This window comes from Fusobacterium perfoetens ATCC 29250, from assembly GCF_000622245.1.
Taxonomy (GTDB): Bacteria; Fusobacteriota; Fusobacteriia; order Fusobacteriales; family Fusobacteriaceae; genus Fusobacterium_B; species Fusobacterium_B perfoetens.
The window spans coordinates 341,309-398,979 of record NZ_KK211416.1 but is presented as its reverse complement, the minus strand read 5'-3'; the positions used below and the strand labels follow the sequence as shown (position 1 = coordinate 398,979).

Below are 57,671 nucleotides of genomic sequence, written 5' to 3'. Positions count from 1 at the left end.
CTTGAGCTCTTTTAAAATTAGTTCTCCCTATAACTTCAATGGCTTCTATTGGATTATAAAATGAATACATTATCCCTCCTAAAATAACATGATAAAAAAAACCGTTTGAGAAAAACCTCTCAAAACGGTTAATTTATCCTTGCACTGCAATAGGCTCATTTTAAGGGTCTTTCAGCAATGTTGTTTTTTCATTTTAGTATGATACTATATTTTTTATATAATGTCAATTATTATTTATCTTCAAAGAAATCTTTAAAATCTTCTTTAGTAAATTGATATTTCTTTTCACAGAATTGACATTGAGTTTCAATAACTCCACCTAATTCATCTAATAATGAAAGAATTTCTTTTTTACCTAGAGTAATAAGCCCTCTATAATATTTATCCTTGTTACAATCACAGTAATATGAAACTTCTCTTTCTTCTAATATTTCATAATCTTCTACAAGTCTTTCTAATTTTTCATCTGTCATATCTTCATATAGAAGTTTTACAATTCTTTCTAAATCCATTCCACCTTCAAATAATTCTGTAACACTTCTAATTGCGTCCATTTTTTCTACAACAGAAGCAATAAATTTTTTATCTGCTCCAGGGAATAATTGTATCATATATCCCCCAGCAAACTTAACAGTTTTTTTATCTTCTGAAAGTTTTATTCCTAATTCCATTATAGTAGGAGTTTGTTCAGATGTTTCATAGTAATATTCCATATCTGACTTTATATCTCCCTTTTGTATTTCAGAAAGTCCAACATAAGGCTCTTTTAATCCCATATCTTTTATAACTCTAAGACTTCCTTTTCCAATTAAATTTTCTATATCATATTGTTTAGTAAGAGCTTTTAAAGGTAAGTCTTTTTGTGGATTTGAAAGATATCCTTTTATTTGTCCTTTCGCATTAGCTGTAACAACCATATTATTTACAGGACCATCTGTATTAGTTATAAGAGATAATAAATCATCTCCTTTTAAAGAAGCTCCCATTATAAGTCCAGCTGTTAAAAGTCTTCCAAAAGCTGCTATTGATGTAGGACTACAATGATGAATATCCAAAGCTCTTTGAACAACATCAGTAGAATTTACAACAAAAAATCTTGCGTTTTTACTAACTCCTCTTATTATTCTACTTTTCAATTTTTCCTCCTAAAATATATCATATATAATTAAATCTTTGTATTTAGCATAATTTTTCTGTGAAATAATCTTTTTTAATTGAATATTTCCATCTATTCTTCCCTTTTCTTCTCTATATTTAATTATAGCTTTTACTTCTTTTTTAGAAAATCCATAATAAATAAGAGTTGTTTCATCAGCTTTATTTATTTCTAAAGGGTTTATTTTATAATTTTCATTAATAAAAAAATATTTTTCTAATTTTTCACAAGTTTTTTTACCAATTCCATTAATTCTATCTAATTCCTCGATAGATTCTATTCCTCCTTTTATATCTCTAAAACTTATTATTTTAGAAACATAACTAGGGGCAACTCCAGCTTTAAGCATCTCTTCTTCACTAGAAGAGTTAATATCTAGTTTTCCAAAATTATTGTCACTATAAATTACTTTATATTCTGTTTCTAATGAAAAACTAAAAAAACTTACAAGTAAAAATATTATAGAAAAAATTATTTTTTTCATTATAATTTCCTCCTATAAACTTGAGAAAAATTCCTCTTTTTGTTTCATTCTATCTTTCATTTCACAAATATACATATATGGGTCTTTTGGATTAATATATCTTTCAATAGACACTCTAGTTTCGTCTATATACTCAACTTTTTTACTTATAGCTCCACCGCCTAATCCAACAGTAGATTGATTTTCCTCTATCATTTCAATATTGAATATTGATTCCTTTCCTTCAATAGAGTAACCTACATTTTCTCCCCAATTCATACTATTTTTTTGTCTGTAAAGATAATAAGGTTTCATATTTTTTTCTTCAATAACTTCTTTTATCTTTTCTTCTATTTTTTGATTTTCTATTTCTGTTATTTTATATTTGTCTTTTATAAGGTTAGAACCATTTTTTACTGCTAAGAAATGTATAGTTAAATTATCAATAGGATATTTTTTAACTTCTTCAAAAGTTCTTAGAATATCTTCAACTGTCTCTCCAGGAAGTCCAATTATAAAGTCCATATTAACCACAAAGCCAAGTTTTTTTATTTCTTGAAACATTTCATCAAAATGTTTTTTATCAAAATGTCTATTTAAATTTTTTAATATATTTTCGTTAAAAGTTTGTGGATTAAGACTTAATCTGTCTACACCTAATCTTTTTAGAATTTCTAATTTTTCTTTATTAAGTGTATCTTCTCTCCCAGCTTCAAAAGTAAATTCCTTAAGATGAGTTAAATCAATATTTTCATAAAGAGCCTCAATAACTCTTACTAAATCTTTTTCAGTTAAAATACTAGGAGTACCACCACCAAAATAAAGAGATTCTATTTTAGAATTTTTATTTTTTAGAATCTCTCCAGTTAATTTTATTTCTTCTATTAGTGTATCTACAAATTCATTATAGAAATTCCCTAACTTACTATTGATTTCATATGAAGCAAAGGAACAATATTTACATCTAGTAGGGCAATATGGAATTCCTACATACATATTTATTCCCTTAGCATTTAAATATTGATTTTCTTTTTTTACTACATCTAAAAGTAATTTTCTTTTTTCAGGAAAAACAAAATAAAGTTTATCCAAAATCTCATCAATTTCTTCATAGGAATATCCCATAACTAAATATCTTCTAATGAGCTTAGTAGGTCTAACACCTACTAAAGCTCCCCATGGATAAACTTTATCAAATAATAAAAGCATTCCAGCTTTTAACATAACAGTTTTTTGGTCAACCATTTTATCAGTATAATTTTTTAATGTAAATATTTTTTTTCTACCATTAGCAGATAATTCAATAGATATTTTTTCTTTGGTTTCTTCTAAAGTTTTAGCTTCTAATATATCTATATCTACATCTGGTAATAAAACTTTTTTAAAATCCTGTACAGTATTTTCTTTTACTGTAAAATCTAAAATAATTTCCATTTATCTCCTAAAATATTAAAACTTTCTCAAAGCCTTTATTTCTTTTTCAAATTGTTCAGGTGTTAATTTTTTTCCTCTATATAATTCTTTAATAGATTCTTGTTTGTTTAAAATTCCTTTTCTTCCACTAACATCTAAGAAAGATGAAATTTGTGAGATTTTACCTGTTTTTATAAGATTTTGAATGCCATTATTTGTGTACATTATTTCACAAATAGGGACTTTTATTTTTTCTTCTCCCTCAACACCTTCTGTAAATTCTTGATGTATAACTCCAATTAGATTAGATGCTACAAGTCTTTGAATATACTCTTTTCTATCTTCATTAAACATACCAATCATTTTATCAATAGAATCTATTATTCCGTTAGAATGTAAAGTAGCTAATACAATATGACCTGTCTCAGCAGCAAGTAAAGCCATTTCAATGCTTTCAGTATCTTTTAACTCTCCTAACATTATTACATCAGCATTTTGACGAAGAGCAGATTTAATCCCATCAGTATAAGATTTTACATCTCTTCCTACTTCTCTTTGCCTTATAATGCTTTTTTGATTTTTATAAGTATATTCAATAGGGTCTTCTATTGTTATGATATTATAAGCCTTCTCTTTATTATATTTTTCAATCATAGCTGCTACAGTACTAGTTTTTCCACTACTACTTTTTCCACATACTACAATAAGTCCATTTGTATCTTCATAAAAATCATTTATTTTAGCACTTAAATTTAATTCTTCTAATGATAGAGGCTCTTTATTTACTATTCTAATAGCAAAAGCTAAATTTTCTCTTTCATAAAATATATTTACTCTACAATTTCCACCTAAATCTTTAAAAGAAAAATCTAATTCTTTCTTTTTCATTAAAATTTCTTTTTCTTTTTCTGTTAATATTTCAGAAACAAGAATTTCTAAATTTTCCTTTTTTACAGGTGGATATTCTTCAAATCTATATAATTTATCATTTACTCTAAAAACAGGAAAATCATCTACTATTAAATGTATGTCAGTTACTTTATATGTTCTTCCTTTAGCAATCATTTCTAAAAAAGTTGCTTTATTCATAGAATCTCCTTTCAAAAAACTTTTTATATTAGTTTAAGAATAAAAAAACTAATATTCCTAAAATTATTCTATAGATTCCAAATAATTTAAAAGTTCTAGTTTTTATATATCCCATAAACCATTTTATAACTATAAATGCAACTATAAAGGAGATAAAAAATCCAATTCCTAATAATTGCCATTCAATAGGTGTAAAACTTACTCCATTTTTTACTAATTTTAAAAGTGTAGCTCCCATCATAGTTGGTATAGCTAAGAAAAATGAAAATTCTGCAGCTACCCCTTTACTTAATCCTAATAATAAAGAACCTATTATAGTAGCTCCAGAACGTGAAGTTCCAGGAATCATAGCAAGACATTGGAAAAAACCAATTATAATTGCTAAAGAATAAGGTATATTTTTTATATTATCAATTACTTTAACTTTTTTTATTTTTTCTTCTATAAAACAGAATATTACTCCATAGAAAATTAAAGTTGTAGCAACTATTTTGGTATTTCCTAAAAAGAATTCTGTTATATAGTCATCAAATAAAAGTCCTAAAACAGCAGCAGGTAATACACCTACAATAATTTTACTCCAAAGACTTACTCTTTCTTTAAAAATTTCTTTGCTCTTTACAAAAGGCTGTATGTCTTTCCAAAAATATAAAACAACTGATAAAATTGCTCCTAATTGAACTATAATCAGAAAATTATCCATAAAATCTTTTGAAACATAAGGACTATTGATAAATTTTTCTACTAAAATCATATGTCCTGTACTACTTACAGGTAAAAATTCTGTAATTCCTTCTACTATTCCAAGTATAACAACTAATAAGTACGGGTTCATTATTCCTCCTATAAATATGGGTCTTCTTTAGCTAGATAATTTACAACATAATCATAAACTCCCTCTTCTAAAGAATGGAATTTCTTTGTATATCCAGCTCTTTTTAATTTATTCATTTCAGCTTTAGTATAATATTGATATTTTCCTCTTAAATCTTCAGGCATTGGAACATATTCAATTACATTTTTTTCATCTAATTTTTTTCCAGCAGCAGCTTCCATAGTAGCCATAGATAAATCTCTAAAGCTTCTAGCTTCTCCTGTACCTAAATTATATACTCCAGATTCAACTTTTTCAGTTAAGAAGAAATATAAAACATCAACAACATCTTTTATATAGACAAAATCTCTTAATTGTCCTCCATCTTCAAACCCTTCTTTATGTGATTTAAAAAGTTTTACTCCACCATTTTCTTTATATTGATTAAAAGTATGGAATACCATTGATGCCATTCTTCCTTTGTGATATTCTTGAGGACCATAAACGTTAAAGAATTTACAACTTATCCATTGTTTTGGAGTTTCAGTTTGTTTAAATGACCAATCATCAAATAATTTTTTAGAATATCCATATTTATTTAGTGGCATTAATTTTTTAAATTCTTCTATAGTTATATCATCATTGTATCCTAATTCTCCAGCTCCATAAGTAGCAGCAGAAGAGGCATTTACAAAATTAATATTTTGTTTAGCACAGAATTGCCAAAGTTTTTTTGTATAACCATAGTTATTGCTCATTAAATAATCTCCATCTTTTTCAGTTGTAGCTGAACAAGCTCCTAAATGAACAACTCCTGTGATTTTATTTGCATTTTCAGGAATAGATAGCCAATCAAAAAGATTATCTCTATCAACCCAATCAGCATAATCTCTTTTTCTTAAATTTAACCATTTATCTTCTGTTCTCATTTTATCCACAGCAATAATGTCATTTATTCCCATTTCATTTAGTTTCCATATAAATGCACTACCAATAAATCCTGCAGCTCCAGTAACTATAATCATTTATTTATTCTCCTCCTAAATATTTTTATATATTATTTATATACTCATATAGATTTTACCATTTTTTATCAAATTTTAAAAGTTATTTATAGATTTTTTATAAAAAACTATAAAGAAAAAAGCCAAAGAGATTAAAAATCTCCTTAGCTGTTTTCTGATTTTTTAATTATTAAAACATTTTTTATGATAATTTGTTTTTAGAAAAAATTTATAAAATAAAACTATTTTTATAATTTTAAAATTTTTTTAAATTATCAAATTAAAATATTTTTTATAAATTTTATTTTTTAGTTGAAGAAATATTAACAGTAATTTCTATTTCTCCTGTAAAATGTTGGTCTGTTGGAATATTTTCATTTAAATTTGCTGTAGCTCTTAAAGTAAATTTTTCTTTTCCTTTTTCATTAGTTTGTTTTACTATTTCTATTGGAGATAAGTTTATAGTTTCTTTAGAACCTGGAGTTGTTGATGTAAGGTCAAGAGATTTATTTTTTACTTCAAAAGTTACAGTTTTATCAGTATGATTTATTACTGTAAATTCTTTTTCTCTTGTTTCAGTAGTTTTATTTGGTCTCCAAACCATATCTCTAAATTCTAATGTTGAATCTCCATCAATTTCAAATCCAAGTTTAGATACTTTAAGAGAAAATTCAGATAATAGTATGTCACCTTCTGGTTTACTATAATACATTTTAATAGTATAGTTTTTTTCATCCTTTATATTCACAGATTCATTTTTACTAACTGTAAGTCCGCCATTATCTCCTATACCAAAAGTTAATCCATCTATAGTTGCTGTTTCTCCATTATTAGTAGTTTCATTAACAGTAATCTTATTAGCAATTTTACTTAAACTAGTTACTTCATTATTAGTATTTCCATTAGGTAATGGATTAGAAACTTCACTTGAAGAACTATTTGTTACATTTGTCATTTCTAAAGTTTTTGTTCCATCATTATTTTTTCCTATTACTGGTTGTCCTTGTGTATAATCATTTGGATTAAATTCATAAGTTACATTATTTTCCATATGAATTACATCAATAGTTCCACTACCTATACTTACTCCACCTTTATAATCTTCTACAACATTTCCTTTATATATAATATAATTACCGTTATCTTCTACAAGAATACTAAATTTATTATCTAAAGAAACATTTTGATATTTTGATACAATAAATTTATCATTTAATTCAGTTAATTTAACACCTTGTTTTGGAATAGCTCCTTCATCTGTAGATTGTCCATTTTTTATAAATCTTTTATAAATTTTATTATCATTATTATTCTGGTCTGTTTCTCTTCCCTCCATTGAAAGAGCTTTTACTATAGTTCCAGTTCCTAAATTAGTAAACTGTCCACTAAATTTAAAAAATTTAGAATAATTATTTGAAAAAGTGCTAGTATTTCCATTAGGATTATCTGTAGTTATATCAAATAATCCACCTTTTTTTACTTTTCCATTAGGGAATAACCAGTTGTGTTCAGGCAATCCTCCAAGTAATCTTTTATCTATTTTATATGTAGGAGTTCCACTTAATTCTTTTACTACATTTTTTATTGTTAAAGTTAATTTACCTAATTCTAAATCTTGGTACATAGGTATAATTACAATTTGATAGTTTTCTATGTTCTTTTCAAGCATAGTTAACTTTTTAATTGTTAATTGTCCATTTTCATTGATATTAATTTCTAAATCCTTTGTACCATCACTATTTAAATCTAATTGATATGGTAAATTTTGTTCAGTACCATCAATTTTAATTTTATCAACTATTTTTTTTGTATTGTTTATATCTTTTGTATTAAATAATTTTTGATTAGTATCATTAAATTGTAGCTTAAATTTATTACTTACTAATATTCCGCTTGTACCACTAGCATTAGAATCCCAAGTACCTATTGCATCTTTATCAGCTCCTGTTATATCTAAAGTAGCAGTAGCTTCATTATAGTTATTAACAATTTCCTTAGTTATTGTTCCAGTATACTTTTTATAAGTATTTCCAGTCATTTCAAATTTATAAGAATCTTTACAGAAGCTAGAATTAGTTTGGTATGCTATATACTTATATATATCTTTTAACTTTTGCTCTATTGGGAAAAATCCTTTTAAAGAACCACCACTAAGAAGATGTCTACCATATTTTATTCCATCAAATGTTCTTGTATCACTTAAAGTTGCATCAGATATTGTTGCACTAGTTATTTGAGGGTTTTCACTTTCTGGTATAGTTGAAATCTGATTAAATTGTGTTGTAGTAATTAAATCTGGATATCTTCCACCATCAACAGAAGTTGAATTATTACCATTTATTAGTCCTCCAGTAGCCAATAAGGTATAATTTTTTTTCACTCTTGAAAGTCTATTATCTATTTTAAATTTACTTTCTCCTATTGAAACTTTGTTAATTTTAGATATTATAGTTAAATTATATGTTCCTAATTCAACATCATTATTATTTCCTGATTGTTTATTTTGTAAATAATATTTAATAGTTACTGGAGTATTAGTATTGACATCTTTTAATTTTTTTATAATTAGTCCTCCATTTTCACTAATACCTATAGCAAAACTATCTAAATTATTTAAAGTAACTGGAGAGATTTTAACCCCAGATGTTATTTCAGATGAAGTAGTATTCGATAATTCATGTGTTTGTGATTGACCATTTATTATGAATACTATTTTATCAGCTATACTAAAATTATTATTTTTATACAACATTCCTGTTGAGTCAAAAGATTTACCACCATTTTGGAATGATATAGTAGAACCATTTCCAGTTCCTTGATTACCATTTGGAGCAAAAACATATTCAGTATTTATAACTGCTTCTGTCATATCAAGAGTTCCACTACCATTTAATGTAGCACTTGAATCAGTTGCATAATTTTTAATAACTTTTCCACTCCAGTAATCTTGATTATTAACTTGAACTAAGAAAGTATTATTAGTTTTTTCTCCCTCTCTTGATACGTATATTTTTCCATTAGCGATTTTATATTGTTGAAGGCTAACATTACGAGGAATAGCAAGATAATTTTCATGTCTATGAGTACCATTAGTAGCATTAGGATAATGAAATAAATTACTATTTGATACATCATTTATACTTTCTATTCTTGTAACTTGAGTATCAGGTATATTTGGTTTTTCTCCACTAGAATTATATCCCACTAATTCTGGAAATTTTGATTTTAGATTTCCATTTTCAGCATAAATCTCTCCATTAAATTTTACCCATTTTCCAAAATCTCCAGTTTGTGTAATTCTTTTATCAAGATTTATTTGAGAACTTCCAAAATCGTTAGTTTTTTTCCAAGTTAAATTATAAGTAACAGTTCTATGAGCTCTAAGTTCACCATTAACTTTTCTACCTTGTTTTAATGTAAAATTAAATGTAGCATCATTTTGTGAAGCATTTTCATGATAAATATGTAACTTCATATATCCATCATTATCTTGAGTTCCTGATATTTTTATAGTACTACTTCCAGAAGTTATAGTTAAACCATCTTGTTGAGGATTATCACTATATGGTAATTTGTCATTATCTTTCCAAATACCAACTTCACAATTATTAACTTGCTTATTATTTCTTGTTATAAAACTTAAACCTAATTTAGAGTCTTTTGATTCTGTTAATATAGTTGTTCCACCAACTATATTATATAAATCTTGTGTTTTTGTTCTTGGAGTTATATCAGTAAAGTCAATATAGTATGAACTTTTAAGTGTACTAGTATGATTTCCTACCCCTTTACAAGTTACAGATAAAGCGTTTTCATGATAATAAACTCCTGGTTTCATTCCTTTATATTCTATATTACTATTAAATGCAACTTTTACTGATGAAAATATACTTTTATATTGATGGTTAGAAGGTAAGGTACAAGACCCTGTAGCTGTTTCTATTATTGAAGTAGCCGATTTAAATGTTTCATATGTTGCGCTTGAATATTCAACTTTAACAGCTTTAGTGTTTTCTAAACTATTAGATTTAGCACTTGATTCTGTTTTTTTATCATCATTTCCATATTTTACATTTGTAAAATTATAATGGTATATTGATTTTGGTGTATTTACAGGTAATAAAGAATTAATAAAAAATCTAACTCCATGTGCAACTCCTTCTCCAGAGACTTTTGCATCATTATTTTTATTATATTCATCTTGGTCTTTTATTGGGGTATTTGATTTAATATCAGCTACGCTTATATTTGTTAATCCACTATGTTCTGGAAAACTTAAACCTTCATTATCTTTCCAAGCAATAAATTTATTATTAACAGTATTTCCAGTATCACAATTAATTTGAATTAAATCATCACTATTTAGATTTTTTTTATATATATCACCTAGTTGGATTCCCCAATCAAGGTTCATAGACCACCAACAATGATTTTCTTCAGTACCATCTCTAGTAATATTTCCTATTCTATAAGATTTAACTACATTATTTCCATTCATTACAGAAATATAAACTTTTTCATTTTCTCTTACATCTCTTACTCTTAACCTTACATATTCATTAGTTTCTTCTATTATATCAATTCTTTTTTCTTTAGAAGATTCTCTACTATCTTTCATATTTCTAATATCTTCAGCTGTTAAATTATCAATTTTCTTATTTTTATTAGTATTTGCTCTTAATAAAGCAATATCATTATTTTTAATATTAGTATAAGCTTTTAGTTTAAAATTACTTATATCTGCATTTTTATTTCTTGCCATCATTCTAGCTTGTTTTTTATAAATAAATACAGAAAGATTTCCATCTTCTGAAAGATTTCCCATTATTTCTTCTGGATTACTTTTTGTTATACTTAAAGACATTGTTGCATGGTCTCTTACTTTCATACTTTCTACAGTAGTAACTTCTTTATCAGGATTTTCTGTTATTAGTTGATTGGGTACTTCTGTTCCTTCACTGGCAAATAAAGTAATTCCAAAGATAACTGTTAAAAGCATAATAAATTTTTTTATTTTATTGCCCATTAATATCCTCCCCCTAGTTAGTAACTTTCTTTTTTTCTATTTTATAATTCTGATTTTTTATTAATTTTTTTAGATTTTCTTTGTTTATTTGTCCAGCTATTGATTGTACTACTTTTCCTTTTTCATCAATTATATAGTTAGTTGGAAAATATTCTACATAATATTGATAAAAAATTATTTTATTATTTATAACTGGAAACTCATATTTTTTTTCTTTTAAAACTTTTTTTAAATCTTTTTTTTCTTCATTATTAAAAGTTAAAAATATAATATCTTTTTTATTTTCTCCGTTTTCTTTATATAATTGTTGTATATCTTCTAATGTGTCTTCACAATACTTACACCAACTTGTCCAAAATATTAAAAAGACTTTTTTATTTTTGTATTTTTCAAGAGAATGTTCTATACCATATTGGTCTTTTAATTTAAAATCTGGTGCAGTTACTAATTCTCCAAATGAATTTATACTTAAATTAAATATTAGTAAAAAATAAAATAGATATTTTTTCATAAATTTCCTCCATTTTCAAAAATATTTTATTTAATATAATATTTTTGCTCTATTCTATATTTCAGTTTAATTTTAGCTGTTGATTCTTTTTTTTCTAGATTAACAACCTCTTCTTCAATAATTAAAAAATAAGTGTGTTCTCCTAATTTTCCTTTTCCATCTATTGTAATTGTAAAACTTTTACTTTTTCCCTTGGATATTATAAGATTATTAGGTAAAACTTTTATATTTTTTTTATTTCCTTCAATCGAAATTTTATATCTTACTATATTATCTTTATTGTTTTCTAAAAAGAACTCTTTACTTGCTTTTTCTCCTATTTTTATTTCTTGGTCAAAATTAAGAGAATCTATTTTAAAAGCAAATATATTTAATGAGATTAAAAAAAAGAAAATTATTTTTTTTATCATTCTATCACAACCTTTTTAAATATATGGATTTGTTTTTCGCCATTTATTGAAGTAATAGCAATTTTATCATCAAAATATATAAGTGTATCCATTGAAGTTTCTAAAAGTTTATTTCCATTTTCATCTAAGAAAATAATTTGTTTTCCTTGAATGAGTTCATATAATCCAGTTGTAACTTCTTTTATTTCATCATAATTTCCTTCACTTATTATTTTATCTTTAACTATTAAACTCATAGTTTTACCATCATCATTTCCTCCAATAAAACTATCTTTACCTAAATTTATTATATAATCATAATCTTTATTTAATTTTTTAGTTTCATATTTATTTATTATTGTATATTTATCTTCATTACTAACTAATATATATTCATTAAACTTTGGTGCTATTTCTCTATACATTTTTTTAGAAATTTTATTATTTTTTATATCAATTAGTCCAAACCCTTCATTTAAGTCGTAAACCAAAACATCATTTGTACTTGGATATATTTTATTTATTTGAAGCTCTTTTTCATTAAAGTAATACTTATTATCTTTTTTAGCTATAATATTTTTTCCACTAAAATATACTTCATCATATTTAAAAGGGATTACTATATTATTTTGATAATCAACTATTCCATATTTTTTATTTAAACTAACAACTGCTTTATCTTCCTTTGTATATAATATATAATCATAGTTTTCTCCTATTAATAATTTTCCATTTTTATCTATTAAGGAAGTTTTTTTATCTTGTGTTATTAGTATATTTTTATTGTTATCCATTTTAAAATTATCTATTTTAATAAGTTCCTTGCTTTTAAAGTTTAATAAATATAGATTTTTATTTTTAATAACTTTAAAAAAAACTGTATCTTCTAAATTTTCTATATAATCATATTGAGGGGAGATTAGTACATTATAATTATCTGATAAAACTCCAAATTTACTTATTTTATCATCAAAATATATATAATATCTTTTATCTTTTTGAATAGTTTTTATAATATATTTATCTAATTCTTTTTCTTCATTTTTTTCATTTAAAAATGTTTTATTTTGATTAGTATAGATAAATTTTTTTTCTTTTAAATCTACTACATCAAAAAAAATAATGTTTTCTAAATTTTTACTTGTTATTTTTAATTCTTTACTATTATTATAACTAGATATACAACCTCCAGTAATTATAAACATAAATATCATGATTACTTTTAAAATATTTTTAGTTCTCATATTTTACGCTTCCTTTCAATCTTAATTTAACCATTGTTAATATATTATGTTTTTTATTTTTCTCTTCTTCAGTTAGTTTTGGTTGAGGTAAAGAAATTTCTTTTATAACTAAATTAGCTTCATAAATTCCTTCTTTTGTACCTTCAGGAGATTGTACATAAACTCTTATACTATCCTCTTCTAATGAATTTAGAGTTATACTTTTTGGATAAACTTCAATCCAATCTTTCATTGAATTTCTATTGGGAACTTCTTCTATATATATTCTATATCTTACAGGTTTCGTACTTCTATTGTATAAAACAAATTCTTGAAAAGCTCCTTTTGTTATATTTTTATTAAATTCTAGTGGATAAAGATTTATATAGGAAAAAGATATTGTATTGATTATAAAAAATAATATAATTTTTTTATATATCTTTTTTATTGTCTGCATTTTTATCAACACTATCTACACTTATAATTTTTCCTATTATTAAATCTTTATCTGAGTTTAGGTTATTTCTTCTTTTTAATTCTTCCACTGTCATTTGATATTTTTTAGCTATAGAGTCTAAAGTATCACCTTTTTTTATTTTATAATCTATTTCTCTAGCTTTTAAATGAATTACTAATTGTTTATTATCTTTTTTTAAACTAGGAACTAGATATTTTGTTGAAAATGTTAAAGTATTTGCTGTTAAAAATATTAATAGAAATATTTTTTTCACTATATCAACCCCTTTTTAATTCTCTGTTTCTGGTAATATTGTAGGTTTATTTTCATCAGGTAAATTTGGTAATATTGTAGGTTTATCACTTGGTAATGGCATAGGTCGATTTATAGGTTTTCCATATTGCTCTATAACTATTGGGGCATATCCTAAATATTCACCTTCTACTAAACTTCCATCTAATTCATGTTTATTTAAGTTTCTTTTTTTTATGAAAGCATAAAATTTAACAATTCTTTTTTCAGTTTCTAAAACAAAATCTTGGTCTTCTTTAGCCATTGTAAATTTATCTACAACTATCCATTTTTTTCTATTAGTCATAATTCCTTTTTCTGTAAATCTAAATTTTAGTTTTTTACCAAAATCTTCTTTTATGTTTGTAGAAAATATCTCTAAAGCTCCTTCTCCTACAACTAAATCTCCATAAGATTTAGTATTAACATTTTTAAATCTGATAGGCTCATGTATTTTTACTTTTATTTCAGCTAATGCTAAACTACTTAAACATAAAGAAATTATAAATATTAATATTTTTTTCATACTTTTATCCTCCATATATACTAATAGGAAGGGGTGACCCTTCCTAAAAGTTAATTTCCTACTTCTACTGTTATATAAATATCCTTTTTATATGTTCCTTCTTTACTTATATTAGAACCGTAGACTCTGACGAAATTATCTTTAGACAATTTTTCATTTATATATTTAGGTGAAAAAATATAAGTATCAGGATTTCCATCATTATCTATATCTATTATATTTTCACTATATTTTAATCTATAATAATTTTCTTTTTCAGGTTTTCTATTAAGTTCAATTTCAAAAGGAATATCTAATATTTGGTCTCCAACAACAGTTCCTTCTATATTTATATCCGTTATTACTTCTAATGGAACAAAAACATTTACTTTTGCTTCTAACATTACTGTATAGGTCTTTTCTAATAATCTTATATTTCCTTCTTTATCCTTATCTCTTCCTGTTGTAGGTATTTCAGGCATTATAGGAACTAAGGGAATTTCTCCCTTAGGAAATTCAAAATCAGGGGGATAAGGAAATAAATTGCCAATATTATCTGAATTAGTATTGGAATTAGTATTACTTCCAATAGATATATCTTGAGAAAATAAGAGATTGTTAATTAGTAATAGAAAAATTATAAACATTTTTTTCATAATTATAAACCAGCTCCTTTTCCTTTTTCTACAAGTTCTATACCTTTGTTAGATACATTAAATAATAGTTGGAAATCAAATCCATAATTTTTATCATATTTTAATTGTAGTTTTTCATTTAAGTTTAATATTTTATAATCGTTACCAATGTAGAATACTTTTAATAAATATGTTTCTGGATATAATCCACTTATATCAAAGAATCCTATATTATCAGGAGAAGCTATATCTATCTCTTTACCTTCTTCATCTAATATTTGAATAATTATATTAGAATAAAATTCTTCTCTAGCTTCTGGTTTTAATCCAAGATTTTTATCTAATTGAATATATCCATTTAGATTCATCATTGGTTTTATAGGAATATGTACATCTACTTCTGATGAAAAATTACTTAAAATTTTAATTTTATTATTACCTAAAGTATAAGATGGTTTCTTAATTTTTGGATTCAAATCATATTCGATTCCATTTGAAAGACCATAAATTTTAGCTCTACCATCTTTATTAGTTATAACTTTTTTAAGTCCTATTGATACTTCTACACCTTCGATTAGAGGTTCTCCTTCATCATAAATATCATTATTATTTTGGTCAACAAATGTTATAATATTTGCTCTTGATACATCTGTACTATCTATATTTATGAATGGATTTTTTAAATCGATTGTCTTATCAATTCCAAGTCTTAAATCTCTTTGTCCATCTTTATCTCCAGAAGCATCTATTGTTATTAAATCATCTATTATCATACTAAATTGTATTCCAAAACTTTCTTTATCAGTATTAGAATATCTAAATTCTGTAGAGAAATCTATAAATCCTTTAAAATTATTATTATAAAGATTTAAAGCTACTTCGTAGTCATCTCCATTATTTGTCCAAGTATTTTCTAGTCTCATATTCCAATTTTTTATACCACCAAAATATGCATTAAAACTATATTCATTGTTTTTGCTATCTCTTAAATCAAAGTCTGCTGAAGCTCCTAATAAGACACCTTTAATTGCATAGTCTACATCAAAACCTAAGCTTTCTTCAATTTCTCTTTTACCATCATAATAATTAGTTTTATCATATTTATAATCTAAACTTATATTAGGCAATATATCATAAGTTATATTTAAAGAATTTTTCTTTTTTTCTTCATAATATTCAGCGTATCTACTTTCTTCTAAAGTTACTCTCCATTTATTTTTAGTAATTTCTGTTAAATATCCAAAACTATTCATATCTGAATAATTTTTTCCAGCTGTATCATAAAAATTACTAAATGCTCTTTCACCATCTAATCTAAATGTATAAGAATATCCATTTAAAGTATCACTATAGATAATATTTCCTCTTAAAGTTTTTAAATATTCTTTTTCTCTTTGAACATTTTGTTCCATTTCATTTGAAAATCCAAAACCTAATGTCAATTTATCAGTAAGTCCATAGTAGAAATTTGTTTGAGTATCAAACCCTTTATACAGTTCATCTTTATTATTTCCATTTAAAAAGATTTCTTTTCTCTCGTTTATATTAATATCGTATTCAAATTCTCCTAATTCTTGTTTGTTATAATCATCAGTAGTTCTAATATCTTTTAGTACAATTTTTCCATCAGGATAATAAATTTTTAATTGATAATCTCTATTAGATTTTATTTCTTTACTATTAAATGTAACTCTACCATTTTCTTCATCTTCTATTTCTATAGGAACACCCATATATAATAATTGAGCTCTAGAACCTATTGGAACAGTTTCAGAGATTGTTATTTGTCCACCTTGATTTGTATATCCTCTATCTTTATATAATCTTAATCCCCATAAACCATCAGAACCTAATTTATCTCTACTAATATCCAAAGTATGATTTTCTATAATTTGGTCATATTGTAAATTAAAGTTTCTAGCTTCATTTTCTTTTAAGTCATAATCAAAACGTAATTCCCCAAATAATAATCCACCTTGATAACTAATAGAACTATCCCATTTTCTATCATATTTTGAACTTTCAGAAGATTTAGAAAAATTATATCCTGCATCTATATTTACATAACCTAAATCAAACCAAGTTCTTTTTCCTCCAAAAACCAATTCTTTTTTATTAGACTCTCTATCTAATTTTTCTTTAGCAATATCTATTAATCTATCTATTGCTACTGGAGGAGTGAAATTTAATCCCATATGTATGTCTAGATTTTGATTATCTATTCTTAATTCATTTAAAAATATTTTTTCAAAAACCTCTTTTTCAACATATACAAATCCATTTCTTATTATAAATTTAGGATAATCTCCTTGAAATTTTATTTCCTTTCCAGCTCTTATAACTTTATTTTTTTTATGTTCTAGGATAATTTCTTCTAATTCTGTTCCTAAAAATATTTCAGTACTTTCTTTATGAGGATAATAGTTAGTAAATCCTATTGAAGAAAAAAATCCTTGAAGTTGTAAATATTGTTTTCCATTTTCATTTAAAACTTCATAGTTTCTATTTAAAAGTTTATTGTTAATTTTTAAGTTATAAAAGTTTTTTTCATTGGCAGTTCCATCAGTTAATTCTCTAAGTAAAATTAAAAATTCTTCTTGTGTTATGGCTTTATTTTCTTTTAGTAGTAGTAATTCTTCTTCTGTGAATTCTGGTTCAGCCATACTTATTATACTATTTAAAATAAATGAGAGTATTAACCAAGTTATTCTTGATTTTTTATAAACCATAACAATTTTCCCCCCTCCTTTTTTATACATATATAAATTTATTAATCTTTTAATAAACTTATATATATACTCAAGAGTTATACTCTTGAGTATATTTTTGAGGTTATTTATTATTTGAGTTAGCTATAATATCTCCATAACCTTTGTCATTATTCGATATAACATCACCATGCATATGTTTTATATCTACATTATCTACTTTTACTAATAGTTTTGCACTTCTATCTAAAAATGTTCCAGGAATATCTCCAGCAATAATTTTTGATAAGATAATTCCTCTATAAATATCCCCTTGCATTCCACTATCTTTTGTTATTTGATATGCTAAAGTAGAATTTTCTTTTGTTCCAGGAATAATTCCTTCAGGAGCATTCATTATATGTAATTCTTTTGGTTCTGAATATATTCCTGGTTCTTCTGGAATAGAAGAATTTCCATGATATAATTGTGCTGTTATTTCATCTCCTGTCATAGGAACAATTGAATAATTTTCATCAATATTAGCTCCTCCAGTAACAACCATAGCTTCAAATTTACCTATTAGTTCACTAGCTCTTCCTATTAAAATTTGTCCATGGTCAAATGCTAATGATGTTCCATCAGCTCCAGCATTTACAGTTGGCTCGACTATTAATAAAAATCTTCCAGTAGCATCAACTATTTCTCCTCTACTTACAATTCCTAAACTAGCTGTTCCACCAAATGTTCCTGTGGACTCTTCTTTTAAGTCTACAGCTACTCCACAATAGGTAGTAGCTCCTATTAATAATGATGCTACTCCTAATAATAATTTTTTCAAAATATTCCTCCTTTTTATCAATTAAGGTGTTATATTATTTACTTTTACAACTATATTTCCCCGTTTGTAGATAAAACTTCCAGTAGCTGTACCTGTAATTAATTTAGAAAGGACTTCACCATTATAAATATCACTATAAATTCCACTATTTCTTGTTAATGAATAATATAAATTAGAAGGGGTCAATGCACCACTTGAATCTTTTATTACCTCATGTCCTAAAGTTTCTTCTCCTTTTCCAAACTGTTTATTATCCACTTCTAAAGCTACATACATTCCTTCAGCATTTTCATCATTTGCTTCTTTTAAAGGAACTATATTTCCTGTATCTCTTTCTATTACCATAGCTTTAAATTTTCCAAGTAATATATCAGTTTGATTAGTTAATACTTGTCCATGGTTAAATAATAAATAACTTTCATCATTACTAGCACTAATAGTAGGTTCAATTATTAACACATAGTTACTAGTAGAATCTAACATATTTGCTACTACATCTACATGTAAACTTCCAACTTTTTGTGCTAATGTGTTATAAGAAAAACTTCCTAATAATGCGACACCTAGTAATAATTTCTTCAAATTTCTCTTCCCCCTTTCTTAAAAAATTTAATTTATTTTTTATGGTTTTGCTGTTGCTGGTAAATCAGTTACAGTTACTTCAATTTTAGAACCTCTATCTAAAAATGTACCAGCTTTATCTCCAGCCATTACTTTAGAAAGAATAGTTCCTCTATAAATATTTCCTTGTAAACCACTATCATTTGTTAATTGATATGCTAATGTTGTATCAGTTGAAGTTCCTTTAATTAATTCTACAGTATTCGAATATTCTCCTTGTTTTACATTATCAGTTCCAACAATTAATTGAACTGCTAATTCATTTGTAATAGGAAGTATTTCATTATTAGCACCAGTAACAACCTTTGCTTCAAATTTTCCTGTTAATTCACTAGAGTCTCCAACTAATATTTGTCCATGTTCAAATGCCAATGAAGTTCCATCGGCTCCAGCACTAACAGTAGGTGTTATAATTAACATAACTTTATTTGCAGCAGATACCACTTCTCCCCTACTTACTAAACCTAAAGAACCACTTCCAGAATATTTTTTCGGATCAGGTCCAGTATCTGTAGTTTTTAACTCAGAACTTACAGCACCAAAAGAAGTTGCTCCAACTATTAATAAAGCTCCTAATAATAATTTTTTCATAATTTTTCCTCCTTGTTTTCTAAAATTAATTTTATTTTAAAATTTTTATGATTGTGGTGTTGCACTTAAATTAGTTACTTCTACTACAACTTTACCAGTTCTATCTAAGAATGTTCCAGCTGTATTTTTAGCTTCAACTTTAGAAAGAATAGTTCCTCTATAAATATTTCCTTGTAAACCACTATCATTTGTTAATTGATATGCCAATGTTGAACCTGTAGGTCCCACTAAGTTTATAGGATTAGCAGAATAACTTCCTTGTGTTGTTTCACTTACTGTTGAATTTCCTTCAGCATATAATTTAACAGTTAATTCCTTATCTGTAATAGGAATTATTTCATTATTAGCACCAGTAACAACTTTAGCTTCAAATTTTCCTGTTAATTCACTAGAACCTCCCACTAATATTTGCCCATGTTCAAATGCCAATGAAGTTCCATCAGCTCCAGCACTAACAGTAGGTGTTATAATTAACATAATTTTACCAGTAGCATCAACTACTTCTCCTCTACTTACTAAACCTAAAGAACCACTTCCAGAATATTTTTTTGGGTCTGAAACATCATCTGTAACTTTTAATTCAGAACTTACAGCACCAAAAGAAGTTGCTCCAACTATTAATAAAGCTCCTAACAATAATTTTTTCATAATTTTCCTCCTTTTTAAATTTCTCTATATAAACATTATTGTTTACTTGCATCTTTTACTATAACTCCATTATCAAGTTCTATTTCTTTTAAAATATCAAAATTATCATTATAAAGAGTTAAATGTTTTATTTCATCTTTATCTTTAAAGCTGCCAAGAGGTATAGTTACTTTTTTTCTTGAATGAGCAGCTATTTCCCCAATTCCTTTTGAAGAACCCACTGTTTTATCATTATTATGAAAGTTAAGTCCTACTTCAACAGCTCCATGAGAATTATTTACTACATCACCTTTTACTTGTAAATTACCATTTTTATCTTTTGAAAAGTTTATATTTTCAAATGATAAAGATTTAGAGTAATCTATTTCTCCACCATATCCTTTCATTTGGATACTCGGTGCTAAAGGCATTATAGAAGTTCCTGAAACAGTTTTTCCATCTGCTTTTCCTAAAGTTGGTATTATTATTTGTTCAAAATTTAAATAAAATTTATATTCTCTGTTTTCTAATTTTTCAGTAGCTTTTCCAAATATTTTAAAAACTTGAGAACCTTTTGGTTCTACTGTTATTATTTTTGGAAAAACTTCTAAACAATTTGTTATATCTTTTTCTTCTCCAGGAGCAAGTTTTAATTTATATCTAGTTCTCTGAGTTCCATCATTATAAACTGTGTACTCCCTATAACCATCTTTTAAACTTTTATTAAAGGTTATATTTTCTAGTCTAAAAGCAAAAGCATTAACACAAATTGCTAAGAATAAGAAAATTTTTTTCATATTTTACCTCCGTTTACCTCCAAAAACTTCTTTATTAATACAATAAAAACTATATTAAAACAATTATTAAAATATATTTTGCTCTCATCTTTCTTATTTTATACTATAATATATTTTTTTAACACATGTTTTTTTATTTTTTTTTACATTTTTTTTAGTCAAAATTAAAAATTAATTATTTTGTTCTCGTTTATCAATTAAAGTTTTTTTAAATTTTTTAAATTTTTTAAAAATTTTTCTTCTTTTTTTCTGTTTTGAGTATAAAAGTGATATGCTTTCAAAATAAGGGATAAAAAAAAGAAACCTAGTTTAACTAGATTTCTTTTTAATTTTCTTTAAATCTTTAATAGATAAATTATAAAAAATTTTTAAATTGTATCTAAAAATTTTCATATTTTCTATATTATATTTTTCTATCAAATCTTCTATAGGTACATTATTATTCCAATATTCTTCTAAAATATATTTTATTTTTAACTTAATAATTAATTTTTTTAGTGTTAAATTGGTTTTTTCTACTAAAAAATTATCTAATTGCATATTTGAAAGTTCAGTTTCTTTTATTAAAATATCTTTTATTTTTTCAGAATTTAGTTTAATATTTTTTGTAATTTTTGAAAAAATATCTGCTAAATCAATTGTATTATGTCTAATTTTTTTTAATAAAGGAGTTATATTTTTTTCTAATAGATTATTGGATTTTAAGAAATATATTAAAGTTTCAATAAAATAGAAAGGTCTTTCTTTTAGAAAATTAATATTTAGTAAATTATCTATATATTTTTTAGAAGCTAAACTTCTGATAGCATTTTTTTCAAAAGATTCTTTAATATTTAATATTTCTATAAGAGATTTTTTTAATATAATTACTACTAAATATAATTCTTCTTCTAATGGTAAAAATGATTTTAAAGACTCTTTTCCTGTAATAATATAATAATTATCTGTTAATATAAAGCCATCTTCATAAAAAAGTTTTCCTTTTATCATAAATCTAATCATTATACTATTGACTTCTAAACGTGCTTTAAATTTTTTCTTTTCTAAATTTCCTTTTATTTTAATAATATCATAATAATTGTTTGAGACTAAAATTTCTTCTATTTGAGAAAAAGGGTTTTCAAGATAATATTCTATAATTTGTAAAACTTCTTCTTTTTTCTCTTTTAAAAATTCTTTTATATTTTCATTTATTTTCAAATCTTTTAGAATAAAATTATACTTATCAAAATTTCCAATAAGATAAGAATCAATAATTTCCTCAAAAAATATAAATAATGTATCAAGTATATTATCACTATTAATATTTTTTTTATTTTCTGTTAAATATACATTTAAAATTTTCATTAGATATTTATTGGTTATTTCTACTTTGGTTTCTTTAATAGATAAATTTAATAATTTTGTTATTATTTTAAATCTTAGATAAAGATTTTTATCTTTTTTCTCTAATTCAGTTTCTAAAAAGCTTATCATTATTTATCACAAAAATCCTTTCTAAATTTTAATGGCGTACAGCCTATATACTTTGAAAATTTTGCTAATAAAACTTCTTCATTAAAACCTAATTGAGAACTTATGTAACTAATAGGGTCAACTGTAGTTATTAAAAGGGTACAAGCTTTATCTAATTTTATTTTATCTATATATTTATTTATAGGAATCCCAAAAAGAATGTAAAATATACTATATAATTTTGATAAAGATACATCTAATTCATTTAGAAGTTTATCAACTATAACTTTTCTAGGTAATAAAATATTATTTTGGATAATATCAACTATTATTTTTTTCTTTTCTATATATTGAGGTTCAAAATTTATAATATTTTTATTATTAAAATATTCAATCAAATATGTAATAGTTTCTAAAAGTACACTATCATCTAAAGGACTATTAAATATATTTTCTAATTCATTTATTATAGGAAGAAAAACCTTATTTTTATTCTCATTTTTAATTATTATCTTGGATTTTACAAAAAAAGATTTTTTTATAACAATAATAATCTTTTTGAATTCCGGACTTAAAGGAACAAAGTTTTCTTTTAGAGGAAATTCTCCAGAATAATATAAGTCTCCTTTTGTTAAAAAAGATTTTCCATTGACACAGATTACACCATCTAAGATTATATGTAAAAAGATATCATTAGAATCTAAATAAAGATTTGATACATCATTATATTTGTCAACAGAATAACATTCAAAATTTTCACTTTTATAAAATTTAATTTTATGTTTATTTCTACTTATTAAATAAATTTTATATAGTTCTTTAGAATAGTTTTTTATAATTGGTATAGTAAAAAATAATTTTTCTTTATCTTGAAAAAACTTTTCAATATAAGGAAATGTTATGTTTTTTATTTTAAAGCAAAAATCACATAAATTTACAATAGTTAAAAAAACATTTCTTTGTATAGATGATTTACTCCAAATAGTATCTAAATATTCGATTTTTCTATTTCTCAAATATTTTAATAAATCAGAAAAATTTTTTTCTTGAATTGTATAATTTTTATTTATTATTTCTCTGTTTAAAAAATCAAACATTTTCAAAGCACAAAATTCTTTTTCTGATAATAAATCATTTAGTAATTCCTCACTCATCATACACCTTCCCAAAATATATTTATTTTTAGAGCAAGTTATGTTTGTAATATAGTTTTTTATAGACAAATTATATAATTTTTTTTTTTAAATATGTCAACAAAAAAAAAAAGATAGGCTGAAATGTACAATTTTGATATATGTTTTTATTAAAAGAATTTAAAGTTAATTTTTTATTAATAATAATTTTTTTTAAAAAATTATAAAAATTAGACTTATAACTTTTTCTATTGCTATCTAATAAAATAGAGGGTATAATCTATTAAGAATTTTTATATTACTATAATTGATAAGATTGGAGGAAAAATGATTAAAAAGGCTATAATAATATTATTTATGTTGATTATGAATTTTTCTTATTCTGAAACTACAAAAAGTAATACTGGAAATAAAATATTGGTTCTCAATAACATTTTTTTAAGTTATGATGGTAGTGATAAATCTACTTATGGACATAATCGTTTTACTAGTTTTAATGAGGCAAAAGAATCTTTTGAATCTGCATTGGCAAATATAAAGAAAAGAGCTGATGAAAGAAAAGACCCTAATTTTGAAATTATTTATCAAGATATTGAAGATACATTTGGAATGTCTATTTCTAAGGAAACTTTTGATGAAAATAAAACTAAAATAAAATATATTTTTCTTTATTGGAATAGGTCTTATTTATCTTTATTTACATTTACAAATAAAATACAAGGAAAAAATCTTTTAGAATTTTTAAAAAGTAATATTTATTTGAATTATATAGAGGAAAGAAAGATAGATAAACTATTTAAAAAATATTATAAATCTTTTATTAATTAGATAAACTAGGAGGTATTTTTATGAAAAAATTATTATTAGGAATATTTTTAGCTATATCAATGATGAGCTTTTCAGATGATATGTATGACTATATAGAAGATAAATTAGAGTTAAAATATCAAGAAATTATTGATAGTAAAAATAATAAACTTGTAATTGATGGAATAGATGTAGGTAGAGTAGGAGAAAGGTTTTATTTAAATATTGAAATTGAATCTTATGTAGGAAATGGAAATTGGGATAAATTTGATAAAAATGATTATAATAAAATAGTAAACCAAATGGCTAATGAAATAAGAAATTATTTAGAAGTTAATGATAATGTTGAAGTTAATTTAATTTTTGAGAATAAATTGAGTGATGAAAAAAAATTATTAGATTCAAGAGTATTTTAGATAAATTTCCCCTTTAATGTAAAAATAGGCATCTTGATTTACAAGATGCCTATTTTTTATTAATCTTTCCATCTATCTAATGGGGATAAATAATCAGGATAAGCTATGTATAAAGCTTTAGCATTGATATTATTAAGTTCTTTTTTTGTTAAAGTTTCTGATTTAGATTTTTCTACAATATATTCTAATCTACTAGAAATTTCTGCTCCATACCAACTTTTTTCATCAAAGAATTCTCTTCTTTTTATAAAATTATTTAATATTTTTCTTAATTTTTTTACATCTTTTTCATTTAAATCATTTTTTTTAGAAAAAGCTACAATTTGCTCCCATTCTTCTTCAGTAGCTACTTTAGAAAATATATGGTTTGAAGGATTTGCCATTCTCAAACGAGATTCATTAACCATTTTATTAACTAGAGCTTTTGGATTTTTTATATTTGAGTCTTCTAAAACAAATTTTCTATCAATTTTTGAAGGATATTTATCTAATAATTTTGTAAACTTATCAATTTCTTCTTCATCAAATTCATTTTTAGTTTTTAAAGTATTTAAAAATTGGAAATCTTTTTCAGACATTTTTCCTGTTTTTCTTAAATAATAAATAGGGTCTTCATTTCCATATTCATCTGGAATAAAAGCACTATCTACAACAACTTTAGAAATAGTTTTATCCCAATTTTTTATCTCTTCATTAGTAACTACTTTAGGCTCTTTTTTTAGAGAACTACAAGCTCCAAGAGCTAAAAGAGATAGAATTATTAATGTTTTTTTCATAACTATCACCATACCTTTTTATCTATCTACCACAACATTTTTTATAAGGTTTTCCACTACCACAAGAACAAGGAGCATCTGGATTATCAGGACCACCAACATTTACCTCATCTTTTTCTTCAATTATATTAGCTTCCTCTATTTCAGCTTCTTCTGGAGTTCTTACCATTACTTTAAACATATATGAAGTTGTTTCAGTTTTTATTGTTTCTAACATTTTTCCATATAATTCTCCAGAAAGTAGTTTATATTCTACAATAGGGTCTCTTTGTCCATAAGACCTTAAGTAGATACCTTCTCTTAATCCATCTAATGCTTTTAAATGTTCTCTCCATCTGTTATCAACAACTTCTAATAAAACATATTTTTCAATTTGTCTCATTAAATCTGAACCAATTTCTTCTTCTTTAGCTTTATATTTTTCAGCAATAATATTAGATAATTTTTCAGCATATTCTTCTATTCCATAAGATTTATAATCTTCTAAATCTTCAATTACATAATCATATTTTTCTTCTAAAAATTCAGAAAGACCTTTTACATCCCATTCTTCTTTAAATTCACCAACAAATCTTTCTATAACAGCTGAATGAATAGTTCCGCTTAACATTGAAATTATAGTTTCTTTTAAATCATCTTTAGAAAGAGCTTCATTTCTACTAGCATATATTGCTTCTCTTTGTTTGTTCATAACATCATCAAATTCAAGCAGAGATTTTCTGATTCCAAAGTTTCTAGATTCAACTTTCTTTTGAGCATTTTCAATAGCTTTTGTTATCATTCTATGAGTTATAGGTTCTCCTTTAGGAATTCCTAATCTCTCCATAACAGATTTAACTCTGTCAGAACCAAATAATTTCATTAAATCATCTTCTAATGATAAATAGAATTGAGATTCACCAGGGTCTCCTTGTCTTCCTGAACGTCCTCTTAATTGATTATCAATTCTTCTAGACTCATGTCTTTCAGTTCCAAGGATAAATAATCCACCTAATTCTCTTACTTTTGCTTTTTCTTCTTCACATTGTACTTTATATTTTTCTAATAATTGATTATATTCCTCTGGAGAATTAGCTTCTTTTTTAGCCATAAATTCTGGATTTCCTCCAAGCATTATGTCAGTTCCTCTACCAGCCATATTTGTAGCTATAGTAACAGCTTTATATCTACCAGCTTGAGCAACTATTTCAGCTTCTTTTTCATGGAATTTAGCATTTAATACATTATGAGGAATATTTAATTTTTTTAATTCATTTGATAATAATTCAGAACCTTGAATAGTTATAGTACCAACTAATACAGGTTGTCCTTTTGCATAAAGTTCTTTTATTTTTTCAATAATAGCTTCTATTTTTTCTTCATGAGTCTTGTAAATTATATCTCCGTTATCTTTTCTAATAACAGGTTTATTTGTAGGAATAACTACAACTTCTAATCCATAAATAAATACAAATTCAGGAGCTTCAGTTTCAGCTGTACCTGTCATACCAGATAATTTTTCATACATTCTAAAGTAGTTTTGTAAAGTAATAGATGCTAAAGTTTGGTTTTCTCCAGCTATTTTAACTCCTTCTTTAGCTTCAATAGCTTGGTGTAATCCATCAGAATATCTTCTTCCCTCTAAAGCTCTTCCTGTGAACTCATCTATGATTATAACTTCATTTTCTCTTATTAAATAATCTTTATCTCTTTCAAATAATTCTTTTGCTTTTAAACATTGCATTAAATAGTGAGTTAATTCTATTGTTTCTGGTGCATATAAGTTTTCTATATTAAGCATTTTTTCAACTTTTTTAACACCTTTTTCTGTAAGAACAATATTTTTAGCTTTTTCATCTACTTCATAATCTTTCCATACTTCATCAGGAATATTCATTTCTTTTTTCTTTTTAATATCTGTAATTTTTTCTGTTTCTCTACTTCTCTCTAAATAAGTAGCTACAGTATAGAAAGTTTTATAAAGTTTTGCAGTATTTTCAGCTGCTCCAGATATAATTAATGGAGTTCTAGCTTCGTCAATTAAAATTGAGTCAACTTCGTCAACTATACAATAATTTAAAGGTCTTTGTACCTTGTCTTCTAATTTTTTGACCATATTATCTCTTAAATAGTCAAAACCAAATTCAGAGTTAGTACCATAAGTAATATCACATAAGTATGCTTCTTTTCTTTCATCATTTAACATACCATTTAATATAACTCCAGTAGTAAGTCCTAAAAATTCATAAACTCTACCCATTTGTTCTTTATCTCTTTTTGCAAGGTAGTCGTTTACAGTAATAATATGAACTCCCTTTCCTGTAAGAGCATTTAAGTATACAGGAGCAGTAGCAACTAATGTTTTTCCTTCCCCTGTTTTCATCTCTGTAATTTTTCCTTCATGAAGTACAATTCCTCCAATTAATTGTACATCATAATGTCTCATTCCTAAAACTCTTATAGATGCTTCTCTAACTACAGCAAAAGCTTCTACTAATATATCATCTAAAGTTTCTCCTTTAGATAATCTTTCTTTAAATTCAACTGTTTTAGCTTTTAATTCTTCATCTGATAACTTTGAAATTTCTGGTTCTAAAGCATTGATTTCTTTTACTTTTTTTTGTATTCTCTTTACTTCTCTGTCATTTTTAGTACCAAAAATCATTTTTAGTAAACTACTTATCATCTTATTCCTCTCCATATCTTCATTTTTTATACACTTTAATATATCATACTATTAAACAATAGTCAAATAGCACTTAATTATTTATTGTTTACAATCTCAAAAAACTCTTCTTCAGTTATAATTTTAACAGTTCCTAATTCAGTAGCTTTAGCTAATTTACTACCAGCATTTTCTCCAACTATTAAATAATCAAGATTTTTACTTACAGCAGATAAGTTTTTTCCACCAAATTTTTCAATTTCCTCTTTTATTCCATTTCTGGTAAATTTTACAAGTTTTCCTGTAACTAAAAATGTTTTTCCCTCAAAAACATTCTTCTCTACCTTAGACTGATTTCCTAAAGAAAAGTTTAATCCATATTCTCTTAATTTATTAATTATCTCTATATTTTTTTCATTTTTAAAGAAATTAATAATTGAATCAGCAACTTTATCACCTACTCCATTTATGTTTAAAAGCTCCTCTTTAGTCATTTTCATAAGATTATCTATATTTTTACTTTCTTTAGCTAAAAGATTTCCCATAAATTTTCCAACTTCTGGAATTCCTAATGAATATAAAACTTTTGAATAATCTCTAGTTTTACTTTCTTCAATAGAATTTAAAAGATTTTCTACACTTTTTTTACCCATTTTTTCAAGTTTTTCCATTTCTTCTTTATGAGTATAAAGTTTATAAATATCTGTTATATCATTTAAGTATCCTAAGTCAATAAATCTTTCAACTATTTTTTGACCAAGCCCAACTATATTCATTCCATCTCTTGAAACAAAATATTCAAATTTTCCTTGAACTTTAGCAGGACAACTATGATTAGAACATTTTAAATCCACTAACCCCTCTTCTTTTTCTAGTAAAGAACCACATACTGGACAATTAGTTGGAGCTGAAATTATTTTTTCACTACCATCTCTTAATTCTTTTATAGATTTTACAACTTGTGGTATTATTTCAGCAGCTTTTTCTATAAAAACTTTATCTCCAATTCTTATATCTTTTCTCTCTATTTCATCAAAATTATGTAAACTAGCCCTTTTTACACGGCTTCCTGAAACTTCTACCTCTTCTAATTCAGCAACTGGAGTTATTTTTCCTGTTCTTCCAACTTGCCATGTTATGTCTAAAAGTTTAGTAGATACTTGTTTTGCTGGGAATTTATAAGCTATTGCCCATCTAGGACTTTTAGTTGTATTTCCTAATATATCCCAATATTCAATCTCATTAACCTTTAAAACCATTCCATCAGTTTCATAATCTAATTTTTCTCTAGCATCTTTCCAGTATTCTATTCTTTCATCAATCTCTTTTACACTAGATAATACTTCAGCAATTTTTGTAGTTTTTAATCCTAATTTTTCAAGAAAATCAAAAGCTTCTCTATGAGTTTTAATACCATATTGTTCTCCATTAACTACAAAGTAAAAATAACAGTCTAAACCTCTCTCTTTTACAATTTTTGAATCTAATTGACGAAGAGTTCCACTTGCAGCATTTCTAGGATTTGCAAATATCTCTTCCCCTTGAGCAAGTTTTTTCTCATTTATTTTTATAAACTCACTTATAGGTAAAACTATCTCTCCTCTTACTTCAATATCAATTTTTTCTTTTAAAGTTTTAGGAATACTAGAAATTTCCATTATATTTTCTGTAACATCTTCTCCTATAATTCCATCTCCTCTTGTAACTCCTTGTACAAGTTTTCCATTCTTATAAGTGATACTAATTGATAAACCATCTAGTTTTACTTCTAAAACATAAGTAGGTTTTTTATTGTTTTCTAAAAGTTTATCCACTCTATTTATAAAATCTTCTATTTCTCCAATATTATAACTATTTGATAAACTCAACATTTTTTCTTTATGAGTAACCTTAGTAAATTTTGTATTTTTAACACTTGCTCCAACATTTACAGTAGGAGAGTCAAACATTTTAAATTGAGGATTTTTTCCTTCAAGTTCCTCCAATTCTTTTAAAAGTTTGTCAAATTCTACATCAGAAATAAGGCTTTCATTTTGATTATAGTAATAATCGCTATATTTCTTTATCAATTCTTTTAATTCTTCTATTCTTTTTTCTTTTTTCATAGTTCCTTCCCTAAATTTAAAAATAATATATTTATTATATCATAAAATATTAAAATAAAAAAAGGGACTGTTGCAAATTCTTTGTTATAAAAATAAAATATGTTTTCACAAAAGTATTTTTAATTATGAAAATTTTATTTGTTTTTAACAGTTTAATAAAATGCAACAATCCTTTTAAATTAAATTCTAATAAAATTCTTTTAAAATTTCTTTAATCCAAACACTTACTCTTTCAGGAGTTTCGTTATCTTGATTAGTTTCATCTAAAGCAAGTCCAACAAATTTATTTCCTATTACAGCTTCACTTTCTTGATATTTGTATCCTTCATTAGAAGTAAATCCAATAACTTCTCCATGATTTTCTATAACAATATCATAAAGTTTTCTCATTCCTTCAACAAAAGATTCTCCAAAAGTAAATTGATTTCCAAGTCCAACAAGAGCTACTTTTTTACCAGAGAAATCCATATTTTTTAATTGAGAAGAGTGGTCTTCCCAATCTTTTTGTAATTCTCCAACTCCATAAGTAGGTGTAATTAAGATAAGATTTTTAAAATTTTCAATCTCATCAATACCATCAGCTACATTAAAAACTTCATGGTCATGTTTTCTTAAGTTAAAATCTATTTCATCAGCTATTGCTTCTGTTTTACCAGAAGTTGTTCCATAAAAAATTCCTATTTTTTCCATATATTTAATTTCCTTTCATTTTTATTTTATATTACAAATATCTTTTATCACTTCACCAGCAATTATAAGCCCAGCTACAGAAGGTACAAAAGATATACTTCCAACATTGACAGACTTTTCTCTACTATTATCTTCATTTAAAGGTTTTTTAGGTTCTTCTTTAGAATAAAGAACTTTAAGTCTTTTTATACCTCTATTTTTAACTTCTTTTCTAATTACTCTTGCTAGAGGACAAACAGAAGTTTTATTAATATCTGCAATTTCTAATTTTAAAGGGTCTAATTTATTACCTGTTCCCATAGAAGAAATAATAGGGATATTTAATTTATTAGCTTCTTCAATTATACTCAGTTTTGAAGATACCATATCAATAGCATCTACAATATAATCATATTTTTTATTTTGAAAGAACATATCTTTATTTTCTTTTAAATATTTTTCACTGATAGAATTTATTTTAATATCAGGATTAATTGCTTTTGCTCTTTCGGATATAAGATATGTTTTTAATTTTCCAATAGTTTGTGTAGTAGCTATTATTTGTCTATTTATATTTGTAATATCTACAGTATCATAGTCAACTATTGTAAGTTCTCCTATTCCACCTCTTACTAAACCTTCGATTACAAAACCACCAACTCCTCCAAGTCCAAAAACTATTACATGAGAATTTTTTAGTTTATCTAAATTTTCTTTTCCTATAAGTAATTCTTCTCTTTTAAATATCATTATTTCTCCAATTTTTCTAATTTATCATTGATGTGATTTAAAAGTTCATCCATTTTTCTAATATGTTTAGCCTCTGTATATGGAATAGATATTTCAAATTTTATTTCAATTTCACTTATAATATTAGCTATATCAAAGGAATCAGCACCTAATTCATCAAATAAATTAGAAGTATTTTTTATTTCAATTTCATCTATATCTAATTGTTCAGCTATAATTTTTTTTATTATACAGATTTGCTCTTTATCCATATTATTTCACTTCCTAATTTTTAAATTATCATCAACAGATATATTATATAATATTTAATAATATTTTCAAAGATAATTCTTAAGAAATTTTATATATAGAAAATAAAATTATAAAGTAAATATAAAAAAAGAAATTGTTATTAAAATTTTAAGTAATTAACTAAAACTTTTTAACAATTTCTTTTTTGGGTTATACAAATAAATTTTTTATAAAACTTATTAATATTGGATATACAGCCACAACAGTAACAAGTCTAAAAAATTGCATTGTAGCAACTTTTGGTGTATCTGCTCCCATTTCACTGGCAATTATAGACATATCAGACATTCCACCAGGAGAAGCAGCAAAAAGAGAAGTTTCTACATCAAAATCAGTAATTTTATAAATTAAAATTCCTAAAACTAAATTCATAATACAAAATCCTATTATAACTATAAATACAGGAATAAATATTTCTTTTAAACTTATCAAATCTTTCATGGTCATTTTAGCTCCTATTAAAGCTCCAGCTAAAACTTGTATAAGCTGTCTTAATTTTATAGGCATATAGGCTTTATCAGAAATTATATTATAAATAGCAATTACAACCATAGATAAAGTCATTGCTCCAGATGGAATTTTTAAAATATAACCCAATATTCCCCCAAGAGTACCTATCCCTAAAGTTAAAAGAATTTTTTGTAAATTTTCTTTTTTAGAAGAAACTTTTTTATTATTTACTGAATTTTTTTCTAAAGGTTTTTCATCTTGCTTTATATTAGCTCTTCTTTTAAATTTTTTTGATAAAATTTTTATAAGTGTTGGGATTATTCCAACTACAGATATTAGACGAATCATTTGAAGTAAAGCAACTTTAGAGGATTCAGCACCAAAATCATAGGCAATTATTGTCATATCAGCTATTCCTCCAGGAGAAGTAGCAAAAAGAGCTGTTACAATATCTATATTTGTTGTTTTATATATAAAATATCCCATTCCAAAATTAAAAAATGCCATTAAAATAACCATTATTAAACTTGGAATAAAAATTTTCTTCAATCCTTTTACATCTTGAGCTGTTATTTTAGCTCCAATAAAAGTTCCTGTGGAAATTTGAGTTATTATTTTATATGATTGAGGGAGGTCTGCTTTATTAGTTAGGACATTAAAAATAGCTACAGCGAAAAGAGAACCTATCATAGCACCAGCAGGAATTTTATTTTTTAAAGCTATTTTAGCTCCAATTAAACCAACTAATAATGTGAGTACAAAATACACAATAAGCACCTCCAATAATTTAATTATTTATGTATACATTATACCATATTGAAAGCTTAAAAAGAATAACTTTTCTTATTTATCATCAATTTTTAATTGTAAAACATCTGGTCTTGAATAATGTCCACAAGAATCAAATTCCATTCTACTCATAGGAACTTTTTCCATGTCTAGTTCAGCATAGATAATTTTTTGTAATTTTAAATTTTTTTATAAAATAATAACTAAAATTGTACCATGATATATTTAGATTATATTATTAAATTTTTATCATATCTCCTGTATTTAGCCTACAACTTATAAAATTATCATTTTTTTTTATTAAATTTAAAATTAATTCACCAGAACAATGAGAAAATCCAACAATATTTATTTTTAATTTTTCCATTTCATCTATAGTTTTTAAACAACGAATTTCATCAGCTTCTACTAAATGTGTACCTCCAAAGACAGCATATATATTTTTATTTAATCTTTGTTGTATAGTAGTAAGAATATTTAAAATCCCTGGATGGGAGCAACCTGTAATTACAACTAACCCTTTTTCTGTATTTATTACTAAACAAATTTCATCTCTAAAATCATCTTTTATAATTTCTTTACTATCATCAACAACAAATCTATTAGGACTTTTTTCAAAATCAAATTTTCTATTAAAATTTCCAATTAAAAATATATTATTATGAAGCTTTAAAATATCCCCACACTCTATATGTTCAATAGTATTTTTTTCTAATAATTTTTTATCAAAACCACAACCTAAATATGTGTATTTTACTCCATCAAAAGAATATTTAGGATTAAAAAAATTGTATCCTGTAATAAGTTTTGAAATTTTAAAATATTTTATTAAATCAAGAAATCCACAACAATGGTCATAATGTGAATGACTTAATATAACTGTATCTACTTCATTTAAATTAATACCTAATTTTTCAGCATTTTTTATAAATTTATCTCCTCCACTGCAATCAAATAAAAATTTTTTGTCATCAATAATTACAAAAAAAGAAAGTCCATGTTCTGATAAAAGAGAATGGTTTCTTGAATTTTCATTTTCCAAAAGAGTTTGTATTTTTATCATATATTTTTATCCTCCCAAAATTTTAGTATACTTATTTCTAAAATATAAATTTTATAAATAATAACTTAAGTTATTAAATAAAACATATTAAAATAAATTAATAAGATTTTTTATTAAATTATAACATAATTTAATAAAAAATGGATGTTTATTCCAACATCCATTTTCTATAATTACTTAATTTTTTATTTATTTTACTTTAAATATTATTTTATCATTTTCAATATCTACAAGAACTTCACTTTTATCTTTAATTTCATTAGCCAATACTTTTTTAGCTAATTCAGTTTCAACTTCTTTTTGAATAAATCTTTTAAGTGGTCTTGCTCCATATTGTGGGTCAAAAGAATTTTTAGCTAAATAATCAATTACAGCATCAGAAAAATTAAGTGTGATATATCTATCTTTTAATTTATTTTTAGTGTCATTTAAAAGAGCTTTTACAATATTTCTTATAGACTCAATACCTAAGCTTTTGAAAATTATAATATCGTCAATTCTGTTTAAAAATTCAGGTTTAAATGATTGTTTCATAATTTTCATAACAGCTTCTTTTGTTTCTTCTGAAAGATTAGGGTCTTCCAAAATTAAATTACTTCCGATATTAGATGTCATAATAATTAAAGTATTTTTAAAATCAACTAATCTACCTTGTCCATCAGTTAGTCTACCATCATCTAATATTTGTAAGAAAGTATTAAATACATCAGGATGTGCTTTTTCAATCTCATCAAATAGAATTACAGAATAAGGTTTTCTTCTTACAGCTTCTGTTAATTGTCCACCTTCTTCATATCCTACATATCCTGGAGGTGCTCCTATAAGTCTAGTTACTGAAAATTTATCCATATATTCACTCATATCTATTCTTACAATATTATCTTCATCATCAAATAAATTATAAGCAAGAGATTTAGCTAAATAAGTTTTACCTACACCAGTAGGTCCTAAAAAGATAAATGAACCAATAGGTCTTCTACTATCTTTTAAACCAGCTCTAGCTCTTAAAATTGTATCAGCTACAAGTTTTACAGCTTCCTCTTGACCCATAACTCTTTCATTTAAAGATTTTTCAAGATTTAATATTTTTTCTTTTTCACTTTCAACTAATTTATTTACAGGAATACCTGTCCATTTAGAGACAATATCAGCAATTTCTTCATCAGTTACTTCTAACTTTAATAAAGAATGACTAAACTTACTTTCAATAGCTTCTTGTTCTGTTTTTAATTGCTTTTCAAGAGTGGCAAGTTTACCATATTTTAATTCTGCTAATTTATTTAAGTCATAATCTCTTTCAGCTTTTTCAATTTCTAGTTTAGTTTTATCAATATCAGCTTTAAGTTTTTTTACTTTTTCTACACCTTGTTTTTCTACATCCCATTGAGATTTTAAAACAGATTTTTTAGAATTAATTTCAGCTAATTCTTTTTCAAGAGCTACTAATCTTTCTTTGGAAGCATCATCATCTTCTTTTTTTAGAGCTTCTCTTTCAATTTCAAGTTGCATAGATTTTCTTGTAAGTTCATCTAATTCACTAGGCATAGAATCAATTTCTGTTCTTATCATAGCAGCAGCTTCATCTATTAAGTCAATAGCTTTATCTGGTAAAAATCTATCAGCAATATATCTATCACTTAGGACAGCAGCTGATACAATAGCCCCATCACTTATTCTGATTCCATGATAAACTTCATATTTTTCTTTAAGTCCTCTAAGAACTGAAATTGTATCCTCAACACTTGGTTCATCAACCATAACAATTTGGAATCTTCTTTCAAGAGCTGGGTCTTTTTCAATATATTTTCTATATTCATCTATTGTAGTAGCACCAATAACTTTTACTTCTCCTCTAGCAAGCATAGGTTTTAATAAGTTACCAGCATCCATAGCTCCGTCTGTTTTACCAGCTCCAACAATAGTATGAATTTCATCAATGAATAGAATTATATTTCCATGAGATTCCTCAACTTCTTTAAGAACTGCTTTTAATCTTTCCTCAAATTCTCCTCTATATTTAGCACCAGCAATTAAAGCTCCCATATCAAGTGAGAATATTTTTTTATTTTTTAAATTTTCAGGAACATCACCATTTAAAATTCTTTGAGCTATACCTTCAGCAATAGCAGTTTTACCTACACCAGGTTCTCCTATAAGGATAGGATTATTTTTTGTTCTTCTTGAAATAATTTGAATAGTTCTTCTTATTTCTGTATCTCTACCAATTATTGGGTCAATTTTTCCTTCACGAGCAAGTTCTACTAAATCTCTAGCATATTTTTCAAGAACTTCATATTTTGCTTCTGGATTTTGAGAATCTACTTTTTGATTACCTCTAACAGCTTTTACAGTTTCTCTAAATTGTTTTAAATCAATCAATCTTTTTAAAATTCTACTTTCTTCTAAAAGTGCAATAAAAATATGTTCAACACTTATATAAGAGTCTTCCATTTTTTTCATTTCATTTTCAGCTTCAATTAGAACTTTATTTGTTGCCATATCAAGTCCTACATCTGAATTACCAGAAACTTTTGGAAATCTATCAATTTCTCCTTCTAATTCTCTAATAATATTACCTGTATTTAGTCCCATTTTTTCAATAATTCTAGGAATTAGGCCCTCTTTATTTGTAAGAAGTGCTAAGGCTAAAATTTCAGGTTTAATTGTTTGTTGACTATATTTTATAGCCAAGCTCCTAGCTTCATTTAAAGCTAGTATAGAATTTTCTGTAAACATATTTGGGTTCATATTTTACCTCCTCCATAGATAGGCAAATACATTTTTAATAATTCTTAACTTTCAAAAAAGAATTATTTTATTTTTAACTTTCAATCTGACATTATGACGAGAAAAGTTTAAAAAAAGTTATATATTTTTTTCAAAATGAAAAAAATATTTGCGAATTAGTATAAAATTTAATTAAAATATAAAATTTTAGAATGGTTTAATTAAAAAAAGTTACTTTTATTATTTAAAAATTTTTTAATATTGAAAAGAATAAAAGTAAATGATATGATAATTAAAGTTAAATATATTCTAAGGAGGTTAGATAGAGAAAGTTTTATAGTATCTATCAAAAAATTATAATGAAAAAATTAATAGAAATTTTAGGATTAATATTTTTTATAGGAATAGGTTTATTTTTTTATGAATTTTTAAAAACTAATGTACCTGTATAAATTTAATTTTATTCTTATTGATAAATTTTATGGAAAGAAAAAGTACTTTATTGAGTATTTTTTCTTTCTGTATTTAATTTTTCTATAATTTCTTTTATACCTTTAAACCCTAAAGAAATTTTCTCTTTGTCAGTAGAAGCAAAACTCAATCTAAAATATGGACGATTTTTATTGTCTAAGTAAAAATAAAAAGCTGGTAATAATAATATACCTAAGTTTTTAGTTTCAGAATAAAATTTATTGTAATCAATTTTAGAATCTAGTTTAAGCCAAATATAAAAACCACCTTCAATATCATACTCTATTTTTAATTCTTCTATCTCTTTAATTTCATTTTTTATATATTCATATCTCTCTTTATAAATTTTACTTAAGTTTTTTATATGTTGCTCTAAAAATTTATCTTTTAAAAATTCTAATAAAATATATTGCTCTAAACCAGAACTAGAAATATCTGATATAAATTTAGCTCCTTTTATTTTTTCTAATAACTCATTTGGTAAAATCATAAAGGCTAATCTTAACCCAGAGCTTAAAATTTTTGAATAAGATTTCAAATAAATAACATACTTATTTTCTGTATCTAAACTTTTTAAAGATATTTTTTTAGAATTATTATAATAAAGTTCTGATGAAAAATCATCCTCCAAAATATAAGTTTTATATTTTTTAGCTAATTCTAACAATTTAATTTTCTTTTCGTTACTCCAAGAAATTCCCATAGGGCAACTTAAATCAGTCATTGTATAAATAAAAGAAATTTTTTCATTTATAAGTATATTTTCTAACTCCTCCAAATTAAATCCATCTTTTTCCATTTTAACAGTAAAAATTTTACAATTATTTCTAAAAATATTCAATGCACCATGATAAGTAGGTTCTCCAACTATTATTTTATTTCGATTTTTAGTGATTATAGATTTTAAAATTAAATCTAAACCTTGCTGTGTTCCATTTATTATTTGAATATTTTTTATAGAAATATAAATATCTTTTTTTAAAAGTTTATCTTTTATAATTTTTCTTAATTTTTCATTTCCTTCGGTTAATTGATAATTAAGGACATCATACTCTAAAGAATTAGAAAGTTTTAAAAGAATTTCTTTTAATTTATTGTAGATTTCTATATTAAAATTTTGGTTTCCACTAATAAAATTAATAATATTATCACTATCTAATTTTTTAAATCCTTGATTAAAAGTGTTTGTTGAATTTTTAATAGGAGAATTATAAAAAATATATTCTTTTGGTTTTACAAAAATACCAGCTCCTTGTTTTTTTACTATGTATCCATCTTTTTCTAATAAATTATAGGCTTTTAGTACTGTAATATTATTAAGATTATATTTATTAGCTAAAAATCTTATAGAGGGTAATTTGCTATTTTCTGTTAATTCGTTTTTCTCAATTTTTTCTTTTAATTTTTTATATAATTCAATATATTTAAAATCTTTTTCCATAAATTACCTCTTAACTGTGATATAACACTTTCTTGTTATTTTATTGACTTCTATACAATAAATTATTAAAATCTTTATATATCAGTTTATATACTGTTATATAATATATTTTTTTATTAATTTTGTAAATAGAAATTTAAGGAGAGAAAATGAAAACAGAAAAATTATTTTATAAAAACCAATTTTTAAGTTCTTGTAAGGGAATATTAACTGAAATAAATGAAGATGGAGTTATATTTGACAAAACTGTTGCTTATCCTGAAGGTGGAGGACAAATTGGAGATATTGGTTATTTAATAAGAGAAAAAACTAATGAAAAAATAGAATTTTTTAATACTACAAAAATAAAAGGAAGAAATATTTTTTTAGAAGATTTTCCTAGTATAAAAGTTGAAAATTTAATAGTACATCATATTGATAAAGAGATATTAAAAACTTTAGAAATAGGGGAGTCCTTTATAATAAAAATAGATACAGAAAAAAGAGCTAGAACAACTTTACATCACTCAGGATTACATCTAGCACTTATGGTTTTAGAGACTATTCGTCCTAATATAAGAAAATCTATAGTTGGAGCCAAAATAACTTCAACTTATGGGAGATTAGATTTTGCAACAGAAAATAAATTTTCAAAAGATGAATTATTATTAATTGAAGAAAAGTCAAATAGTCTTATTGAAGAGGGATTAGAAATAGTAACATTTCCACATAAAGAAGAAAAGGAAGCGTTATATTGGCAATGTTTAGATTATTGTATTCCATGTGGAGGAACTCATTGTGAAAATACAAAATATTTAGGAAAAATGAAAGTTAAAAGAAAAAATATTGGAAAAACTTCTGAAAGATTGATTATAGAACTATCTGAGATTGAAAATTTTAGAAATTTATATTTGTAAAAATAAGAAAGGTTGTTAAATATTATCATAATTATAAAATTTTATATAAGTTATGAAATATAAGTAACAACCTTTTATTAATATTTAAAGATATTATTAAAAACCATATTTTTTAAATATTTCTTTTGCATTTAAAAGTCTTTCATTGGAAAGTGCATCTATATCTTTTAATGGATATTCCATATTAAGTTCTTCATATTTAAAAACTCCTAAAGTATGGTAAGGTAACAATTCTACTTTTTCAATAATATTTTTATAATCTTTCAAATATTTAGCAAGAGTTTCTAATAAATTGTCATTATCAGTTATTGTAGGAACAATTACATGTCTTATCCAAACTTTTTTATTTTTTTCTTTTAGATAATCTAAGAATTTTAAAGTATTTTCAAGTTCAACTTTTGTTAAGGATTTATATATTTCTTTATCAATACATTTAATATCCAATAAAACTAAATCAGTATATTTTAAGATTTCTTTTACTTTTTCATCAAATATATATCCTGATGTATCTAAAGTTGTGTGAACTCCATTTTTTTTACAAAGTTTAAAAAATTCAAGTAAAAAATCTTTTTGTACAAGAGGTTCTCCTCCTGTTACAGTAACTCCACCCTTAGTTCCAAAAAAACTTTTATACTTTATCATTTCATCAAAAACCTCTTGAGGAGTCATTTCTTTTTTAGAAGTTTTTATATCCCAAGTATCAGGATTATGGCAAAATTTACATCTTAAGGGACAACCTTGTAAAAAAATTACAAATCTTATCCCTGGTCCGTCAACAGTTCCAAAACTTTCAAATGAGTGAATTTTTCCTTTTATATTTTCCATTTTTTCTCCTAAATAAATTTTAAATAAGGGATTGATTCACAATGTGAAGCAATCCCTTAACATTTTATAATAAAATTTTATTACATTCTTTGATTAATAGTTCTTGATAATACATCAAGTTGTTGTTCTCTAGTAAGTTTTATGAAGTTTACAGCATAACCAGAAACTCTGATTGTAAGTTGAGGATATTTTTCAGGATGTTCCATAGCATCTTCTAATAATTCTCTATTGAATACATTGACATTTAGATGTTGTCCACCTTCAGGAGTAAAGTATCCATCTAATAGTCCTATTAAGTTGTTTATTCTTTCCTCATCAGATTTTCCAAGTGCTGCTGGAGTTATAGCAAAAGTATAAGATATTCCGTCTTCAGCATGGTGGAATGGTAATTTTGCTACTGATAATAAAGAAGCTAAAGCTCCATTAGTATCTCTTCCATTCATAGGGTTAGCTCCTGGAGCAAATGGTGTTCCACCTAGTCTTCCATCTGGAGTATTTCCTGTTTTTTTACCATAAACTACATTTGAAGTAATAGTTAAAACAGATTGAGTAGGAACAGAATTTCTATAAGTTTCATGGGCTCTTAAATGATTCATAAACTTTTCTACTACCATTACAGCTAAATCATCTGTTTCTTTATTATTATTTCCATAAGGGACGTATTCTCCTTCTCTAATAAAGTCAACAATAAGTCCTGTTTCATCTCTTACTACTTTTACTTTTGCATTTTTAATAGCAGCTAGTGAGTCAGCAACTATTGAAAGTCCAGCTATTCCTGTAGCTTGAGTTCTTCTTATATTTAAATCATGTAAAGCCATAGCAAAAGCTTCATAAGCATATTTATCATGCATATAGTGAATTATTTTTAGAGCATTTACATATACTCCAGAAAGCCATTTCATCATTCTATCAAATTTTTCCATTACATCATCAAAGTCTAAATATTCTCCAACTGCTCCTTGATATTTTGGTCCAACTTGTTTTCCTGATTTTTCATCTCTTCCACCATTAATAGCATATAGTAAACATTTTGCTAAGTTTGCTCTAGCTCCAAAGAATTCCATTCCTTTTCCAATTTGCATTGGAGAAACACAACATGCTATTCCATAATCATCACCTAAATCAGGTCTCATTAAATCATCATTTTCATATTGAATAGCTGAAGTATTTATAGAAACTTTTGAACAGAATTTTTTCCAATTTTCAGGAGAATTTACAGACCATAAAACTGTTAAGTTTGGTTCTGGTGCTGGTCCTAAATTATACAAAGTATTTAAATATCTGAAAGAGTTTTTAGTAACTAAAGTTCTTCCATCTACTCCTTGTCCTCCAACAGATTCTGTTACCCAAGTAGGGTCTCCAGAGAATAATTCATTGTATTCAGGAGCTCTTAAAAATCTAATTATTCTTAATTTAATGATAAATTGGTCAATTAATTCTTGAGCTTCTTCTTCTGTAATTACTCCATTTTGTAAATCTCTTTCAATATATATATCTAAGAATGTAGAAGTTCTTCCTAAAGATGTAGCAGCTCCATCTTGGTCTTTTGTAACAGCCAAATAAGCAAAATATACAAATTGTACAGCTTCTTTTGCATTAGATGCTGGTTTAGTAACATCAAAACCATATGAAGCACACATTTTTACAAATTTTTTCATTTCAGAAATTTGGTCAGCAATCTCTTCTCTTCTTCTAATAGTTTCATCATCTAACTCAGCTATTTCAAGAAGTTTCATTTGTTGTTCTTTATCTTCTATAAGTCTGTCTATTCCATAAAGAGCTACTCTTCTATAATCTCCTATGATTCTTCCTCTTCCATAAGCATCAGGAAGTCCTGTAATTATTCCAGCACTTCTACAAGCTTTCATTTCATCAGTATATACTTGGAAAACTCCTTCATTATGACATTTTCTATATCTTGTAAAAATTTCTTCTGTCATTGGGTCTATTTCAAATCCATAAGCTTTAAGAGCTTTTTCAACTACTCTTAACCCACCTTTTGGATAAATTCCTCTTTTTAAAGGAACATCTGTTTGTACTCCAACAATTACTTCAGATTCCTTATCTATATATCCTGGTCCATAAGCATCTATAGCTTGAGGCTTTTTAGTTTCAGCATCATAAACTCCTCTTTTTCTTTCTTCAGCAAGAAGTTCTGTTAATTTGTCCCAAACTTTTTTAGTTTTTTCAGAGCTACCTTTTAAGAAAGTATCGTCTCCTTCATAAGGGGTATAGTTATTTTGGATAAAGTTTCTTACATTAATTTCTCTTTTCCAAAGCTCTCCTTTAAAACCATTCCATGCTTTCATTAATTAATTCCTCCTTAAAAAATTTAATGTACATTAACAATGTTTATGTATATTTTATATCATATTGTTTTGAAGTTGTCAAATATTTTATTTGCAAACTTTAAGAATATTAAAGTTCAATAAAATTTGACATAATTAATAATATCATATATGTTGTGTTTTTTCAAGAAAAAAATACAATATTTTGTATTTACGAAAGAAAAATATAATAAAAAAATAATAATATTAAATTAAAATTTTTTTCTTGAATTTTATTAAGTTTTAATATATAATTGTTTGTTAATAAATTTTACTTTAGGAGGGGCTTTATGTTTAAAGGAATTTATTGGACATTTTTAGGAACCACATTTATATTTTTAATGACAACACTAGGTTCTTCTATGGTTTTTTTCTTTAAGAAAGAAATAAAAGAGAATGTTCAAAGAATATTTTTAGGATTTGCTGCTGGAATAATGATTTCTGCATCAATGTTTGGCTTACTTACTCCAGCTATAGAACAAGCTGAAGCACTTGGAATGATAGGATGGGTGCCAGCTGTTACAGGATTTTTAGGAGGAGTTTTTTTTATTTTATTTTTAGATAAATTAATTCCACATTTACATAGTGGAGAAAATAAAGTTGAAGGGGTTAGTACAAATCTTAAGAGAACTTCACTTTTAATGACTGCAGTTACTCTTCACAATATTCCTGAAGGAATAGCTATAGGACTTTCTTTTGCACTTGCTAGTCAAAATTCTTATGAACCTAGTTATTTAGCTTCAGCTATGGGATTGGCTTTAGGAATTGGAATTCAAAATTTTCCTGAAGGGGCAGCAGTATCACTCCCACTAAGAAGAGAGGGGTTTAGCACTACAAAAGCTTTTGTGTTAGGAAGTTTATCTGGAATAGTAGAACCTATATTTGGAATAATGACTGTATTTATTTCAGCATCATTAGAAAATGTTATGCCATGGTTATTATCTTTTTCAGCTGGAGCAATGATGTATGTTGTTGTAGAAGAACTTATACCAGAGGCTAATTTAGGAGAACATTCTGATACTGGAACATTAAGTGTAATGATAGGTTTTGCTTTAATGATGATATTAGATGTTGCTTTAGGATAGTACAATAAATAAAATTTTATCTTAATTCAAATAGTACTGAAGAAATTTTTCTTCAGTTTTTTTTATTATTTAAAAAATAATTTTTTATAAGAAGCATAGTAATTATTTATAATTTTAGAAAAAATATGGAATTTTTCTAATTAAATCAAAAAAATATTTGACATGCTAAATATTTTGTGATAAGATTTTTTTATCTAAAAAATATTTAAAATTATTTTTCAAAGGAGGCTTATTAATGAAGACAGGAATTTTTTATGGAAGTACTACAGGAGTTACAGAGGACATAGCAAAAAGAGTTGGAGATTTATTAGGAGCTGATGTATATGAAGCTTCTGAAATAAATAAAGTTGATGAATATGAATTTGTAATATTTGCTACTTCTACTTGGGGAATGGGGGATTTACAAGATAGTTGGATGGATGCTATTGAAACTTTAAAAACTAAAAATCTTTCAGGAAAAAAAGTAGGATTAATAGGTGTTGGTGACCAATTTGGATTTGGGGATACATTTGTAGATGGAATAGGAGAAATATATAATGTTGTAAATGAAATAGGTGGAAATGTTGTAGGAAAAACTTCTATAAATGGGTATGAGTTTTCTAACTCAAGAGCAGTAGTAGATGATGAATTTGTTGGCCTTGTAATAGATGAAAATAATCAAAGTGATTTAACAGAAGAAAGAATTAATAAATGGGTTGAGAGTGTGAAATAATTATGAGTATAGAAAAAAGAAGAGAATTAGATGTTTTTATACACATGATTTATGAACTAGATAAAGGTGTTAGAATATTATCTCTTCTTACCACTTCTTATGATAACGAAGAAGTTATTAGAGAAAAGTTAGAAGAGTGTGGTTATGACTATATGATAGAATACTTAAATGAAAAAATGATTAATGTATATTTTGGAAATAGAGACTCAATAAAAGTAGTAAAAAGTTTTAATAAATCTTCTTTATCTCATTTATCTCCTGAAGAAGATTTTATACTTGGAGTTTTATTAGGATATAATACAGAAAAACAATGTCAACGATATTTAAATAGAAAAATTGCATAATAAAAAATGAGGTTATTATAAAACTCTATAATGACCTCATTTTTTATATTCTGTTTGAAAAATAAAATTTTATTTTTTAAATTTCTTCCTCTACTAAATTGTTTCTTTTTAAATAATGAGCTATGTAAACAAAAGGAGTGTCAGATATAGCAACAATAAATTTAATAACATATGTGGCTATAAATATTTCTTTTAATACTTCAAAAGGATAAACTCCATAAAAAGCAACTATAGTAAAAACTAGATTATCAATAAATTGGCTAACTAAAGTGCTTGCATTATTTCTTATCCAAATATGTTTTGTAGAAGAATATTTTTTCTTCCAAAATTCATAAGCCCAAATATCATGACTTTGAGAAATAAAATAAGCAAGAAGGGAAGCAATCATAAGTCTTGGCATAAAATCAAATATTTGTTTTACACTTTCAAACATAACAATTCCCTCCTCAAGAGGAACAAATAAAACAGCTATTTTCATTATTATACTAGTAACTATTAAAGAAAAAAATCCAATTTGAACAGCTTTTTGAGCAGATTTTTTTCCATAATTTTCAGCTAATATATCTGTAACTAAAAAACCTCCTGCATATAAAATATTTCCTAAAGTAGTACTAAAACCAAATAATCTAACTAATAAAACAACTTGAATATTAGCTAAAATTGTAGAAACTGGAATCCAAGAATAAAGTCCAATTTTTCCAAATTTTTTATAAATAAATATTATACTTAAAAAATTTACAATTAACATCAATGCCCAAAGTAGTTCGTTTCTCATATATCCTCCTAGTAATTTTTATTGTTCAAAAACACCTAAATCTTTGTTATCGATTAAAAGTTCTACTCTATCATCATCAGTTAAATAAGAATATTTTTTGACAAACCATTTAACAAGTTCATCATCTCTTTTTACTACAGTTCCATTATCAATAAATATATTTATGGTTATATTTTTAAAATATTTTAAACCTAATTCAATATCATTATCAATCATCTCTTTAGTTTGTCCTTTAGTACAAACTAAAAGGCAGACAGAATAAAGTTCAGTACTTAATTTTTTTAAAATTTCTTCATTTAAAGAAAAATTTTTATTATAAATATTTTTTCTAAAATTATCATCAAAAGTTTCTAATCCCATTCTAAATCTTATTTCTATTCCAGAAAAATATTCTCTTATTTTAGAAAGTAAATTTATATAACCATAATAAATTTCAAAATAGAGAGTATGAATATTTTTTTCTTTTACAACTCTTTTTATTTCTTTCAAAGTGTCATCAGGTAATTCAAATACAGAGCCAGAGTTTATAACTTCCAAAACTCCATATTCACCTGTAATATTTTCTAAAACTTTTTTATTAGTTTTATTAATTAAATTTTCATCTGTAGAATTATCTTCAATATAATTACAGAAACTACATTTTCCATATTTACATGGAAAACTTTTTAAGAGTACTATTTCTCTTTGATGTTTGTCATTGATTTTGTTGTATCTAATACCCAAAATAACCTCCTAAAATTTTATAAAATAAAAAGAGTAGAATAGTTCTACTCTAACCACTATAAAATCATTTTTATTTTTAAGTAATAAAAAAAGACCTAGTTTTTTATAGATGGTTTATCTGTGCAGAACATCTCCCTAACAAAGTAGGAATTTTATAATTTTGACAAAAAATAGTATAACTTTTTTTTAAAAAATTGTCAATAAAATTTTGAAGATAAATTAAAAAATGATATAATGAAATTAAAATTTTTATAAAAGAGGCTATAATTTATGGATAATAAAAAGATGATAGAAGAATTAATAAAAATAAAAGAATATAAAGCAGCTTTAAAAGTCCTATTAGAGTATGAAGAGAAAGGAGAAAATAGTTATTGGCTTTATTGTAATATAGGTTGGTTATTAGGGAGAACTAATGAAAGAGAAAAGGCTATCACATATTTAAAAAAAGCAGAAAGTTTTGAGGAATATGATGAAAATGGGTGGTTATGTTGTGAACTTGGTTGGAATTATGGAGGATTAGGAAAATATAAATTAGCTGAATATTATTTAAAAAAAGCTAGAGAATATGGAAGAGATGATTCTTGGTTAAATTCAGAACTTGGTTGGAATTTATCAAGAATGGAGAAAGTCCAAGAAGCTCTCTATTATTTAAAAAAATCTGAGGAGATGGGAAGATGTGACTATTGGTTAAATTCAGAGATAGGGTATGTTTATGAAAAATTAGACAATTATGAAGAAGCTTTAGGATATTATAAAGTAGCTCTTTCTCTAAAAAAAGAAGATATGTGGCTTACATCTCATTTAGGTTTTTGTTATGAAAAATTAGATAAAATTGATAAGGCTATAGAAAAATTTAAAGAAGCTGAAAAATTAGGAAGAAAAGATACTTGGTTATATTCTCAAATTAGTTGGTGCTTAGGAAAAAGAGAAAAGTATAGAGAAGCTATAGCATATTTAATAAAAGCTAAAGAATTAGGAAGAAATGATTTTTGGTTAAATTGTGAACTTGGCTGGAATTATGGAAAAATTCAAAAATATGATAAAGCACTTTTTTTTCTGGAAAGAGCTTATTGTATAGATAATACAGATGGTTGGTTAGAGGGAGAAATAGGATGGAATTTAGGTAGAATTGGAAAACATAAAGAAGCCATTAAGTTTTTAGAAAATTCTCTTTCAAAAAATTGTGGTAATGAAAATTGGGTTTATGAAGAAATAGGTTGGAATTTTGCTAAAATAGGAAATTTTAAAAAATCTAAAATTTTTTATGAAACTGCAAATAAAAAGTATCCAAATGAGAATACTAAAAAAGCTTTAGAAATATTGGATGAAGTTATGAAAAATAAATAGGCAGTAGAAATTTCTACTGCCTATTTTTATTTAGTTAATTTTATTTTCTTCAGGTTCTTTTGTTTCTTCAGGTTGTTTCATTTCTTCTGGTTTTGGAAGAGGTCTTCCAAACATCCATTCTAAATGTCTTCTTAGTCCTAATAAATCAAATTCTTTTCCATCTAAAACTAATTTATTATCTTCAGGAATTGTTATATATCCTTCTTGTACAGGAACATTTTTATCAAGACTATGTTGAATTTTTATTTTTTTATCATATCCTACAGGTTGGAATTCTGTTCTTATTACTTTAATAACAGTATCATCTGCTAAAATATGGTTAATTTCCTCTTGAGTAAAAGGTCTTTGAGGTGGATAGTCAGCAATAAATAAAGTATTTTCAGCAATAAATTTATATTTATTATCTGGAGTTTTCTCAAATATTTCTATTGTATATCTTCCTCTTGTAGGAATTAAGAATTTTTCAAGGTCTAATATTTTTTTACCTACTCCAAATGGGTCTACCATTGGTTGAAACTCTCCTTTTGTAATTAAATCTCCTTCAGGACCATTTAATCTAACTTCAAATAAAGTTGGTTTTAAAATCTCCTCTATTGTTATAACTATTGACATGTGTTGCATAGGAATAGGAAACATAGGTTGAATCATGTTATCAAAAATTCCTAAAGCATCAACAGCTCCTAATTGTGGATTAATTTGTGCTCTATGTGCAACTAGTATACTTTTAACTTTCATTCTCTCCTCCTAATAATCACAAAATATGTATCATTTATTATGATATCATATTTTCTTTTAATATTAAATATATTTATTAAAAAAATTATTTTTTTCTAAAAGCTATATAATCAGCAAGTTCAATTAATAATTTTCCTTTTTCTTCAGAAAAATTATTTTTTATAATATTTTTTGCATTTTCAGTTATTTCAATTAAAAGTTTTTTGCTTTCAACTAATCCAATTAAAGAAGGATAAGTAGATTTTTCAAGTTCTACATCACTTCCAATAGGTTTTCCTAAAGTATCAAAATCCCCTTCTATATCTAAAATATCATCTTTTATTTGAAAAGCTAAGCCTATTAAATCAGCGAACTCTTCTAATTTTTTTCTGATTTCTAAAGGAACATCAGCTATAATGCAGCCAAATTCAATAGGAAGTCTTAAAAGTTTTCCTGTTTTATTTTTATGGATATATTTTAAAGTTTTCATATCTATTTTTTTTCCTTCACTTTCGATATCTATCATTTGTCCACCAATCATTCCATTAATACCAGCATAGCTAGAAGTAAGTCTAACTATTTCAACTATTTTTTCAGAAGAAAGTAAACCAATATTTTTTTCAGTAAAAATATTAAAAGCATGAGTTAATAAAGCATCTCCTATTAATATTCCCTCTGCTTCACCAAATTTTTTATGAGTAGTAAGTTTTCCTCTTCTATAATCATCATTATCTAGAGCTGGTAAATCATCATGAACTAATGAATAAGAGTGAATCATTTCTAAACCTACTGCTGTAGGATAAGCAAATTTTTCATCTTTATTAAATAAGTCTAGAATCATAAAAAGAAGAATAGGTCTTATTCTTTTTCCACCATTTAATATGGCATATTTCATTCCATCAGCAATTTGCCAAGGATATTCTAAATCACTTAAATATTCATTTACTTTATTTTCTAATATTTCTTTTTTTTGATTCAAATAATCTTTAAGCATTTTCCTCATTCTCCTTATTAAAATTTTCTATCTCTATTTCTCCATCTTTATCAATAACTTTTAATAATTTTCCTTCAGCAGAATTTAATATTTTTTTTGCATTATTGATATATTTCATTGCTTTTTCATATTCTTTTATGGAATCCTCAAGAGATAAATCTCCTGTTTCTAATTTTTCTATAATTTCATCTATATTTTCAACTATCTTTTCGAAAGAAAGTGTCTTAGCCATAAATAGTCCTCCTAAAATATATAGTATTACAGAAGTATTTTAACAAAAAAAATTTTTTTCTTCAAGTTAAAAAAATTTTTTACATTAGTAATATCTTTTGTTATAATATATATTGAAAAATTAAATAAGTATAAAAGGATATAGATTAATGAATACTAAATTATTAAAAATTTTACTTATCATATTAAATATATTATTTTTAATTGGTTCTATCATTTTAAAAAATCATCTTTACATTGTAGCTTCAATATTTTTTCTGATATATATTTTATGGATATTTAGAAAATGGAAAAAATTAGGAAAGAAAAAAAGATTTACAGCTAGAGCTTTAGCAAGTTGTGATATTATATTTTTCTTTATTATGATTTTTTTTCTAAGAATTTATAAAGTCCAAATTATTGATAATGGAAAATATCAAGGTTTAATAAGAAAACAAGTTGAAGGTTTTTCACTTCTTAAAGGTAAAAGGGGAACTATTTATAATAAAAATGGAAGAGAAATAGTTTATGATATTAGTGTGTATGATATTATAATTGACCCATATATGTTATCTTTAACAAATAAATTACCTGAAATTACTACAGAAATTGTTGATACACTTTCATTAAATAGAAACAAAAAAGAATTTATAGACCATTTATTAAAAGAAAGTCAAAGGAAAAAAAGATATAATCTTTTAGATGTAAATCTTAATCTAGAAGAAAAGAAAAAAATAGAAGAAATAATGAAAAAATATGGTTTAAGAAATAATGAAATTATTTTAAAAGAAGAAAATGAAAGAACATATTATAGAAAAGAAATTTATGAAAATATAGTAGGAGTTTTAGGACTTGATTCTAATGGAGAAAATTTGGTAGGAATTAGTGGAATAGAAAAAGAGTATGAGTCATACCTAAAACCTAAAAATATGAAAATAAAAAGAAGTTTTATAAAAAATAGAAAATTTACTATTCCAACTGCTAAAAAAATATTAGATATTTCATCTGATGGAAAAGATTTATATTTAACCATTGAAGATGATTTACAATATATACTAAATGATGAAATAAAGAAACAATTTGAAGAAACAGATTCAGAAGAAGCTTATGGAATAATTGTAGACCCGAATACAGGAGCCATTTTAGCTCTATCAAGTTTTCATAAAAATCCTCATATCGTAAGAAATCCTTTATTTCAAAATCAAGTTGAACCAGGTTCTATATTTAAACCTATTATAGTTGCTGGAGCATTAAATGATGGATATATAACAGAAGACTCTATTTTTGACATAGGAGATGGAAGAATAAAAAAATATGGCCATACTATAAAGGAAGCTACAAGGTCTTTAAAAGGTGAATTAACAGTAAAACAAATTCTTGAAAAATCAAGTAATGTTGGGATGGTAATGTTAACTGATAATATAGAAGATTCAAAAATAGAAGAATATTTAGATGATTTTGGATTTTATAATAAAACAAATATAGATTTTCCATATGAAAGAAAACCATATAATATTCCTAGTAAAAAATGGGATAAACTTAAAAAAAGTACAATATCTTTTGGACAGGGAATAGTTGTTACTCCTATTCAAATGATAATGGCTTTTTCATCCTTAGTAAATGGAGGAAAACTTTATAAACCATATTTAATAGAAAAAATAATTGATAGTAGTGATTCAACTGTTATTAGAAGAAATATTCCAGAAGTTATAAAGACTCCAATTTCAAAAGAAACTTCTGAAAAAATGAAGAAAATGTTAGAAGATGTTGTTGAAAGTGGAGGAGGAGAAAAAGCAAAAGTAGAAGGTTATACAATAGGTGGGAAAACAGGAACAGCACAAATAAGTGCTGGAAGAGTAGGATATTTAAAAGAAGATTATTTGACTTCATTTATAGGATTTTTTCCAGTAAATAAACCTAAATATGTAGGATTAATAATGTTTTATAAGCCTAATGTAGATAAAAAATTTGGAGGATTAGTTGCAGCTCCAGTTTTTGGAAATGTTATAAAAAGATTAACTATGACAAGAGAAATAGTTTCTAATAATATTTCTAAAATAACAATTACTCAAAATGAAATACAAGATATAAGAACAGAGGCAAAAAATAATGAAATTTACAGAATGCCAGATTTAAAAGGAAAAACTTTAAGAGAAGTAGTAGATATTTTTAGTGGAAATAAAGTTAATTTAAAAATTGAAGGGACAGGAATAGTTAAAGAATTTTATCCACCAATAGATACAGAATTATCAGAAAATGCAGAGATAAAAGTAATATTAAAGTAGGAGGTAGTGAAAATGAGATATTATAAATTGTTTGTTGATGGAACAAACTCTTTTTTCACTTACCTTGATAAAGATGATAAATTTAATATAGGTGATAGAGTAGTAGTTAATTTTAGAAATCAAGAAAAAGGAGCATTTGTTATTCAGAAAGAGCAAGAACAGAAATTTGATTTTAAAGTTCTTGAAATTAAAAGAAAATTAGAAAATGAGTTATCTTTTTCTGAAAACTATATAGAACTTTTAATATGGATTTCAAATTATTATATGTGTAATTTTTCACAAGTTATTTCTACAGCTATTCCTAAAGAGTTAAAAATTCATTATAATGAAACTTATAGTCTTTTAGTAAGTAGTTATAAAAATTTAGATTTATCAAATGAAGAGAAAGAGATATTAGATTATTTTTATTCAAAAGAATCTGTTAATAAAGAAACTTTGAGAAAAAAAATAGATTTAGAGACTTTAAAGAAATATATAAAAGAAGAACTTTTAATAATAGATAAAAATAAGAAAGTATCTTTTAATTTTGAAAAATATTTTTCTATGGAGAAAAAAAAAGTTTTAGAAAATATTTATAAATATTTTTTGAGTAAGAAAAAAATTCCTAAGAAAACTTTAGAAGAAAAGTTTGAAAAAAAAACTATAAATAAACTTATAAATAAAAAAATATTATTTTTAGAAAAAAATATTTATGAAAAGGATAATTATAAAATAACTGAAGATTTAAACAAAAAAATTTCAACTGATATTGTGCTTAATAAAGAACAAGAAAAAATTGTAAAAAATATTGAAATATCTTTTAATAAATACTTTTTAATAAAAGGGGTTACAGGAAGTGGAAAAACTGAAATTTATATAAGGCTTATAAAAAATGCTTTAATTAAAAACAAAGGAAGTATATTTTTAGTTCCAGAAATTTCTCTTACTCCTCAAATGAAAAATAGATTTAGAAAAGAATTTGGAGATGAGGTAGCAGTTTTACACAGTAATATATCTGATTCCGAAAAGAAAAAAGAATGGATATATATAGAAAAAGGATATAAAAAAATAGTTTTAGGAGCAAGGTCTGCTATATTTGCTCCTGTTAAGAACCTAGAATATATAATTGTAGATGAGGAACATGAAAATACCTACAAACAAGATACTAATCCTAGATATAATGCAAAATATGTGGCAATAAAAAAAGCCATGTTAGAAAATTCAAAAGTTGTATTTGGTTCTGCAACTCCTGATATAGAGAGCTACTTTTTAGGAAAAAATAAAAAATTTCAATTAGAAATTTTGAATAAGAGATTTAATGATTCTAATCTTCCAGAAGTAGAAATAGTGGATATGAAAGCAGAAGAAAATAATTTTTTTAGTAAAAAACTTTTACAAAATATAAGGGAAACTTTATTAAGAAAAGAACAAGTTATTATTCTCTTGAATAGAAAAGGATATTCTACAATGATTCAATGTAAAGATTGTGGTCATATAGAAGAATGTGACCACTGTTCAATAAAATTAAGTTACTATGAAAGTAATCAAAAATTAAAATGTAATTATTGTGGAAAAGAAATTAGATTTACTGGAAAATGTAGTAAGTGTGGAAGCCATAATCTATATTATGGTGGAAAAGGAACTGAACAGATAGAAGAAAAATTAAAGGAATATTTTGATGTTCCTATAATAAGAGTTGATTCTGAAACAACAAAAGAAAAAAATTTTTATGAAAAAGCATATTTTGATTTTTTAAATAAAAAATATGATATAATGATAGGGACACAGATGATAGCAAAAGGGTTACATTTTCCAGATGTAACCTTAGTAGGAGTTATAAATGCTGATTTAATATTAAATTTTCCAGACTTTAGAGCTTCAGAAAAAACTTTTCAACTTATAACACAGGTTGCTGGAAGAGCAGGAAGAGAGAATAAAAAAGGTAAGGTTATAATTCAAACTTATCAGCCTGAAAACTATATTATGGAAAATATAAAAAATAGTGATTATGATTCTTTTTATAAAAAAGAAATAGAGATGAGGGAACTTTTAGAATATCCACCATTTTCTAAAACTATTAATATAGGTTTCTCATCTACAGATGAGAAAATTCTTGAAGAGGTGATTAATTCTTTTTATAAACTTATAAAAAGAGATTATGTGGAAATTTTTCCTCCAAATAAAAGTTTAGTTTATAAAGTTAAAGATAGATATAGAAAAAATATTTTTATTAAAGGGAAAAAAGAAAAAATAAATTATTTTAAAAAGGAAATATCAAGAATTTTAGAAAATTTTGATAAAAAAAATTGTAGAATTGTAATTGATGTTGACCCAATAAATTTAATATAATTATGAAAGAAGGTAGAAATGTTATACGAAATAAGAACTTATGGTGATAATTGTTTAAATGTAAAATGTGAAAAAGTTGAAGAAATAACAGAAGAAATAAAAAACATATTAGAAGATATGGTAGAAACTATGCATGAAGCTACTGGAGTAGGGCTTGCAGCACCTCAAGTAGGAATAAATAAAAGATTTTTTGTATTAGATGTAGGAGATAAAGTTATTAGAAAAATTATAAACCCAGAAATTTTAGAAATGTCTGAAGAATATACTGAAAGTGATGAAGGATGTTTAAGTGTTCCTGGAATATATAAAAAAGTTAAAAGAGCTGCTAGAATAAAAGTAAAATATCAAAATAAAGATGGAGAAGAAGTTGAAGAGGAAATGACAGGATTTTTAGCTAAAGCTTTTCAACATGAGTATGACCATTTAGAAGGGAAGTTATTTATAGAAAGAATATCTCCTGTTTCAAGAAAAATTATTTCTAAAAAATTACATCTTATAAAAAAAGAAACTGAAAAAAAATTAAAAAAATAGGTGACAATTTTGAAATACAAGAGATTTATTGTAATTTTTTTTAGTAGTATAGTAGTATTTGCATTTATTCCAAGAATTTATAGAAGTTATGAAAAAATAACAAAATTGAATATAGAATTAATATCTTTAAAAGAGAAAAAAGATACTTTAAATGAAAATATTAGAGAATATGAAAGGGATATAAAAAACTTAGATAGTGAATTTTATAGAGAAAAACTTGTAAGAGAAAAATTAAAAATGGTTAAACCAGGAGAAAAAATATATAAAGTTTTGATTAAATAAATTTATAATTCTTAAGGAGGAAAAATGAAAAAAGAAATAGCTTTAGATTTTGCTAGAGTTACAGAAGCTGCAGCACTTGCTGCTCAAAAATGGGTAGGAAGAGGAGATAAAAATTTAGCTGATAATGCAGCAGTTGAAGCTATGAGAAATGTTTTAAATAGAATGAAAATTGATGGTGAAATTGTTATTGGAGAAGGAGAGATTGATGAAGCTCCTATGTTATATATAGGAGAAAAGTTGGGACTTAAATATAATCCTAAAGAGATTGAGCCTTATACAGAAGATGAATTATCTCTTGTAGATATAGCAGTAGACCCAATTGAAGGTACAAGAATGACAGCTCAAGGACAACCTAATGCTATTGCTGTATTAGCAGCAGCAGAAAAAGGTTCTTTTTTAAAAGCTCCTGATATGTATATGGAAAAAATGGTAGTTGGACCAGAAGCTAAAGGTGTCATTGATTTAGATAAGTCTTTAGAAGATAATATAAGGGCTGTAGCAAAGGCATTAAATAAAGAAGTGAAAGATGTTATGGTGGCTATTTTAGATAAACCTAGACATAAAAAAGTTATTCAAAGAATGAGAGATTTAGGAGTAAAAATGTATGTTTTTTCTGATGGTGATGTAGCAACTTCTATTTTAACTTGTTTAGTAGATTCTGAAGTTGATATGATGTATGGAATAGGTGGAGCTCCAGAAGGAGTAGTATCAGCTGCTGTTATTAGAGTTTTAGGTGGAGATATGCAAGGAAGACTTGTTTTAAGAAGTGATGTAAAAGGTTCTGATGATAAAAATGATAAAATATCTCTTGATGAAGAGAGAAGATGTAAAGAAGCAGGTGTAGAAGTTGGAAAAAAATTACTTCTTGAAGATATGGCAAAATCAGATGAAATTATTTTTTCAGCTACAGGAATAACTACAGGAGATTTACTAGAGGGAGTAAAAAGAAAAGGGAATATTGCTAAAACTCAAACTCTTTTAGTTAGAGGAATGAGTAAGACAATAAGATATATAAATTCTATACATAATTTAGATTTTAAAGATTCTCATCTTAATGATTTAGTAATATAGGTGTTTAAATATGTTATTTTATGAAGAATTTATAAAAAAAATAAGAAAAGATTTAGAAGTTTCTGGAAAAGAAAAATTTTCTCTTGAATTAAAAAGGACAGTAATGTGGTTAGGAACAGGAATTCCATTTCTAATTGCTGGGCTTTTACAAATATATATATATTTATCTAGTAAAGATATAAAAGATATTGTAGTAGGATTTATTTTTCTTTTTCTTTCTTTTAAACATATAAAACTATTTTTAAGTTATGGAATTGTACTTGATTTTGATAGAGATATGTTAAAAAGTAAAGATGTAGAATTAAAATTTGAAAATATAGAGAGTTGTGAATTAAGAGAAGAAGTAGTAGGAAAAAGAGGTAAAGTTCAACCTGTTTTAGATATTATTACTTTTGACAGAAGAAAAATTATTATACCATTGATGATGACAAAACAGGTTAGATTTGTGAGCTTAGTAGCAAGTAGATTAAAAGCAAGATTTATTATTAAATAAAATAGAATGAGAAAAGAGCACCCCTGGGAAAAGGTGCTCTTTTCTATATAACACAAAATAAATAGGATGAGTATAACGAAAAATTGATTTTAATCAATTATTTCTAGAAAAATCTTTGAGATTTCTCATAGAATTATCATACACTATTTTATAAAAAAATGCAAGAAAAATATTAAAATTAATCAAAAAAAAGTTAAAAATTATTCAAAAATTAATTTTTCTATTCTATCAAAAGCTTCTTTTAATGTTTCGATATTAACTGTACATGCAATTCTTATAAAGCCAGGAGTTCCAAATCCATCACCAGGAATAGTTACAATTCCATAATTTTCAATCAAAAAATTTGTAAATTCAATAGAAGTCATTTTAGTTTTTTCTATATTTATAAAAAGATAAATTCCTCCTTGTGGCTTAACACAATCTAAAAAAGAAATCTGTTTGATTCTTTTATAGGCATACATAACTCTTTCTCTAAAAAAAGGAACTTGAGTTTCCTTAATTCTTTTAAACTCTTTAAGAGCATATAAAGCAGCTCTTTGGGAAATTGCTACAGGACTATAAACAATTGATTGATTTATAAGATTCATACATTCAAGAATATC

General features: G+C 24.9%; 54 protein-coding genes (2 of these 54 running past the window's edge). 13 read left to right on the top strand and 41 right to left on the bottom strand.

The genetic code is table 11. The annotated features are described in order from the left end of the window. The 23 genes from T364_RS10805 to T364_RS0108710 all read right to left on the bottom strand — a co-directional run. Positions 1–70, bottom strand: the beginning of a protein-coding gene (locus T364_RS10805; protein WP_051532709.1) for a formate/nitrite transporter family protein. 707 nt of this gene lie to the left of the window's left edge; 70 of the gene's 777 nt are visible here — the first part of the coding sequence; the start codon lies at positions 68–70; its stop codon lies beyond the left edge, outside the window. 160 nt (positions 71–230) lie between these two features. Then, positions 231–1,136, bottom strand: a complete 906-nt coding sequence (hslO, locus tag T364_RS0108815) for an Hsp33 family molecular chaperone HslO (RefSeq protein WP_027129265.1) — start codon at positions 1,134–1,136, stop codon at positions 231–233. A gap of 9 nt (positions 1,137–1,145) precedes the next feature. Beyond that, positions 1,146–1,640: a helix-hairpin-helix domain-containing protein gene (locus tag T364_RS0108810; protein ID WP_027129264.1), complete on the bottom strand. Its 495-nt coding sequence runs from the start codon at positions 1,638–1,640 to the stop codon at positions 1,146–1,148. A gap of 12 nt (positions 1,641–1,652) precedes the next feature. Next, the gene (locus tag T364_RS0108805) at positions 1,653–3,053 is read right to left on the bottom strand and encodes a coproporphyrinogen III oxidase (RefSeq protein WP_027129263.1); all 1,401 of its coding nucleotides are present in this window, start codon (positions 3,051–3,053) and stop codon (positions 1,653–1,655) included. Positions 3,054–3,068: 15 nt separating this feature from the next. Further along, a complete protein-coding gene (locus tag T364_RS10800; RefSeq protein ID WP_051532708.1) occupies positions 3,069–4,121 on the bottom strand; it encodes a type IV pilus twitching motility protein PilT in 1,053 nt (350 codons plus the stop codon). A gap of 28 nt (positions 4,122–4,149) precedes the next feature. Then, positions 4,150–4,956 (bottom strand): undecaprenyl-diphosphate phosphatase, encoded by an 807-nt coding sequence (locus T364_RS0108795; RefSeq protein ID WP_027129262.1) that lies wholly within the window; start codon positions 4,954–4,956, stop codon positions 4,150–4,152. Between the two features lie 8 nt (positions 4,957–4,964). After that, entirely contained in the window at positions 4,965–5,960 is a 996-nt protein-coding gene (gene rfaD, locus T364_RS0108790) for an ADP-glyceromanno-heptose 6-epimerase (RefSeq protein WP_027129261.1), read from the bottom strand. 280 nt (positions 5,961–6,240) lie between these two features. After that, complete coding sequence (locus tag T364_RS0108785; RefSeq protein WP_027129260.1) at positions 6,241–10,965, bottom strand: hypothetical protein; 4,725 nt, start codon at positions 10,963–10,965, stop codon at positions 6,241–6,243. 13 nt (positions 10,966–10,978) lie between these two features. Beyond that, entirely contained in the window at positions 10,979–11,476 is a 498-nt protein-coding gene (locus T364_RS10795) for a TlpA family protein disulfide reductase (RefSeq protein ID WP_051532707.1), read from the bottom strand. Positions 11,477–11,502: 26 nt separating this feature from the next. After that, the gene (locus T364_RS0108775) at positions 11,503–11,886 is read right to left on the bottom strand and encodes an Ig-like domain-containing protein (protein ID WP_027129259.1); all 384 of its coding nucleotides are present in this window, start codon (positions 11,884–11,886) and stop codon (positions 11,503–11,505) included. Further along, on the bottom strand, positions 11,883–13,109 hold the full coding sequence (locus T364_RS0108770) for a WG repeat-containing protein (RefSeq protein WP_027129258.1): 1,227 nt from the start codon (positions 13,107–13,109) through the stop codon (positions 11,883–11,885). The genes T364_RS0108775 and T364_RS0108770 overlap by 4 nt, the downstream gene beginning before the upstream one ends. Then, entirely contained in the window at positions 13,099–13,545 is a 447-nt protein-coding gene (locus T364_RS0108765; RefSeq protein ID WP_027129257.1) for a hypothetical protein, read from the bottom strand. Before T364_RS0108765 ends, T364_RS0108770 begins: the two co-directional genes overlap by 11 nt. After that, complete coding sequence (locus T364_RS0108760; RefSeq protein ID WP_027129256.1) at positions 13,520–13,819, bottom strand: LysM peptidoglycan-binding domain-containing protein; 300 nt, start codon at positions 13,817–13,819, stop codon at positions 13,520–13,522. The genes T364_RS0108765 and T364_RS0108760 overlap by 26 nt, the downstream gene beginning before the upstream one ends. Before the next feature lie 15 nt (positions 13,820–13,834). Then, positions 13,835–14,362, bottom strand: coding sequence for a DUF2790 domain-containing protein (locus T364_RS0108755; RefSeq protein WP_027129255.1), 528 nt, complete (start codon positions 14,360–14,362; stop codon positions 13,835–13,837). A 50-nt stretch (positions 14,363–14,412) separates the two neighbouring features. After that, a complete protein-coding gene (locus tag T364_RS0108750) occupies positions 14,413–14,997 on the bottom strand; it encodes a hypothetical protein (protein ID WP_027129254.1) in 585 nt (194 codons plus the stop codon). A gap of 2 nt (positions 14,998–14,999) precedes the next feature. Beyond that, entirely contained in the window at positions 15,000–17,705 is a 2,706-nt protein-coding gene (locus T364_RS0108745; RefSeq protein ID WP_027129253.1) for a hypothetical protein, read from the bottom strand. 103 nt (positions 17,706–17,808) lie between these two features. Beyond that, positions 17,809–18,504 (bottom strand): hypothetical protein, encoded by a 696-nt coding sequence (locus T364_RS0108740; RefSeq protein ID WP_027129252.1) that lies wholly within the window; start codon positions 18,502–18,504, stop codon positions 17,809–17,811. A 21-nt stretch (positions 18,505–18,525) separates the two neighbouring features. Next, a complete protein-coding gene (locus T364_RS0108735; RefSeq protein ID WP_027129251.1) occupies positions 18,526–19,086 on the bottom strand; it encodes a hypothetical protein in 561 nt (186 codons plus the stop codon). Positions 19,087–19,125: 39 nt separating this feature from the next. Next, on the bottom strand, positions 19,126–19,716 hold the full coding sequence (locus T364_RS0108730; RefSeq protein WP_027129250.1) for a hypothetical protein: 591 nt from the start codon (positions 19,714–19,716) through the stop codon (positions 19,126–19,128). A 45-nt stretch (positions 19,717–19,761) separates the two neighbouring features. Then, positions 19,762–20,364, bottom strand: coding sequence for a hypothetical protein (locus tag T364_RS0108725; protein ID WP_027129249.1), 603 nt, complete (start codon positions 20,362–20,364; stop codon positions 19,762–19,764). 35 nt (positions 20,365–20,399) lie between these two features. Continuing rightward, positions 20,400–21,140: a fimbrial biogenesis chaperone gene (locus tag T364_RS0108720; protein WP_027129248.1), complete on the bottom strand. Its 741-nt coding sequence runs from the start codon at positions 21,138–21,140 to the stop codon at positions 20,400–20,402. Positions 21,141–21,449: 309 nt separating this feature from the next. Then, on the bottom strand, positions 21,450–22,616 hold the full coding sequence (locus T364_RS0108715; RefSeq protein ID WP_027129247.1) for a hypothetical protein: 1,167 nt from the start codon (positions 22,614–22,616) through the stop codon (positions 21,450–21,452). Then, on the bottom strand, positions 22,616–23,752 hold the full coding sequence (locus T364_RS0108710; RefSeq protein ID WP_027129246.1) for a helix-turn-helix domain-containing protein: 1,137 nt from the start codon (positions 23,750–23,752) through the stop codon (positions 22,616–22,618). The genes T364_RS0108715 and T364_RS0108710 overlap by 1 nt, the downstream gene beginning before the upstream one ends. Positions 23,753–24,055: 303 nt before the next feature. Between T364_RS0108710 and T364_RS0108705 the strand changes: the two genes are divergently transcribed. Together T364_RS0108705 and T364_RS0108700 are read left to right on the top strand one after the other, a co-directional pair. Beyond that, positions 24,056–24,556 (top strand): hypothetical protein, encoded by a 501-nt coding sequence (locus tag T364_RS0108705; protein ID WP_027129245.1) that lies wholly within the window; start codon positions 24,056–24,058, stop codon positions 24,554–24,556. A 20-nt stretch (positions 24,557–24,576) separates the two neighbouring features. Continuing rightward, positions 24,577–24,951, top strand: coding sequence for a hypothetical protein (locus tag T364_RS0108700; protein WP_027129244.1), 375 nt, complete (start codon positions 24,577–24,579; stop codon positions 24,949–24,951). Positions 24,952–25,010: 59 nt separating this feature from the next. Here the strand turns inward: T364_RS0108700 and T364_RS0108695 are convergent, their stop codons facing one another. The 10 genes from T364_RS0108695 to T364_RS10790 all read right to left on the bottom strand — a co-directional run bounded on the left by T364_RS0108695 (position 25,011) and on the right by T364_RS10790 (position 39,127). Beyond that, entirely contained in the window at positions 25,011–25,727 is a 717-nt protein-coding gene (locus tag T364_RS0108695) for a hypothetical protein (RefSeq protein WP_027129243.1), read from the bottom strand. Between the two features lie 22 nt (positions 25,728–25,749). Further along, entirely contained in the window at positions 25,750–28,392 is a 2,643-nt protein-coding gene (gene secA / locus T364_RS0108690; RefSeq protein ID WP_027129242.1) for a preprotein translocase subunit SecA, read from the bottom strand. A 77-nt stretch (positions 28,393–28,469) separates the two neighbouring features. Next, on the bottom strand, positions 28,470–30,476 hold the full coding sequence (gene ligA, locus T364_RS0108685; protein ID WP_035945602.1) for an NAD-dependent DNA ligase LigA: 2,007 nt from the start codon (positions 30,474–30,476) through the stop codon (positions 28,470–28,472). A 186-nt stretch (positions 30,477–30,662) separates the two neighbouring features. Beyond that, positions 30,663–31,166, bottom strand: a complete 504-nt coding sequence (locus T364_RS0108680; protein WP_027129240.1) for a flavodoxin — start codon at positions 31,164–31,166, stop codon at positions 30,663–30,665. Positions 31,167–31,187: 21 nt separating this feature from the next. Continuing rightward, entirely contained in the window at positions 31,188–31,895 is a 708-nt protein-coding gene (locus T364_RS0108675) for a tRNA threonylcarbamoyladenosine dehydratase (protein WP_027129239.1), read from the bottom strand. Next, positions 31,895–32,146 carry an acyl carrier protein gene (locus T364_RS0108670; RefSeq protein WP_027129238.1) on the bottom strand — a complete coding sequence of 84 codons (252 nt, stop codon included), beginning with the start codon at positions 32,144–32,146 and terminating at the stop codon, positions 31,895–31,897. The genes T364_RS0108675 and T364_RS0108670 overlap by 1 nt, the downstream gene beginning before the upstream one ends. A 190-nt stretch (positions 32,147–32,336) precedes the next feature. Continuing rightward, positions 32,337–33,404 carry an AbrB family protein gene (locus T364_RS0108665; RefSeq protein WP_027129237.1) on the bottom strand — a complete coding sequence of 356 codons (1,068 nt, stop codon included), beginning with the start codon at positions 33,402–33,404 and terminating at the stop codon, positions 32,337–32,339. A 259-nt stretch (positions 33,405–33,663) separates the two neighbouring features. Beyond that, on the bottom strand, positions 33,664–34,488 hold the full coding sequence (locus T364_RS0108655; protein WP_035945600.1) for an MBL fold metallo-hydrolase: 825 nt from the start codon (positions 34,486–34,488) through the stop codon (positions 33,664–33,666). 189 nt (positions 34,489–34,677) lie between these two features. Then, positions 34,678–37,236: an ATP-dependent chaperone ClpB gene (gene clpB / locus T364_RS0108650; protein ID WP_027129235.1), complete on the bottom strand. Its 2,559-nt coding sequence runs from the start codon at positions 37,234–37,236 to the stop codon at positions 34,678–34,680. A 478-nt stretch (positions 37,237–37,714) separates the two neighbouring features. Beyond that, complete coding sequence (locus tag T364_RS10790) at positions 37,715–39,127, bottom strand: aminotransferase-like domain-containing protein (RefSeq protein WP_051532706.1); 1,413 nt, start codon at positions 39,125–39,127, stop codon at positions 37,715–37,717. A gap of 149 nt (positions 39,128–39,276) precedes the next feature. Here T364_RS10790 and T364_RS0108635 point away from each other — a divergent pair, with 149 nt between their 5' ends. After that, positions 39,277–40,023, top strand: a complete 747-nt coding sequence (locus T364_RS0108635) for an alanine--tRNA ligase-related protein (protein WP_027129234.1) — start codon at positions 39,277–39,279, stop codon at positions 40,021–40,023. A gap of 96 nt (positions 40,024–40,119) precedes the next feature. On the opposite strand, the gene pflA is transcribed toward T364_RS0108635, so the two are convergent. Beyond that, positions 40,120–40,839 (bottom strand): pyruvate formate-lyase-activating protein, encoded by a 720-nt coding sequence (pflA, locus tag T364_RS0108630; RefSeq protein ID WP_027129233.1) that lies wholly within the window; start codon positions 40,837–40,839, stop codon positions 40,120–40,122. 89 nt (positions 40,840–40,928) lie between these two features. After that, positions 40,929–43,157 carry a formate C-acetyltransferase gene (pflB, locus tag T364_RS0108625; protein WP_027129232.1) on the bottom strand — a complete coding sequence of 743 codons (2,229 nt, stop codon included), beginning with the start codon at positions 43,155–43,157 and terminating at the stop codon, positions 40,929–40,931. Positions 43,158–43,465: 308 nt separating this feature from the next. Here pflB and T364_RS0108620 point away from each other — a divergent pair, with 308 nt between their 5' ends. From T364_RS0108620 to T364_RS0108610, 3 genes are all read left to right on the top strand, one after another. Next, a complete protein-coding gene (locus T364_RS0108620; protein WP_027129231.1) occupies positions 43,466–44,260 on the top strand; it encodes a ZIP family metal transporter in 795 nt (264 codons plus the stop codon). A gap of 235 nt (positions 44,261–44,495) precedes the next feature. Continuing rightward, positions 44,496–44,972 carry a flavodoxin gene (locus T364_RS0108615; protein WP_027129230.1) on the top strand — a complete coding sequence of 159 codons (477 nt, stop codon included), beginning with the start codon at positions 44,496–44,498 and terminating at the stop codon, positions 44,970–44,972. A gap of 2 nt (positions 44,973–44,974) precedes the next feature. Continuing rightward, positions 44,975–45,316, top strand: a complete 342-nt coding sequence (locus T364_RS0108610; RefSeq protein WP_027129229.1) for a DUF2023 family protein — start codon at positions 44,975–44,977, stop codon at positions 45,314–45,316. 76 nt (positions 45,317–45,392) lie between these two features. On the opposite strand, the gene T364_RS0108605 is transcribed toward T364_RS0108610, so the two are convergent. Both T364_RS0108605 and T364_RS0108600 read right to left on the bottom strand, forming a co-directional pair. Beyond that, entirely contained in the window at positions 45,393–46,091 is a 699-nt protein-coding gene (locus tag T364_RS0108605) for a queuosine precursor transporter (RefSeq protein WP_027129228.1), read from the bottom strand. An 18-nt stretch (positions 46,092–46,109) separates the two neighbouring features. After that, the gene (locus T364_RS0108600; protein ID WP_027129227.1) at positions 46,110–46,814 is read right to left on the bottom strand and encodes a radical SAM protein; all 705 of its coding nucleotides are present in this window, start codon (positions 46,812–46,814) and stop codon (positions 46,110–46,112) included. A 270-nt stretch (positions 46,815–47,084) separates the two neighbouring features. Here T364_RS0108600 and T364_RS10785 point away from each other — a divergent pair, with 270 nt between their 5' ends. Further along, the gene (locus T364_RS10785; protein ID WP_051532705.1) at positions 47,085–48,161 is read left to right on the top strand and encodes a tetratricopeptide repeat protein; all 1,077 of its coding nucleotides are present in this window, start codon (positions 47,085–47,087) and stop codon (positions 48,159–48,161) included. A 30-nt stretch (positions 48,162–48,191) separates the two neighbouring features. Here the strand turns inward: T364_RS10785 and T364_RS0108590 are convergent, their stop codons facing one another. From T364_RS0108590 to xseB, 3 genes are all read right to left on the bottom strand, one after another. Continuing rightward, positions 48,192–48,896 (bottom strand): DUF6941 family protein, encoded by a 705-nt coding sequence (locus T364_RS0108590; RefSeq protein WP_027129226.1) that lies wholly within the window; start codon positions 48,894–48,896, stop codon positions 48,192–48,194. Between the two features lie 85 nt (positions 48,897–48,981). After that, positions 48,982–49,869 (bottom strand): polyprenyl synthetase family protein, encoded by an 888-nt coding sequence (locus tag T364_RS0108585; RefSeq protein WP_027129225.1) that lies wholly within the window; start codon positions 49,867–49,869, stop codon positions 48,982–48,984. After that, a complete protein-coding gene (gene xseB / locus T364_RS0108580) occupies positions 49,862–50,101 on the bottom strand; it encodes an exodeoxyribonuclease VII small subunit (protein WP_027129224.1) in 240 nt (79 codons plus the stop codon). Before xseB ends, T364_RS0108585 begins: the two co-directional genes overlap by 8 nt. A 148-nt stretch (positions 50,102–50,249) precedes the next feature. Between xseB and T364_RS0108575 the strand changes: the two genes are divergently transcribed. Genes T364_RS0108575 through T364_RS0108550 form a run of 6 tightly spaced genes read left to right on the top strand, consistent with a single transcriptional unit; the run spans position 50,250 to position 57,069 of the window. Beyond that, the gene (locus T364_RS0108575; protein ID WP_027129223.1) at positions 50,250–52,364 is read left to right on the top strand and encodes a penicillin-binding transpeptidase domain-containing protein; all 2,115 of its coding nucleotides are present in this window, start codon (positions 50,250–50,252) and stop codon (positions 52,362–52,364) included. A gap of 12 nt (positions 52,365–52,376) precedes the next feature. After that, positions 52,377–54,692, top strand: a complete 2,316-nt coding sequence (gene priA, locus T364_RS0108570) for a replication restart helicase PriA (RefSeq protein ID WP_027129222.1) — start codon at positions 52,377–52,379, stop codon at positions 54,690–54,692. A gap of 18 nt (positions 54,693–54,710) precedes the next feature. Beyond that, positions 54,711–55,223, top strand: coding sequence for a peptide deformylase (def, locus tag T364_RS0108565; protein ID WP_027129221.1), 513 nt, complete (start codon positions 54,711–54,713; stop codon positions 55,221–55,223). Between the two features lie 9 nt (positions 55,224–55,232). Next, positions 55,233–55,505, top strand: a complete 273-nt coding sequence (locus T364_RS0108560) for an FtsB family cell division protein (RefSeq protein ID WP_051532704.1) — start codon at positions 55,233–55,235, stop codon at positions 55,503–55,505. A gap of 24 nt (positions 55,506–55,529) precedes the next feature. Then, entirely contained in the window at positions 55,530–56,576 is a 1,047-nt protein-coding gene (glpX, locus tag T364_RS0108555; protein ID WP_027129219.1) for a class II fructose-bisphosphatase, read from the top strand. 10 nt (positions 56,577–56,586) lie between these two features. Further along, entirely contained in the window at positions 56,587–57,069 is a 483-nt protein-coding gene (locus T364_RS0108550) for a hypothetical protein (RefSeq protein WP_027129218.1), read from the top strand. A gap of 200 nt (positions 57,070–57,269) precedes the next feature. On the opposite strand, the gene T364_RS0108545 is transcribed toward T364_RS0108550, so the two are convergent. After that, on the bottom strand, positions 57,270–57,671 hold the 3' portion of the coding sequence (locus T364_RS0108545; protein WP_027129217.1) for an aminotransferase class I/II-fold pyridoxal phosphate-dependent enzyme. Its footprint extends 747 nt past the window's final position; 402 of the gene's 1,149 nt are visible here — the last part of the coding sequence; its start codon lies off the right edge, out of view; it ends in the stop codon at positions 57,270–57,272.

What these genes read in the sequence shown, in the direction of transcription:
- T364_RS0108770 (WP_027129258.1), bottom strand. Translation starts at nt 13,109, where the DNA reads ATGAGAACTAAAAATATTTTAAAAGTAATCATGATATTTATGTTTATA.
- clpB (WP_027129235.1), bottom strand. Translation starts at nt 37,236, where the DNA reads ATGAACCCAAATATGTTTACAGAAAATTCTATACTAGCTTTAAATGAA.
- T364_RS10800 (WP_051532708.1), bottom strand. Translation starts at nt 4,121, where the DNA reads ATGAATAAAGCAACTTTTTTAGAAATGATTGCTAAAGGAAGAACATAT.
- T364_RS0108745 (WP_027129253.1), bottom strand. Translation starts at nt 17,705, where the DNA reads ATGGTTTATAAAAAATCAAGAATAACTTGGTTAATACTCTCATTTATT.
- pflB (WP_027129232.1), bottom strand. Translation starts at nt 43,157, where the DNA reads ATGAAAGCATGGAATGGTTTTAAAGGAGAGCTTTGGAAAAGAGAAATT.
- T364_RS0108810 (WP_027129264.1), bottom strand. Translation starts at nt 1,640, where the DNA reads ATGAAAAAAATAATTTTTTCTATAATATTTTTACTTGTAAGTTTTTTT.
- T364_RS10790 (WP_051532706.1), bottom strand. Translation starts at nt 39,127, where the DNA reads ATGGAAAAAGATTTTAAATATATTGAATTATATAAAAAATTAAAAGAA.
- T364_RS10785 (WP_051532705.1), top strand. Translation starts at nt 47,085, where the DNA reads ATGGATAATAAAAAGATGATAGAAGAATTAATAAAAATAAAAGAATAT.
- T364_RS0108550 (WP_027129218.1), top strand. Translation starts at nt 56,587, where the DNA reads ATGTTATTTTATGAAGAATTTATAAAAAAAATAAGAAAAGATTTAGAA.
- T364_RS0108715 (WP_027129247.1), bottom strand. Translation starts at nt 22,616, where the DNA reads ATGATAAGCTTTTTAGAAACTGAATTAGAGAAAAAAGATAAAAATCTT.
- def (WP_027129221.1), top strand. Translation starts at nt 54,711, where the DNA reads ATGTTATACGAAATAAGAACTTATGGTGATAATTGTTTAAATGTAAAA.
- T364_RS0108775 (WP_027129259.1), bottom strand. Translation starts at nt 11,886, where the DNA reads ATGATAAAAAAAATAATTTTCTTTTTTTTAATCTCATTAAATATATTT.
- T364_RS10795 (WP_051532707.1), bottom strand. Translation starts at nt 11,476, where the DNA reads ATGAAAAAATATCTATTTTATTTTTTACTAATATTTAATTTAAGTATA.
- T364_RS0108615 (WP_027129230.1), top strand. Translation starts at nt 44,496, where the DNA reads ATGAAGACAGGAATTTTTTATGGAAGTACTACAGGAGTTACAGAGGAC.
- T364_RS0108795 (WP_027129262.1), bottom strand. Translation starts at nt 4,956, where the DNA reads ATGAACCCGTACTTATTAGTTGTTATACTTGGAATAGTAGAAGGAATT.
- T364_RS0108670 (WP_027129238.1), bottom strand. Translation starts at nt 32,146, where the DNA reads ATGGATAAAGAGCAAATCTGTATAATAAAAAAAATTATAGCTGAACAA.
- T364_RS0108805 (WP_027129263.1), bottom strand. Translation starts at nt 3,053, where the DNA reads ATGGAAATTATTTTAGATTTTACAGTAAAAGAAAATACTGTACAGGAT.
- T364_RS0108710 (WP_027129246.1), bottom strand. Translation starts at nt 23,752, where the DNA reads ATGATGAGTGAGGAATTACTAAATGATTTATTATCAGAAAAAGAATTT.
- T364_RS0108720 (WP_027129248.1), bottom strand. Translation starts at nt 21,140, where the DNA reads ATGAAAAAAATTTTCTTATTCTTAGCAATTTGTGTTAATGCTTTTGCT.
- T364_RS0108695 (WP_027129243.1), bottom strand. Translation starts at nt 25,727, where the DNA reads ATGAAAAAAACATTAATAATTCTATCTCTTTTAGCTCTTGGAGCTTGT.
- T364_RS0108675 (WP_027129239.1), bottom strand. Translation starts at nt 31,895, where the DNA reads ATGATATTTAAAAGAGAAGAATTACTTATAGGAAAAGAAAATTTAGAT.
- T364_RS0108730 (WP_027129250.1), bottom strand. Translation starts at nt 19,716, where the DNA reads ATGAAAAAATTATTATTAGGAGCTTTATTAATAGTTGGAGCAACTTCT.
- T364_RS0108750 (WP_027129254.1), bottom strand. Translation starts at nt 14,997, where the DNA reads ATGAAAAAAATGTTTATAATTTTTCTATTACTAATTAACAATCTCTTA.
- T364_RS0108725 (WP_027129249.1), bottom strand. Translation starts at nt 20,364, where the DNA reads ATGAAAAAATTATTGTTAGGAGCTTTATTAATAGTTGGAGCAACTTCT.
- rfaD (WP_027129261.1), bottom strand. Translation starts at nt 5,960, where the DNA reads ATGATTATAGTTACTGGAGCTGCAGGATTTATTGGTAGTGCATTTATA.
- T364_RS0108585 (WP_027129225.1), bottom strand. Translation starts at nt 49,869, where the DNA reads ATGCTTAAAGATTATTTGAATCAAAAAAAAGAAATATTAGAAAATAAA.
- T364_RS0108680 (WP_027129240.1), bottom strand. Translation starts at nt 31,166, where the DNA reads ATGGAAAAAATAGGAATTTTTTATGGAACAACTTCTGGTAAAACAGAA.
- xseB (WP_027129224.1), bottom strand. Translation starts at nt 50,101, where the DNA reads ATGGCTAAGACACTTTCTTTCGAAAAGATAGTTGAAAATATAGATGAA.
- T364_RS0108620 (WP_027129231.1), top strand. Translation starts at nt 43,466, where the DNA reads ATGTTTAAAGGAATTTATTGGACATTTTTAGGAACCACATTTATATTT.
- T364_RS0108575 (WP_027129223.1), top strand. Translation starts at nt 50,250, where the DNA reads ATGAATACTAAATTATTAAAAATTTTACTTATCATATTAAATATATTA.
- T364_RS0108755 (WP_027129255.1), bottom strand. Translation starts at nt 14,362, where the DNA reads ATGAAAAAAATATTAATATTTATAATTTCTTTATGTTTAAGTAGTTTA.
- ligA (WP_035945602.1), bottom strand. Translation starts at nt 30,476, where the DNA reads ATGAAAAAAGAAAAAAGAATAGAAGAATTAAAAGAATTGATAAAGAAA.
- T364_RS0108635 (WP_027129234.1), top strand. Translation starts at nt 39,277, where the DNA reads ATGAAAACAGAAAAATTATTTTATAAAAACCAATTTTTAAGTTCTTGT.
- priA (WP_027129222.1), top strand. Translation starts at nt 52,377, where the DNA reads ATGAGATATTATAAATTGTTTGTTGATGGAACAAACTCTTTTTTCACT.
- glpX (WP_027129219.1), top strand. Translation starts at nt 55,530, where the DNA reads ATGAAAAAAGAAATAGCTTTAGATTTTGCTAGAGTTACAGAAGCTGCA.
- T364_RS0108590 (WP_027129226.1), bottom strand. Translation starts at nt 48,896, where the DNA reads ATGAAAGTTAAAAGTATACTAGTTGCACATAGAGCACAAATTAATCCA.
- T364_RS0108765 (WP_027129257.1), bottom strand. Translation starts at nt 13,545, where the DNA reads ATGCAGACAATAAAAAAGATATATAAAAAAATTATATTATTTTTTATA.
- T364_RS0108610 (WP_027129229.1), top strand. Translation starts at nt 44,975, where the DNA reads ATGAGTATAGAAAAAAGAAGAGAATTAGATGTTTTTATACACATGATT.
- T364_RS0108705 (WP_027129245.1), top strand. Translation starts at nt 24,056, where the DNA reads ATGATTAAAAAGGCTATAATAATATTATTTATGTTGATTATGAATTTT.
- T364_RS0108700 (WP_027129244.1), top strand. Translation starts at nt 24,577, where the DNA reads ATGAAAAAATTATTATTAGGAATATTTTTAGCTATATCAATGATGAGC.
- T364_RS0108605 (WP_027129228.1), bottom strand. Translation starts at nt 46,091, where the DNA reads ATGAGAAACGAACTACTTTGGGCATTGATGTTAATTGTAAATTTTTTA.
- T364_RS0108785 (WP_027129260.1), bottom strand. Translation starts at nt 10,965, where the DNA reads ATGGGCAATAAAATAAAAAAATTTATTATGCTTTTAACAGTTATCTTT.
- secA (WP_027129242.1), bottom strand. Translation starts at nt 28,392, where the DNA reads ATGATAAGTAGTTTACTAAAAATGATTTTTGGTACTAAAAATGACAGA.
- T364_RS0108655 (WP_035945600.1), bottom strand. Translation starts at nt 34,488, where the DNA reads ATGATAAAAATACAAACTCTTTTGGAAAATGAAAATTCAAGAAACCAT.